Consider the following 57,671-nt stretch of genomic DNA (forward strand, 5'->3'; position numbering starts at 1 on the left):
ATCACTACAAATTGTACTACCAGGTTCAATTACATCTTGAATGAATTGATGGATATGTTCTTTAGTTGCACTTTCCACTTGCCTTAAACGTATCCGACCAAATCCAGAGGGTGATAGCAGCTCAACAGCGACCAAAACTACAGCCTTACGCTTACCCTGTTGATTTTTAATAGATGATTGGGGAACGACGCCACCTATTAGTGTTTCGTCAACCTCTACGATGCCGGATAACTTATCCCTTTCAGGATCAACCATGGCATGTCTTAACTTGTGCATTAATGACCAAGCGGTTTGATAACTCCCAAGACCTAATAGCCTTTGAACTCCAAGAGCGCTGACACCATTTTTTTGATTTGTAATAAACCAGACCGCAGCAAACCAACTTTTCATGGGGGTTCTTGTTTTGTCAAAAAGTGTACTTGATGTTACTGAACACTGAGAACGACAAGCATGACATTTTAACTTGCCATTACTTAACTGATAAGGTGATTGATGGCTTGAACAGCTTGGACAAATGAATCCGTTTGGCCAACGAAGTGCGTAAAGGTAGTTGATGCAAGATTGTTCATCATGAAACCAATCTACAAACTCGTCCCAACTTGTAGGGTAATCAACGCCAGCTTTTAATAAATACGATGAAGTTTTCATTACTACATATTGACACTGGTGGCGCTAAATGGATAGCCCTTTTATTTATACAGTATTATTGTTTATACAATACAGTGATGCGATGACTTGGTGCAGATATGAAAGTGATCCCGATATACATAGCTGGCGGCATTAGCGGTTTTGAGTCGCCCGCGGCAGAGTATCAACAGCGGCCATTAAGCCTAGATGAGCTACTGATTACGCACCCAAGTGCAACGTTTATTGGTAAAGTTCAGGGTGATTCGATGATAGGCATTGGTATTTTTGATGGTGACTTAGTCATTGTTGACCGCAGTTGCTCTATTAAAAATGGCCAAGTGATTGTCGCCAATCTTAATGGCGAATTCGTGTGTAAAATGATCGACCTTAAGCGGCGATTATTGCTCTCCTCAAACGATGCTTACCCCGATGTTGTGATTAATCAATATGATGATTTTAGTATCGAAGGCTGTGTAGTTTATTCAATACGATGCCATGATGAGGCAATTAACTTATGTTCGCACTAGTCGATGCAACCTCGTACTATTGCAGTGCAGAGCAGGTATTTAGACCTGAATGGCGTCATCGTCCGGTGATTGTATTATCCAATAATGATGGTTGTGTGGTGGCAGCAAATCGTCTCGCAATTGAATTAGGGGTGCCCAAATTTAAGCCTTACTTTCAAATTGCCAATCTTTGCCGCCAGCACCAAGTGGTTGTGCTATCAAGCAACTATGAGTTGTACGCAGACCTATCCGCCAAGATGATGCAAGTGATTGGCCGTTTTGCCCCAGAGCAACATATTTATAGTATTGATGAGTCCTTTCTATCTTTTAAACATTGCCAGCAAGCTATTCCCTGCTTAGCCACTCATGCAAGACGCATTCGACAAACCGTTTGGAAATATACCCGGCTGCCTGTTTGTGTGGGTATAGGGCCAACATTAACGCTCGCAAAAGTGGCCAACAAAGCGGCTAAATTATCCGCATCATCAGGTGGGGCTTGTGTTATTGATAATGACGTCGTACGCCAAGCAACATTAGCCTCGCTGTCGGTAAGCGATGTATGGGGAATTGGCCGTAAAACAGCCGCAAAGTTAACTTTAATGAATATTCACACCGCCTGGGAACTCGCAAACACCTCACCCACTATGATGCGCAAACAATTTAGCATTGAAATAGAGCGCACCATTCGTGAACTCAATGGTGTAGCGTGTAAACAATGGGATGACGCCAAAGTCGATAAACAACAAATATTTTCAACCCGCAGCGTCGGCGAGCGAATTACCGATATCGACAGCTTGCACCAGGCGCTATGCATGCATATCTCTATCGCCGCAGCCAAAGCCAGAAAACAACATTCTTTATGCAAGGTAATGATGTTATTCGCTCATAACTCTCCTCACGATAGTTACCCGCAAAGTTTTAAAGTGAATGTTAACTTTACCTGTGCCACGCACTGTAGCGCCGAAATGACCCATGCCGCATCAAAGGTAATCCAACAGCTGTATCGCCCAGGTGTGCATTATTATAAAGTGGGCGTCGGCTTACTTGATTTAGTCAGTAGCCAGCATCAACAATTCGATTTATTTAATGTTAGCAAAGCGAAACCACAATTGATGCAGGTGCTCGATAACATCAATCACCGTTATGGCAACGACACCTTATTTTTAGGTGCACAAGGAGCACAACAAAAATGGGCAATGCACAGAGATTTTTTAACTCCGCAGTACACCACTGATTGGCGTCATATTCCGATTATTCACTGTTAGTTAATTTATTTATTAAATAGCAGGCATAAAAAAGCGCTACCCGAAGATAACGCTATTTTGATTTAAGTAAAAATTACTTCTTGGCTTTTTTCTTGGTCGTTTCACTCACCCATTTGCCGTTAACAAACTTAGAAGACCAACCCGTCGCTTTGCCGTCAACTTCAGTCGCAACGTATTGTTCTTTGGTTTTACGGCTAAATTTAACAGCAGCTTTGTTGCCGTCATCATCTTCAACAGGTGCATCTGCAAGGTAAGCGTACTTAGGCCATAACAGTTCGCGATATCTAACCAGCTCTTCCACTAAAGGCGCACGTGTTTCACGTGATTTAGGGAAGGTACTTGCCGCTAAAAATATACCTGCTGCACCATCTCGTAATACAAAATGGGCATCTGACTTAGTACATTTTAATTCTGGCAGGTAAATAGGATCTTCTTTTGGAGGTGCAGCTTCACCGTTTTTAAGCAGTTTACGCGTGTTTTTACACTCGCTATTCGTGCAACCAAAATATTTACCAAAACGGCCATTTTTAAGTTCCATATCATTGCCGCAACGATCGCACTCAATGATAGGGCCTTCATAACCTTTAATTTTGAACTGGCCAGCTTCGACTTCATAACCGTCACATGATGGGTTATTACCACACACATGCAGCTTACGAGACTCATCAATGAGGTAACTGTCCATTGCAGTACCACACTTGCCACAACGGTGTTTAGCGCGTAATGCTTCAGTTTCACCATCTTCATTATCGCTAACCGCTTCTTCACCAGGGGTTAAGTTAAGCGTGGTTTTACAACGCTCTTTTGGTGGTAATGCATAACCAGAACAACCTAAGAATACCCCTGTCGAGCCGGTACGGATCCCCATTGGACGTCCACAGGTAGGACACTTAATGTCTTCAGTTAACACCATCTCATTCGGGCGCATACCGCCCTCACTTGGGTCTAACTCAGCCAACAACAGTTGTTTGGTAAAGTCACCGTAAAAACCGTCGAGTACTTTTTTCCAATCCAACTTACCTTGAGCAACATCATCTAATGTTTGCTCCATGCTGGCGGTAAAATCGTAACTCATTAAATCTTTAAAGCTGTCAACTAAACGTTCGCTAACAATCTCACCCATTTTCTCGGCGAAGAAACGGCGGTTATCCACTTTGACATAACCACGATCTTGAATGGTCGAAATAATCGTTGCATAAGTCGATGGACGACCAATGCCTCGTTTTTCAAGTTCTTTAACCAACGATGCTTCGCTGTAACGCGCTGGAGGCTTGGTAAAATGCTGTTTTGGAAGTATTTGTTCAAGAGTTAGCTTGTCACCCTTTTCAACTACCGGCAAGGTGCTGTCTTCCTCGTTTTTCTTACCCATTGGTGGTTGCACGCGAGTCCAACCATCAAAACGCAGCGTACGGCCACTGGCTTTTAATTCATAATCACCGGCAGTCACGGTTAAACGAGTTGCGTCATATTGGGCCGGTGTCATTTGACAAGCAACAAACTGGCGCCAAATAAGCTCATATAGACGCTGAGCGTCACGTTCCATATCAGTCAGTGATGCAGACTGCACTACAACGTTTGACGGTCTAATCGCTTCGTGAGCCTCTTGTGCGCCTTCTTTGCTACCATAGCGAATAGGATCGGCAGGCAAATACTTAGCACCAAACTCAGAACCAATCATTTCACGCACATTTTCAACGGCTTCTTGGCTTAAGTTTGTTGAGTCAGTACGCATATAAGTAATATGCCCTGCTTCATACAAACGCTGCGCCATCATCATAGTTTTCTTAACACCAAAACTGAGACGAGTGCTTGCCGCTTGTTGCAGTGTAGAGGTAATAAAGGGTGCAGAAGGTTTGCTTGACGTTGCTTTATCGTCACGCGCTGAAACGACAAAGGTTTCATTACGTAGCGCATCGACTGCAACTTGAGCTTGTGCTTCATTAATCGGTTCAAATGCAGCGGATTGATATTTCATCACCTGCATTTTTAAATTTTGTGCTTTAGTCGTATTTAAATCGGCATGGATATCCCAAAATTCTTCAGGAACAAATGCTTTAATTTCACTTTCACGTTCAACCACTAAGCGAACAGCAACCGATTGCACACGACCAGCAGATAGCCCTCGAGCCACCTTTTTCCATAATAATGGTGACACCATAAAGCCAACAACGCGGTCTAAAAAGCGGCGCGCTTGCTGAGCATTAACCATATTGGTATCAAGTACCGACGGTTTGCTAAAGGCATCTTGAATAGCTGTTTTGGTAATTTCGTTAAATACCACACGTTGATACCGCGAAGCGTCGCCACCAATGATTTCCTGTAAATGCCAGGCAATGGCTTCCCCTTCACGGTCCAAATCCGTCGCGAGATAGATTTGGTCAGCTGACTCAGCTAAAGTTTTGAGTTCTTTAACGACTTTCTCTTTGCCAGGTAAAATTTGATACTTGGCAGCCCAGCCTTTATCTGGGTTGACGCCCATACGCGCCACAAGTGCTTTTTTGTCTCTGATTAGCTTGTATTTAGCTTTTTCTTCAGGTGACATTTTTCTGACTTCAGCAGCGGTTTTAGTCGCGGTTGTGCCGTCAGAAGTAGACGAAGTGGGTAAGTCACGGATGTGACCTACACTCGACTTCACGATGAAATCTTTACCAAGATATTTATTAATTGTCTTGGCTTTGGCCGGCGATTCGACAATAACTAGCGATTTACCCATAGTTTTATTTGCGCCAAAAAGTCTCAAAATATAGAAAATTGGTTCCATATATAGAGGGTTGAGACAATAGTTTCAAGTTAATCCCTCTTTTATATAGGTTATTAAGTCATTTTTTAAACAATAGTAAAAAATAGAAAAAATAATATGCGTTTTTTAAACGTAATTTTTCACTTAATGATACTTGCGAGCATCATCAGTGCATTTTTAGTCATTTGTACGTGCTTGTGCAAAATTAACACGCCTTGTTAACCCTTATAGCTTCAGTATACTGACGTTAAATTAGCGTTAACTGACATGACTAATCACGTTTCCTTTTTTATAAGTAACACAAAAAAGTGTAACTACAATAATAATTATTCACAAAAATTCTCAAGGATCACGAATGAAGCATTTTGAAGCAAACTTTGATGGGTTGGTTGGACCAACTCATAACTATGCTGGACTATCGTTTGGTAATGTCGCCTCGTTGAATAATGCGGCGCTCACCTCAAACCCTAAAGCAGCAGCTAAACAAGGTTTGCAAAAAGCCAAGGCATTAGCAGACTTAGGTATGGTACAAGGCGTATTAGCCCCTCAGGAGCGTCCAGATCTATACACATTGCGTCGAATTGGTTTTTCAGGGTCAGATGCTGAAGTTTTACAAAAAGCGGCTCAACAAGCTCCTGCATTGCTTAACGCTTGTTGCAGTGCATCAAGTATGTGGACCGCAAACGCTGCCACAGTTTCACCGAGTGCCGACACTCGAGATGGAAAAGTGCACTTTACTCCTGCAAATCTTGTGGATAAATTACACCGAAGTATTGAACCCATTACCACAGGCAATATTCTGCAAGCTACATTTAATAACGATCGTCACTTTAAACATCATCAACATCTCCCAGAGCACACAAGCTTTGGTGACGAAGGCGCTGCGAACCATACGCGTTTGTGCAGCGAATATGGACACGCTGGGGTTGAGTTATTTGTTTATGGCCAAGAAGCCACTAATCCAAGTGCTGTAAAACCGACAAAATACCCAGCACGCCAAACATTAGAAGCCTCGCAAGCGGTTGCGCGTTTGCATCAGCTTGAAGATGAAAGCTGCGTGTTTATGCAGCAAAACCCTGATGTTATCGATCAAGGTGTATTCCATAATGACGTGATTTCTGTAGGTAACCAAAATGTGCTGTTTTACCATGAACAAGCCTTTTTAAATACCGACGCAAAATTTGATGAAATTCGTCGAAAAATGAATGCAGATATGCATTTTGTTAAAGTGGCAACGAGCCAAGTATCTATCGATGATGCGGTACGTAGCTATCTGTTTAATACACAGATTATTACTTTACCCTCTGGCGAAATGGCGATAATTGCGCCCACTAATTGTCAAGAAAACCCTGCAGTATTTGCTTACTTAAATGAACTCATCACGTTAGGTACACCGATTAAGCAAGTGCGCTACTACGATGTAAAGCAAAGTATGCAAAATGGTGGTGGACCAGCTTGTTTACGTTTACGCGTCGCAATGAACGAGCAAGAAGTGGAAGCGGTGAATCAAAACACCTTAATGAATAACACCCTATTTACCCGCTTAAATACCTGGGTAGATAAATATTACCGTGATCAACTCACGGTAAGCGACTTGGCCGACCCACAATTAATTATCGAATCACGCACCGCATTAGATGAGTTGACACAAATTTTAAAGCTTGGCAGCGTATATCAGTTCCAATGATAATGTCGTAAAAACATCAACAAAAAAGCCAGTGATTTTATCACTGGCTTTTTTATTTACTCTGGTGAATCTGGTGTAAATCAAGAAAGGCGCTGATTAGAGTTATAGAGTCAATAATGCGCCTTTCTTTATCAAACACTTATCCATTAGAGGATCGTTACACCAATTGACACCACCTGAGTTGCAAGGCCATTAGGCGATTCAACTTCTACAAGGAATACACCCGAGTTAGGTTCATCTTCACCTTTAATCGTCGCTGTAAATTGACGGCCACCATTGTAACTCGAGCTTGGCCATGTGTACTCACTAGTACTCACTACTGAGCCCGCTGAAGTGGTAAATCTGACGATTGAACCGGCAGGCATTTGTTGATTGTGTAAATCAGAAATGGTAAATGTTGCTGTTGCAGAACCTTTACCCACAATAATCATGCTGCTTTCGCCCGAATGAGTCCCCGTACTATCAACAACAATGATGTCCGCTGGTGTAGTAGCATACGCTTGGCTACCTGACATCACTAAGGTTAAGCTACGACGGACAAACAATGACTTAGATTCATTGACACCATCAGCACAAGCGCTATGTACAGGATCAGAGCACAGCACACCGTTGTATTTACCGTCTTTGGCGTCAAACACACCGTTAGAATTGAAATCAATTAACTCTTCTAATGTGCCGCCAATCTGACCACCGGTTTGCTGAGGATTAAAGAAACCATCCTCGTTATAATCATTATACGCATCATTTAAATCAAACGATTGACCGGTCACATCTGTACCAGAGATAAACTCTGTTGCTTCAGAAGCATCAAAACGGCCATTACCATTTAAGTCAGGGAATGACTCTTCACCAATAGCCGTAGCTGTAATAGTTGCTCGACCACCGTATTTTTGACCGTAAATGTTACCATAAAGGTCCAATGTAGAGTCGTAACCTAATGTTGCATCAGGATTACGGGTCATTTGCCCTGCGGCATTCAGAATAGTCTGCCCTTCAGGTCTTGGTAATTGACTTGTCCAAGTAACAGAACAAGCACCATTAAGTGTTTGACAAGCATCTTCAATAGAACCACCTTCTGTGGTAAAAGACACTGTCGTTCCATCAGGGACTGGGTTATTAAATGCATCAGCCATACGTGCAGTAATCGTCACTTCAGTACCGTCGACATCCCAACCTTCAGGGTTTTGAATAACTGCAGCTAATGAAAAGCTGTCTTGATCAGGAATACCTGTTGATACAATAAGTTGACTTGATTGGCTCGAAATTGCTGGCACCGAATCATTATCAACAGTAGCAGTAACACGTAAAGATGTGGAGACAGTACCTGTATTTACCACTGTTTGGACTAAACCACTGCTATCTGTTGTCGCTTCGATAGGATCAATAGCCACACCACCCGCACTGGTATTTAACGAAAACAACACATTTTGGTTAGCAACCACGTTGTTGTTCTTATCTAATACTTTAAATTGAACAACCGATGATTCAGTACCACCGGTGCCCAAAATACTAATATTTTCAGGTGTGGCAGATACAAACACGATACTACCCACATCAGATTGCAATACATTAAGCGTACCTACTGCGGATAAACTAATGCCACCAGCACTGGCAGTAACATTAATTTGGTCTTCACCCACACAGCCTTCAGCACGGTAAGTCGTCGTTGCGACACCATTACTTGAAGAAACAGGAGAGCTGATTACTGCTTGAGCCGGTTTTTTATTTGCACAGGTTGATGAAAAATTAACATCAACAGGCTCAGTGTAAGGATTTCCTTCATCATCTTGAATCAATACAGAAACCGTCGTTGTACCACCTGCAGATAAATCGGTTGCACTAATGGATGCCACGCCTTCTTCAAAAGGATCACCGCTGCCCATCACCACGTTTGTCGCACCAACGACAACAATGGTTGAGCCGGTTTCATTGGTTGATAAGGTTGCTGTGGCTTCACCAGCGCCAAGAGAGCTACCAGCATATATATCAACAGTCGCTTTACCAGACGAGTCTGTCACCGCTGTTGTCACTGGTAAATCGCCAATTGAACTCGCAAACGTTACAATCGAGGTCTTGCTTATACCTGATACAGTTGCCGTTAACTTACCGGGAGATAAAGTGCTGATAGAGTCAATACTGTTACCTGCGGCGTCAGTTAACACTAATGACACTTGAGCACCACCGTCAGCAGCACCGCCATCACCCGCCATGGTCACATATACTATTGCTGAATCGCCATCTGAGGTTGTTGCAGTGACTGTAGCACCAGTATTAATTTCAGCCGTATTTAACTGAATCGTTGCAACACCGTTAGAATTGGTCACCACTTCACCGGTATTGGGTGTGAATGTACCGTAAGAGTCTTCATTAAGAGCAAAGGTGACTAGAGTACTTACCGCATCACCATTTGAATCCATTACGGTCGCGGTAAGAGTTGCAGGCTCGGCAACGGAGATTTGAGTGTTGTCGATAGTTAAGGTTATTGTTGTCGTTATATCTGTACCATCTCCTGTGTCGTCATCTGTAATACTTCCCCCACCGCCACAAGCGAAGAGAAAAAACGAACATAAAAGTGCAAAACATACTTTATATGCTGACCTCATTGTCAGGCTCCCTGTTGCATTAAGTTTAAACTAAATGATTATTATAGTTACTTATAGATTAACAATACGCAAATATCTTGTAACTTTACCATAACTCTATTGTTTTCTGTGTCATTTATCAGATAAAACTTTCAGTTTTTGGCCATTTCCTAAAAGAGCGATTCCTGCTAGTCTTTAGCCCATTCAACAAAATTTAAAATAATATGATGAGAAGGACTACTCTGTGAGTAAACAACGCAAGCTCGGACTCACGAGCAAAATTTTAATTGGCATGGGATTAGGCATTGTTTTTGGTCTCATGTTAAGAAACATGCTCCCAGACAACCAGTTTATCCAAGAATACATCACAGATGGATTCCTACATGTCATCGGTACCATCTTTATTTCCAGCTTAAAAATGCTCGTCGTGCCCTTGGTATTTATCTCACTTGTCTGTGGTACAAGTTCTCTCAGTGACCCATCAAAACTGGGACGCCTCGGAGGAAAAACCATTTCTTTCTACCTTTTTACTACCGCGATTGCACTTACCGTCGCCATTTTAGCGGCAGTGATCATTCATCCAGGCAATGCAAGTCTTGCTGGCAATGCGCTTGAATATTCAGTAAAAGATGCACCTAGCCTGTCTGAAGTCCTTATTAATATCGTACCGACAAATCCGATGCAAGCGATGAGTGAAGGCAATATGCTGCAGATCATTCTATTTGCAGTTATTTTTGGTTTTGCAATCTCGCACATTGGTGAACGCGGTACCCGAGTCGCATCATTTTTTAATGATCTTAACGAAGTGATCATGCGAGTAGTAACACTTATCATGCAGCTCGCACCTTATGGTGTGTTTGCGTTAATGGCAAAGTTGAGTTTAACCCTGGGCCTTGAAACCTTTGGCAGTGTGGTTAAATACTTCTTCCTAGTCGTTGCCGTGTTATTAATTCAAGGTTTGGTGGTATACCCAACACTATTAAAACTGTTTTCAGGCCTTAGTCCATTGATGTTTTTGCGTAAAATTCGCGACGTACAATTATTTGCCTTTAGTACTGCAAGCTCCAATGCGACCTTACCTGTGACCATTGAAACCTGTGAGCACAGAATGGGCGTAGATAATAAAATCGCATCATTTACATTGCCACTTGGCGCTACGCTTAACATGGATGGCACCGCCATTATGCAAGGTGTTGCGACGGTATTTATTGCCCAAGTGTTTGGCATTGAATTGAGCATTATGGATTATGCAACAGTAGTTGTGACCGCGACTCTGGCCTCAATAGGTACAGCGGGTGTACCTGGTGTCGGGTTAATTATGCTGGCAATGGTACTTAATCAAGTCGGTTTACCGGTTGAAGGCATTGCATTAATTATTGGTGTAGACAGAATGCTAGACATGATCCGCACCGCGGTAAACGTGACAGGCGACGCTGTAGGTACTGTGATTATTGCTAAATCTGAAGGTGAGTTTAACCAAGATACCTTTAATAACTCACAAGCGGGTAAAGCGGCTCAAAGCTTTGAAGAGCAAGTACTAAACAGCAAATAACTGACTTAATAAACTCAAATATAAAAAGCGCTAATATAGCGCTTTTTTGTTATATTTTTTATATATAACTGTGTCATTATCATTGGTTTACCCCATAAAATATAATCAATATCAGAGCAGAATCAATATGGACATCACTTTATTAGCCAGCCTAGCGGTTATTCATATCGTTGCCTTAATGAGCCCAGGGCCGGACTTTGCCATCGTCGTAAAAATGGCCACGCAACAGACACGCTTAACCGCCGTTTATTGCGCATTAGGGATCGCCGCCGCTATCTTGGTTCACACGTTATTGTCACTCTTGGGGATCAGCGTGATGATCCAACAATCACCTGTGGCTTATATTGTGGTTCAACTTGTTGGGAGTGGTTATTTGGCTTGGATGGGATTTGGTGCGCTAACATCAGCTTTCAAAGCACTTAAATTAAAACGTCAACCCGCTACTGTAATGACTTCACCTGTCGACAATGTGGCACAAATGTCGTCAGTTAAGGGGTTTAAAATTGGCTTGTATACCAATTTACTCAATCCCAAAGCATTAATCTTTTTTATTACGCTGTTTACGGTACTCATTACCCCACAAGTGAGTTTTACCACTAAAACTGCCGCGGCAATATTACTATTTAGTCTGTCTTTTATTTGGTTTGGCTTATTAGCATTAGTGTTATCTAAACCGCGGATTCAACAAAAACTACTCGCGGCCAATACCATTATTGATTTATTAGTGGGGATCATTTTTATTGCAGTCGCTGTCACTATCACCAGTAATATTGCCAGCAATATAATGGGTCAGTGGCTAGCTTGATAATCGCAGGGTTAACACGCTTGTAATTTGTCACGTGGCGCTTGAAGTAGCCTGCGGGCAATATAATCAACCAGCACATTTAATCCTGCCGTGAACATCAATAGCAATAACGCGCCACTAAAGCGGATTTCAGCAAAGTTACTGTCCACATAAAACCCTAATGTCATTACGCCTAACATACCTAAAATAGCAGTTTCGCGAATAATAACCTCAAAGCGGTAAAATAATAACCCCATAAAGTGGGGATAAATTGCAGGTAACACCACATAGCTATAGTGATCTAATCGCGCGCGATAAGTTAACGGCACAATAATGTCGTCAGACTGCCTAGCCATTAAAAAGACCATTAAGCCGCTATTGTGCAATGCTAGCGCAATGATTGCCGGTAGCATTGATGGGCCAAGTAACAACATAAACACAAACGCTAATAAGTATTCGGGCAATGAACGCAATATTAAATTCACCCCACGCATTAGTATGATGACCCATTTGGGCATCATCAATGTCGTATTGAGCGGTAACATTATTAAGGTTAAGACATGGGTTAAGCCCAACGCGCAGCAAGCTAAAACTAACGTAGCGATAATCCCCGGCCACACTTGGTTGCGCACTAACTCATAAGCCCATTCACAGACAGCAATAAACGTGTCTGCAGCAAACCAGGTAGTGAGCGTTTGCCCTTGGAGCATCGGCGGTAAAATATCTATCGAGATAAAGCGCCAAATCAATTGTGGTTGAAGCACGGGTAACTCAGGCAAAAAATACACGGCTAACGGTAAGTAAACCCATAACATCGCAGGCTTCGCCCAAAAACGAATAGTCCCTATCAAGGCGATAAACAAGATCAACAGCGCCCCGCCCTGCTGGTAATGGCCTTGACGAAACGCAGACTCTAAATAAAACCCTAGCGTCGGCATACCAATAAACCCTAATACCGCACTGCTTCGAAGCGCACACTCAAAACGATAACGAATATATGCCACAATTTGCGGATACATATGCATCCAGCGGCCATAAATCAGTGCAGATAACCTGTCCGTGCCTTTAGGCAGAGCAAACATGGTTTGCGGGGGGGCTTGTTGTAAAATATCGGCAAATACACGAGCAAACGTGGCGGCATATGGCAGGCCAATGGCTAAAATACCGGTAAGCGGTGATAACCCAAAAACTTGTAAAAAAATCAGCGCCCAAAAAATTTCATGAATAGCCCGAATAAAGGCGCACATAGCCGCAATCAAAGGGTGTTGATAGACTAGCGCTAATGGAAATCCGAGCAATAGCCCCAGGCAAATCCCTAATAACGCAAAGCTGATGGTTTGCCACACGGCCTCTAATAAATATTCGGTGGCGCCAAAATCAGGTGTGATAAACCCCGTAAACATCCGCCCAAGTTCAGCCCAAGGCTCTAATGCAATCACTTCTGTGTCGGCAAAAAACCAACACACAAGCACCAGTAAAAATAACCCTAGGGTTATTTTTTGCCAATGGCCAATAAAAGGGAAAAAACGTGTCGAAGCGGTATTTGTCATCTTGTTAGGGTTAATCTGCATGATGAGGCGATTCATCGGCCACAACATAATGCTGAGACAAATGCGCCAGTGTGAGTTGCTTAGCGTTAGCATCTAGCGCCACTTTGCCTGCACTAATCACAATAATGCGATCAAAATGCGCCAACGCCAGCTCAGCATCGTGCAAAACACAAATAACACTTTGATGTGATTGTTTAACTAAATTGAGTAACCTAACACCCATAAGCGGATCTAACGCCGAAAAAGGCTCATCCCCCATAAACACCGGTTGCTGCTGAAACAACGCACGAGCAAGTGCAACACGTTGGCGTTGACCGCCAGAGAGCTCGCTGACTTTTTTTTGCAGTGGCATATTCAATTCAAGCTGTTGGCAAATAGCGCTAATGTGTTGCTGTGGTTGTGTAAATGGTAGCAACAAATTAACCATATTATACCAACGAGAATGACGTGCTAATCCACCGATAAACACATTATGAAAAATAGACAAATTGTCGACTAAACCTTGTGCCTGTGAACACAAACACGTTTGCTCAGCCAGTTGTTGATACAGATGATGTAACAAGGTCGTTTTACCGACACCCGACGGCCCTAAAATCGCAACATGCTCATTGGCATTAAGTGCCAAGCTGATGTTAGGCAAAATAATTTTTTGCCCATAGCCTAAATCGGTATCAACTACGGTCAGCATTAATCTAACATTCCAATCGCTTTCGCCACACGTTCAATAGGCTCATAATCACTGTTATTTGCTGGTACAAACGATTCGCGTGGAAAGCTGTCTAATAAATCTTTATCTTTCATACCGATTAAGGTTTTGGTTAACTTGTCTTTAAAGCCTGCACCATAAACAGTGTCTACACCAGAATGCACTGTCCATTGGTAATCTGGATAAGTCGGACTTTGCCAAATCACGCTGACTTTTGACGTGTCAACTTCGCCTTTTTCAACTGCGGTGTCCCACACTTTGTAATTTACCGCACCCACTTGATATACACCGGCTTCAACCTGGCTAATAGTGCGGCTATGGTCACCCGAAAAACCAATGCGCTTAAAGATTTTATCGACAGATTGACCCACATTACTTTCAATAAAATACTGCGGCATTAAACGCCCAGATGTTGAGTCTTTTGAACCGAACGTAAAGGTATAATCATTTAATATCGGAAAACTATCGGTTGCAGCTAACTTCGTAGAATGATGCGCAATAATATAGCTTTTGAAAAATTGGTCTTCAAAACCCTGGGCAATGGCCTCTGAACCCGGCACTAAACGGCGGGCTTGAACACCAGATAAACCACCAAACCAGGCTAACTGAACTTGATTATTACGAAAGGCGGTGACTGCGGCAGAGTACGACTTTACTGGCACATACTTAACTTCAACGCCGAGTTGCTCAGACAAATACACAGCGACTTTATCAAAGCGAGTGCGTAACTGGCTTTCATCTTCATCTGGAATAGCAGTAAACGTAAATGTTTCACTCACCGCAACAGTTGAAAACAAGCTTAAAACGCCTGCCAATATCATTCCTGTAAATTTCATCTTAATCCTTTGATTATCTATTAATGGCATCATTCTAACTTCCTACGACAACTTAACCTAGGGCCGCAAGCATAATAGTGCAGGATATTTATTACGGTTAATATTCAACCAAACAAATAGATAAGGTACTATCGATGAAATATAATTCTGTTCATATCACCTTCGTTAAGGATAAAAATGCGTATATTGGTCATAGAAGACGATCCCATTTTATCGCATCATTTAACGGTGCAACTGAGCGATGCGGGTAATCAGGTACAAGTGGCCTTAACCGCCAAAGAAGGCTTTTATCAAGCAACGAATTATCCTATTGATGTGGCCATTATTGACCTAGGCCTGCCAGACCAAGACGGTATCAGCCTCATAAAATCACTGCGTTCGGCCGAGGTGAAAGCCCCCATCATCATTTTAACAGCACGCTTAACCTGGCAAGATAAAGTTGAAGGACTCAACGCTGGCGCCGACGACTACCTAGTCAAACCCTTTCAAAAAGAAGAACTCATCGCGAGGCTAGATGCCATCGTTCGTCGCAGTGGCGGTTTTGTTCGATCATTAATAACCAGCGGACCATTACAAGTCGATTTAGCCGCAAAACAAGTCAGCCTGCAACAAACACCCTTAGAGATAACCGCATTTGAATATCAAATTTTAGAATACCTTATGCGCCACTGCCACGAGGTCGTCGCCAAGCAACGTCTGCTTGATGTGATTTATGCCGACAAAGAAGGCGATCCTAACACAATCGAAGTTATGATAAGTCGCCTACGTAAAAAACTCAGTCAAGGCGGAATGGATCAACCCATCACCACCATTCGCGGCCAAGGATATAAATTCAATCACCCATGCGACTAACTTTACGCCCTAAAAAACGTTTACTCACAAGGATGTTTGTCACCTCCTTGTGCATCATTTCCCTGGTAGGTTTTGGCCTAGCATGGTTAATTAACTTGTTGCATGCACAAAACCGCTACAATCAAACCACCAGTTCGTTAATTGCTAAACTGCCGATCATTGCTGCAGAGTTTCGAGAAAATAATTTAATTCCCATCACCCAGGCTCGTGAAGGTGATGATGTGGACACGCAATACATCATGGCAACGTGCAATGATGATTACGACAGCCTCTGGCGCTCAGACTACGCAATAAGCCTTAACTTGAACAAAATATGTGAGCAATACCAATCGATTAAAGATGACTTACCGCCGTTTTATCTCAACTTTGGCAGCCAAAGCTATTTGGCTTATTTATTAAGTATTGACGTTGAAACCGACATATATCACTTGCTTATTTTACAAGACGCCAGCGCCCTTAAAACTGAACTGAACCAATTTAACCGGCTGACTTATTTTAGGTTGGCAATTGTACTGTTGATTGCATTGCTGTTGCTTATCAGTGCGGCTTACTGGGGCATGCGACCACTAACGCAATTACAACAAGAATTAACCTTATTACATCGAGGGCAAAAAAACAGTCTATCTCAAGATTATCCGGTTGAATTACAAGGCATAACTACAGCACTAAACCAATTACTCAGCCAATCAGATGCGCGGCAAACCCGTTATCAAAATGCAATGAACGACCTTGCCCACAGCCTTAAAACGCGACTCGCAGCAAGTATTGCAATTATTGATGACACCAAATTAAACCAACAACAACAAAACCAAAAAATCCTAGAGCAAATTAATGACATGGACCACTTAGTTAAATATCAGCTCAAACGGGCCATGTTAGGCCAACAAGGGTTGCACTTACAGCAAACTCAGCCTTTACCGATTGTAAAAACGTTGACTCAAATGCTCGAAAAAATTTATCAACACAAAAACATCAACATACTGACTAATATTACCGACGATATTGAATTACCGCTCAGTAAAGGCGATGTCATGGAATTATTTGGAAATCTACTCGAAAATGCATGCCGCTTTTGTATTAATCAGGTTAGCGTTAAAGTGCAACGACTTAATAACAACCAGATCCAAATTTGTGTAGAAGACGACGGACCAGGAATAGCTGACGACATCAAACAAAAAATCATTCAACGCGGCATACGCGCTGACACTCAATCACCAGGGCAAGGGATCGGGTTGGCAGTTTGCCACGAACTCATTAATAGTTACGGCGGCAACATGACAATAAACACTAGCGTACTCGGAGGGGCGGCATTTGTAATCGAGCTTCCGGCTGTCACCCAACACCAAAGCTAGCTCAGTGGCGCGTATAACTGCTCGGCACGATTAAACATGGCCCAAGACGTTGCAATATATTTATCGTTGCTAATGGGCACATTACCCCGATGACTGTGAGTAAAACCGGCAGGAGCAATCACCATAGTGCCTTTTTTAGGACTGATTTTACGCTGCTGGTAATAAAACTCTGTCTCTCCACCCTCTTCAACATCGTTTAAATAAAACATGTATAACACCACACGGTGCAAGGCTTCATTATGGCCATTTTGTGGGAACTGCTCAGAGTGCCAATGAGGATACCCACCGATACCTTGTTGGTAATGTTGAATATTGATTGTTCCACTACGATATAAATACTTGGTTAAGGTGCTTGCTCTGGGCTTACCTAACGCATCGAAGTTGTCGGGTGTTAATGTTTGAGCTTGCCCTTGCTCGTCGGTTACTTGCACCGACACCGCGCCCATTAATGCTAATGAATATTGGGTGAAGTAATCCGTCATCTGCGTAAACGTCGCAGCTAAAAGCTCATTTTTCAATTCTGCTAAATCGGTAAAAGCATCTAACATTAAATCACTGCTACGCTTTTTCTCGTTATCCACACCAAAACCAGTTTGGCCCGGGCCGACATTAGGGTGCGCATTAAATGCTGCAATTAAGCGGTCACACAAATCATCGCTAATCACATTGGGATATACTTCAATAAAATCCATAGAGGGTAACTATTACTTGTCCATTTATAGTATTATGCTGCCACGTCAACAAAGCTGCTGTAAAGCATAAAGATAAACATAGCTTGTTGTTTAATAACGTCACTATGACTAAATCATGAAAAAAAACCAAAAAGTCGCTGTAGAACAACTTGAAGTGGGCACGTTTATCCGTCTACCTATTTCGTGGAAAGACCATCCATTCTTGTTTAGCAGTTTTAAAATCAAAAACAGCGCCCAAATTGAGCTAATCAAAGGATTAGGACTCAAGGATGTGTTTTTTGACCCAGAAAAAAGCGATATTGAGCCTGTTACCTCAGATAAGCCAGAACAAGCTCCCACTGAAGAAGAACTCACTGCATTAAAAGAGCAAATGCTTAGCGACAAAACAACCAAAATAGATGAACAAAAAAAGCTCAAGCGTGATTTAAAGAAAACCGAACAACAATTTGAACGTTCAGTAGCCATGATGCGCTCGATGGTGTCAAAAATCAGTAGCCGTCCGCTTAATGCCGTAACTGAAGCAAAAGATCTCATTAACAACCTCACTAATATGCTGCTAAATAGTGACAACCTAGCATTGCATTTAATGAGCGATGCCAAAAACGATGAGCATATTTACCACCACACTCTCAACGTTGCCATGCTATGCATGTTAATGGCTAAAGAGCTTGGCTGGAGCCGCGAAGAAGTTGAAACCGTTGGCATTGGTGCATTATTTCACGACATTGGAAAACTCAAAGTCCCCAGTACAATTCTTAGTAAACGAGTGCCATTGTCTGCACCAGAAGAAAACTTTATCAAACAGCACCCGCTAATGAGCATTAATTTTTTAAAGTTAGCCGACAGTTTCCCAGAAGAAGCTAAACCATTAATCGCCAATCATCATGAATTTTTAGACGGTAGCGGCTTCCCACAAGGACTTAAAGCAGACGAGCTTGATAAGTTGTCGCAACTTATCGCGGTAGTCAATGAATACGACAACTTGTGTAATGGTACCAGCCAGTTCAAGGGGAAACCGCCCAGTGTTGCACTAGGAATGCTCTACAAAAGCTACAATGAAAAGCTCAATTCAGAATACGTAAGTAAACTCATTAAAATGCTGGGTATTTATCCACCGGGTAGTATTGTCGAGTTATCAAGCGGCCAATTTGCGATGGTGATGTCGGTCAATTTACAGCAATTACTGTACCCTAACGTGATTGTTTACGATCAACTCGTGCCTAAAGACCAAGCGCCTATTGTCAGCTTACAAAATCATAATATGAGCATTGTTCGTAGCTTGCCCGCTGCGGCATTACCTAAAAAAATTCATGCTTACCTCAGCCCAAGAGATAAGATCAGCTTCGGTATAAGCGCTATTTAGTGGGTCGATATAAAAGATAACTCATACGAAAAAGCCACCTATTTAGATAGGTGGCTTTTTCGTAAACGATATAATTCACTCAAAAAATAACGGTAAAATGAAGCTCATTGGTATTACAACCAACCTTTACGTTTAAAGAAAAAATAGGTTCCGGCAGCACTGGCTAACATCAGCCCAACCGCCATAGGGTAACCCAATCGCCAATCAAGCTCTGGCATAATATGAAAGTTCATCCCATAGCTACTGGCGATTAAGGTCGGCGGTAAAAACACCACCGCTGATACTGAGAATATCTTAATAATCTTGTTTTGCTGTAAACCACTAAAACCCATCGCCGCATCGAGTAAAAACTGTAACTTATCGAAAATAAATTGGCTGTGAGGCATTAAAGACTCAATGTCTGACAACATCTCACGAATGTCTTTTAAATTTTCATCCGACAAACTTTCACGATAATAACGTTGCATATATCGTAACGAGCGTTGAGTATCGAGCAAACTTAAACGAATTTTGCCGTTAGAGTCTTCTTGTAGCGTAATAAGCTTAAACACATCATCGAGCTCTTCGTCATTAAACACTTGCTCGCCGACATTTTCTAACACGCTATACACATCTTCAATTAAGTCTGATAAGTAATCCACTTTTAAATTAAATAGTTCTAATAACAAGCCTTGCGGCGTGGTGATGTCTAAACGGCCTAAACGTAAATAGTTACGCAATAAACGGATTAAACCGACATCTTCTTCACGAATGGTCAGTAAAAAAGCTTTACGTAAGTTAAACGATACGTTTACCGCACGTACATCTGAGCTCACACGTTGCGGAAATAATGAGTTAATGTGCAAACCATCTTGGTTTTGATAAAAACGGGCCGATGCCTCAATTTCTTTAATATCTTCTTCGTCAGGCACTTCTTCAGCAGAAAACGAACTCAACCAATCTCGCTCTTTATCATCAGGTTTTAATAAATCTAACCATAAAGTCGACTCTGGCACATTGTCACCCACTTTTAATTCAGTGGTTACAAGTTGTCTATCTTGATAGGCGTATGCTGTGATCATCGCTCCCCCAAAGTGTGTTAAGTCTACTCAACTTAACAACATAAAATGTGCAAAATTTGGCGCTAGTTTACTCAACTAAAGCGTAATGAAAAGCAAAAAACGGATCCTCGTTGAATAATCGTGCCAGTTGATACAACAAAATGATGATTCAATATAAAAAAGCGCCCTTATTGGACGCTAATTTAACGATATAAATAACCCCAATCGATTATTACTCGCCTTTTAAACGTCGATCTAATTGATCTTTTAAATTGGCCGGCACACCTTTAATTAAAATGGTATCAGACACCGGATCGTATATAACGCGCTCACCTAAATGACCACCGTCAAAACTTAAGGTGACACCCCCACCAGTACCCGAAAACTTCTTTAAACTGCGTAAACTGGCTTTATCTGCCGGAAACTCTTCATCTAACTCATAACTGCCACCACAGGCAAAGTCATAAAAAGAATCCATGCCAGAGTCAGCTAACTCATCGGCTAAATCTTTAACCTCAATCACTTCACCAGAGTCTGCGCGCTCAGAGCAATACTCAAACACTTTATTGCGGCACTCTTGGCGCTCATCTTTAGTTAGCTCACTGCCGGCAACAAAATCTTCAACAGCATGAATTAACGTTTTGTTTTGCGCTTTAGTATTAACGCCTTCAACGCAGCCCATAAAATCTAAAAAGAAATCAGCCACTTTACGACCGGCGCGGCCGCGAATAAACGAAATATACTTGCGTGAACTCTTGTCCGCTTGCCACTCAGTTAAATCAATACGTGCGGCTAGTTGAATATTGCTTAAATCTAAATGATTGTTTTGCGACAGTTCCATATCATCTAATACTGTCATTGATGATTTAGCACTTAATAATGCCACAAACAAATAGTCGCTGGTCATACTGGTGTAGCATGACATCAACAAAAAGCCACCCTGGCTAAAATCGTACTTGGCTAACTCTTGTTGCAATAACTGACTTGCTTGGCCACTAAATTCAACAAAGCCTAAATCGCCACTGCGGTAACCGGTTAACGCATTCGCAAATTCATCATTGGCTTCGCCATCATCACCATGAGTACCAAAAAAGCCAAACCCTTTACCCGCTTTACCCGAGTATGTCTGGTGTAACTCTTCTAGCATGGTTTCAACAGCGTTGGTATTCAACAACGGTTGTGGACGTAAACGACAGCGCATTTGCCCCTGACCATCTTGAGAGATTTCGTGAATAATTGCTTGCTCAATACTAATCGCCATAAGCCTTGTTAACCTATTCTGTCGCTGAAGATAATTTTAAAAAGAATGATATCAGACCCGCCGTATAAATCGAACAAGGGTTTGCTATATTCCTCACATAGCGCGAATAAAACTTGAGGCGATAAAGCGCTAAATCCGTTATTATGTGCAGCTAATTCATTCTTTATTGAAGTTTTCTGACTATGGCAATTCAATCTAAATACACTAACACCCAAGTTGAAGCTCTTATCAGCGAGATGCTTGCTGTACTGGCTAAGCACCAAGCTCCTACCGATTTAAGCCTAATGGTATTAGGTAACTGTGTGACTCATTTACTCGACAAAAAAGTCCCAAATGAGTCGCGCCAGCAAGTTGCAGAGCAATTTGCCAAAGCGTTAACACAGTCGATTAAGTAATCGACTAAATAAAATTTATCACTACGCTAACAATCAGTTACACTGAATTAGTCTGTGATAATAACGTAGGAATACGAGTTAAGATGATCGAGCGCAAAAAGCAGCAAATGACGCGTGACAAAGTGTCACGCTTAGTTAATTGGGGTCACTGGTTTGCCTTTTTTAATGGCATATTGGCGATGCTAATTGGCGCTCGATATATTGGCAGTGTGGGCTACCCAGAAAGCGTTATCGGCTGGGCCTACCTGACCATCAGTACCATAGGGCATTTTACTTTTTTAGCCTTTATCGGTTACTTAATATTTATTTTCCCAATTACTTTACTCCTACCCTACTCTAAAATTTTACGTGGTTTTGCCGCCTTTATTGCATCACTGGGACTCTACACTCTACTTTATGACACCATAATCTATGACGACTACGGTATTCATTTAAGTCCTTTTGCATTCGACCTAGCCTGGCAAGACCTCAACGCATTGCTGCACAGTACCTCATACATTGTAACCCCTATCGTCATCGTGCTTGTAGAGCTAACAGTGGCTAACTTTTTGTGGAAACGCATCGACAAAATTCAGAAAAAACAATGGGGCAATCGCGTGGTGATATTTGTTGGCGTCTGTTTCGTCAGTAGCCACTTATTTCATATTTGGGCCGACGCTACCAACATGACCGAAGTCACCCGTTTCGACGACGCTTATCCTGTGTCTTACCCTGCAACTGCGCGCTCGTTTATGGAAAATCACGGCATTGACAGCAGCATGCAATCGGTTGAATCACGTTCATCTACATCGCGCAAATTAAGCTATCCACTCAATCCTTTGCAGTGCAGTGCAGACAGCCAACCCAACATCTTATTCATCACTATAGACAGCTTACGTGCGGATATGGTCGACAGTGTCACCATGCCTTACTTAACCCAATACCGTAATCAAAATCAGCGCTTTAGTCATCATTTTAGCGGTGGCACTGACTTTGACACCAGCATGTTCACCTTAATGTACGGATTACAAGGCAACTACAGCGACCGCAAAGAATTTACCAGCACAGCGCCAATATTAACCAGCGAGCTCAGTAAACAAGGGTATCAACAAGCGTTTTTTGCCCCTAAAATGAGTGACGACATCGCCAATGCAGCCATATTTAAAGGCATGCAAATGCACACCAGCGCCGGTGATAATGGCAGTGCAGATGCAGACATCAACACGATTAATGCCGTAAATGCGTGGCAATCAAGTCAAACACAACCTTGGTTTGCATTGGTAAACCTCACCGCGCCTGAAGATTACGATACCCCAATAGGCTTTTTAGGTGTACAAACCATCAAACCACACATGGAATTAAAGCCAGCGCAAAAAGTGTTGTTTAATCAATACCGTCAATCGCTTAATTTTATCGACCAGCAACTCGCCATTTTGCTTGATAATGTCAGTGACGACACTATCGTGTTGATTACCGGCACCTATGGCCAGGTCTTTACCAGTAACACCAGCGATGGCCGTAACGATTTATCGCCTGGTAATGTTAAAGTGCCGCTGATTATTCATTGGCCAGACGGACATGGAAATAAAATTAATTACCGCACCAGTCATTATGGTATTGCCCCCACTTTGCTCAGCCAGGTATTAGGTTGCACCAACCCAAGTACTGATTACAGCTCTGGGCGTAGCTTGCTAGAGCCCAACAGCGAAACCTGGGTGTATATTGGTGACAGTAGCCGTTTTGCGATTTACCAAAAATCTGAAATCACTGTGCTTGACCGTTTTGGTAAGTACCGTATATACGATTTAGAGTATAAAAAACGCTTAGACAAGAAGATGAGTGCACCTGAGTTAATTCAAGTTATGCGGGAGGGTCGAAGGCTCTACAATCAATAGCACGACCAATGTTCAATAATGACGTGTTACGCCAAAGCATTCATGTTTTAAATCGTAAAGTTACAACATTGAATTAATACGCTTTTCATTACAGCTGGATAGTTTGTAACCAATCGACAATGAGCCGATAACTAACAGCTTGCACTAGGCAAATACAGTTGCTAAAGTGCATACCCACTTAGTGACCCCAGTATTAAATACTCGCTAAGTTATGATGTTTGTATCAACACATGCATTAACAAAATTCGGTATGTAGCGCAGCCCGGTAGCGCACTGTCATGGGGTGTCAGGGGTCGGAGGTTCGAATCCTCTCATACCGACCAAATTAAAATCTAATGTCGATTGATTATTGATAATAGATACAACAAAACCCCGTATTAGCCTAGCTGATACGGGGTTTTGTTTTTATACCTTAAATCAATCCAGCTAAGGCTCGTCCGTAAGTATGGCATGGCTATGAATGATATGCCCGTTCGAATGAATTCGTTTCGTGAAAACTAAGTATAAGATTTCAGTTAATAACTACTGAGTTTCTAATACATTGTATTCAGATAACTATTAATGAACCCGTTGTGTATAAATTTCTAACTTAGCTTCTCAAAGTGGCAATGTTCATTTTTATCTATGTCCTAGCGCGGGGATGATCGCGTCAATCGTAAATACTTTTGTTAATCCTTAACGATACATACGTATTCACATTGAATTAACATAATGGCATGTAAGAATGATTTTTTATGATAATAAGGCGTCGCCATGAAATTCGTGATTTTATTATTTAGCTTGTCGTTTTTTTTATCCGCTCCAGCTAAGGCTGATGCCCCATCTTTGAGTGTCAGCAAAGGCCAAATCGAGACCGTACAGCCCTTTAAGTCTGCCTACGTAAAAGACCGGTTTTTAACGGTGTGGTTACCGCCAGGGTATAACAAACAAAGTCAGTATGACGTGCTTTACATGCACGATGGCCGCATGTTATTTGATGCCAATAGCACCTGGAACAAGCAAGAGTGGCGAGTAGATGAAGTCGCTGGCGAGCTGATTGAACAAGGAAAAATCCGCCCAATAATTGTGGTGGGTATTCCTAATGCGGTCGAAAATCGCCACAGTGAGTTTTTTCCACAGCAACCGTTTGAATATTTCTCGCCATCAAAACAACAAGCCTTGTATAAAATTGAAAAGTACGCGGATCACCCGTTATTCGCTTCAAAAGTGTATTCAGACAACTACAGCCTTTTTATTGTCAACGAAGTCATCCCTTACATTGAAGCCAACTACCCGGTGAATAAAGGGCCGCAACATCGTTATATAGGTGGCTCAAGCATGGGCGGGCTAATCTCTTGGTACACCTTATTAAATTACCCTGACCAATTTGCTGGTGCGATTAATATGTCGACTCATTGGCCTGGGACCTTTAGTGCTGAAGATGATGTATTTCCTGTATTTCAACAATATATAGCGGCCAATTTGCATAAACTGATTAATCAAAAAGTCTATTTTGATTATGGTGATAGCACCCTGGATGCCATGTACCCAGAGTTACAAAAACAAATCGATAAGATATTTATTGAACAACAATACCCAAAAGGTCAGTGGCGCAGCCTGTATTTCCCAGGAGCTGATCACACAGAAAACGCATGGGCTAAGCGCTTGCATACCCCTTTAGAGTTTATGTTTGGAACGACCAAACCATAATTCTGCTTATACACATTCACTCACATCCCCTCGATGAAAATGCGAGCGAATGTATTGATTAACAGCACAACGTAAAGTGCCGACATTAGACAAAAGAGATAGCAAGGGAGGAATTGCAGCGACTTTGGCTTATAGGGTTAGCAAGACAAGGTTAACAGAACAGCAAGCCTTAATAAAAAGGACTTGGGTCAATATCTAAGCTACTTGGCGACACGCCTCGTTCAATGTAAACATCTGATTTTAATAAATCAATCATGGTAACGTCGATATAATGCTTATGCTTTAAAGAATAAAAACATTTAACAATGGGATGCAATACATCGCGGTTTTTAGCTTGCCAAACCACACCAACATGTTCATTTGATAACAATACCAATGAGCCAACCGGGTAGACACCGATACAACGAATAAATTCGTACACTAATGAATGATCTAACTGAGCTGGCGTTAAGCTAATCAATATTTTAAACGCTGCAGCTGTACTCATTGCTTCTTTATAACAGCGTGATGCCGTTAACGCATCAAAAATATCAACAATCCCCCCCCATTCGACCATGAAGCGGTAATTGCTCATCCTTTAATCCCTTCGGATAACCTGTGCCATCGAGCTTTTCATGATGCATTAAACATACATCAATGCTCATTTGAGATAATCCGATGGTGTCCTCTAAAATGTTAAGCGCAAACACTTGATGAAGCTTAATATATTCAAACTCTTCAGCGGTAAGCTTATTAGGTTTGTGGAGAATGCTATCATCAATGTTAATTTTGCCAATGTCATGCAACATCCCCCCTAAAGCCAGTTGTTTCAAGGTGTTGATATCAAGTTTAAGGTGGTGACCAAACGTTACCAGTAAAAAAGCGACATTAATCGAATGTTCTAATAAATAAGCATCTTTTGTACGCAGTGCTGCAATACACCTAAATGCATCGGTATCATTAATCGCACACTCAATTAATTTTTCGATAACAGGTTCAAATTGCCCGACATCAAGGTTTCTGCCTTCGTAAGTATCCGTCATGACTTTTTGTATCAGGCTTTTAGCTTCGGACAGTATTTTTTTAGCTTTAGCGTGTTGTTCGTCTATTGTGAAAGATGCTTTTTTTGCTAATGGATTAGATAATCCATTAGGTTTAACATATTTTTTTAAGCCACAGGTATCTGATGAGCGATCAATATCCACCCACACATATGCAATGTTGTTTTTACGTAGTTTGATAATGGTGTCACGATGCTTAATTTGCCCAGGCTGGTTTACAGCCACTTTTTGCTGTCGTCGGTCAACTGCAATAATAAACATCCCTAAGGCAAGTTTATCCATTGGTAGTTTGATGACATTATTGGCTTCGACCGACGCTTTCATACAATAAGCTCCCAAATAATAAAAAACACCTTACATGTACAAAATTTGTTCAACCATACAATGATCGAATTTTCGTGTTGTGTTTTAGCACACAGTTATTGAACTTATTTTTAATTAACTATAAGCTACTGATTTATAACGATAATTAATATTATGCTTATTATGATAAACATTCCTCAGTAACTCGATATGCGTTAAAGGTATTGATTTAATGATGAAAATAGCCTTAACAATATAAAGTGATTGGCTGCACTTATTTACTGCTAACAATTTAACAGCAAACGTATCAGCCTCAACACAATGCCGCCACTTAACAAGCAAAACCATCCAATATAAACCCAATATCAAATTTAAATATTGATTTGACACAAGCTTTAGTTAAAAATTAACCAAACTCTGGTGTTTTCTGTTTTCCCGCCGATACATTTATTATTCTTGATTACTTTAACTGGCTTTCATTAATCTCATTATGCTTGAAACAATTCCAACGCTATTTTCTATCACCGATGAAAGCCTACTCATCGTAGGAAGCTTCCACCCTTTTGCCGTGTTGATATCAATCGCTATAGCGGTGTTTGCCTCCTACATGGCACTGCAAGTGGCGTCACAAGCCACCGTCACGCATAACGTATTCAAACGGCACTTACTTATCTCTTGTGGCAGCATTGCGTTGGGGGGCGGAGTGTGGTCGATGCACTTTATCGGTATGTTGGCATTTAGCTTGTGTACGCCGGTGAGTTATAACGTCGGGATAACCGCATTATCATTTGTGCCGAGCATTGCAGCATCGTGGGTGGCACTCAATGTTATTTCCATTGAAAAACCGAGATTAAGCCATTTTGTGGTAGGTGGAATTTTAGTCGGTGCAGGCATTGGTACCATGCATTATGTTGGCATGGCAGCCATGGAAATGGCGCCCCTGTTACGTTATGACATGTTTTACTTTGGCTTATCGATTGTGGTGGCTGTAGCATTGGCCATTTTATCTTTGTGGATCCGCTTTAGTTTGGATCATTTAGGCCGCTTTACATTAACCGAATTGCATAAAAATATGATTGCAGCGCTGGTGATGGGCTGCGCGATTTCAGCGATGCATTATACCGGCATGGCGGCTGCACGTTTTGTTAGGCCTGCTGGATTTGAGTTTTCAGATCAAACCAAAATGGTATCGCTCTACCTTGGCATTGCGGTTGCCACAATTACGATAGTGATTATTCTTTTTGTATTAACCGTTAACATGCTGATCAAATATCAAGCATCATTACACCAAACTAAACTCAGTGAAGCACGATATCGCGCCACCATATCAACCGCCATTGACGGTATCATCACCTTTAACGACAAAGGGCAAATAGAAAGCGGCAACCAGGCAATAGAAACCTTACTCGGCTGGCGACTAGAAGAGGTGTGCCATCAAAATATCCGCAGCTTTATTCCCGCCACTTTTATCGATGACTTTAATTCCTATCTACGCAGTTATTCAGATGACACATTAAGCAATCAAATAAGTGATGGCCGCGATGTTGAAGCCATACACGTTAATGGACATACCATTCCTGTTAGAGTGTCTATTGGCCATGCCTGCATTGAAGGAAAAAGTCTGTTTGTAATGTACATCAGCGATTTGCGTCATCGTATTGAAATGCAGCACGCCTTGATAAAAAGCGAAGCACAATTTCGTTCACTCATTACCAATATTCCCGGTATTGCTTACCGCTGCTTAAATGTTCAAGACTGGCCAATGGTGTTTATCAGTGATGCGGTCGAAAGCATTACCGGCTACCCCGCGAGCGACTACCTCGGTGCTCAACCCAAACGTCATTTTTATGAACATGTGCATCCCGATGATCTTGATTTAATAGCGAACCAAGTGACCACAGATAAAGTCTTTACCCTCGAGTATCGTATTATCAATGCCGATGGCGATATCCGTTGGCTGCTGGGTTACGGCGCCCATGTGGATGGCTTAGACGTTAATGATAAATGGCTCGACGGTTTTATAATGGATATTACTGAGCGCAAAGCAATGGAGCAATCGCTGATGATTGCTAAAGATAAGGCAGAACAAGCTGCATTATCGCGCGCCGCATTTTTAGCTAACATGAGCCATGAAATTAGAACACCAATGAATGCCATTATTGGCTTTAGTGACATTTTACTCGACGACAAATTACCTGCTGCACAACACAAACATTTGCATACCATTAATCAGTCTGCCAAATCATTATTGCACTTGCTTAATGATGTTCTCGACAGCGCCAAACTCGACAAAGGTAAATTTGAATTAGAACTGCGTGATTTCTCTGTTATTGAAGAAGTCGACTCTGTGGTATCAACCTTGTGGCTACAAGCAAACAGCAAGGGGCTGTATTTAGATGTGAATGTGACTCCCGATGTAGCACATTCTTATCACGGCGCCCCCGATAGGATCCGTCAAGTCCTCACAAACCTTATCGGTAATGCCATTAAGTTTACCCAAGAGGGTGGCGTGAACATTAATGTCAGCGTAAAACCTAAAAGTGGTTGCATTGAATTTGCCATAAACGATACCGGCATTGGTATGACGCAAGCACAATTAGCCTTGGTATTTGATGCATTTGCTCAGGCAGATGCCAGTATGAATCGCCGTTTTGGTGGAACCGGTTTAGGCACAACCATTAGCCAACAATTAGTTGAATTAATGGGTGGAAAAATCACCGCCAACAGTACTTATGGCAAAGGCAGTTGCTTTAAATTTGCCTTACCATTAGCAGCGCCTAAACAAATACAGCCCGTAACAGAACAAATATCCAGTTATGCCATTAATCCATTAACCGTATTAGTGGTAGATGACATTCAACAAAACATAGATTTATTGACTATTGTAATGAAGCGCCAAGGTCATACCGTGATAACCGCACGCGACGGCAAACAAGCCCTGCTGCGCATGCAGAGCGATAACATCAATATCGTATTGATGGACGTGCAAATGCCCATTATGGATGGATTAACCGCATCTCGCCTGCGCCGCGAACAAGAAGCAACTCAACAATTAACCCACATGCCCATCATTGCGTTAACGGCCAGCGTGCTACCTGAAGATAGAATCGCGGCTATGGATGCCGGCATGGACGGATTTGCCAATAAACCCATTGATATTGCATTGTTAAATCATGAAATAGCGCAAGTATTAAAACTTGATATCAATATAAACACGCCTGAAACAACGCAAGACACCACAGAAAAACCACAAGTGGTTAACGACAAAAAAGGCATGAACCTGTGGGGCGACCAAGCCACATTAATCAAAGAGATTAACGGCTTTATCCACAAGCAACAGCATTGTATTACCGAGTTAAAACAGTTAATTATTGAAGATAACTGGTCAGCAATACAAGCACAACTGCATGGATTAAAAGGGTTAGCCGGTAATTTAGCTCTGCCGCAATTAACCCGCTTACTCACCGATGCTGAGCGGCTAGCAATGACAAGGTCAGCTCAAGATTTACTGGCCACATTGCCCAATATTAAACACGCCTTTAGCAAGGTAAATGACTATATTAAACAACAACCAATAGCATCTAAAAGCGTCGAAAACACGCAACAAGAAACTTGTATCAACCCTGTTACGTTGAAACAGATTATTAATCGAATACGCCTTGCAGCCAAAGATAACGAATACAATGAGGCCGATCTTAACTCGTTGATGGAAAGCATACCTTCAGTATATCGCCTTAAATGTATATCAATTCAACATGCCTTAGACGATTTTGAATTTGAACAAGCGTTAATTGAGCTCGATAATCTCGACGCGCACATTAATGCACAATAAAGAATTAAGCAGATGATATTTAACCGACAAGATAGTAAACAAACCATCCTGATTGTGGATGACGAGCCAGCAAACCTTAGAGTATTAAAAAAAATGCTCGAGGATCAATACCGCCTCATTTTTGCTAAAAGTGGTGAAGAAGCATTGCGCCTAGTACAACGTGAACTGCCAAACCTGATTTTGCTTGATGTTATGATGCCAGGCATGACGGGGTTTGAAGTATGCGAACAACTCAAAGCAGACCTGCTTAGCAAAGCTGTACCGGTTATTTTTGTCACCGCACTTAATGACGAAGTTGATGAAACCAAAGGATTTGAAGTCGGCGCCGTTGACTACATCACCAAGCCAGTATCACCTGCAATCGTTAAGGCGCGAGTACGTACTCACCTTTCACTGGTACAAGCAGACGATTTACGCCGCACCAGGTTACAGGTTATTCAACGTTTAGGCCGCGCATCAGAATACAAAGACAATGAAACAGGCATGCACATTATGCGCATGAGCCACTATTCAAAAATCATTGCCCTCGCCTACGGTTTATCTGATTTTGCCGCAGACAATTTACTCCACGCCGCGCCTATGCACGACATAGGTAAAATCGGTATTCCAGACAGCATTATGCTTAAGCCGGGAAAACTCACCGACGAAGAATTTACCATCATGAAGACTCACCCAGAAATTGGTGCAGAGATTCTCGGTGACTCTGACTCCGACTTAATCGCATTGGCCAAAGTGGTGTCCTTAACCCACCACGAAAAGTTCGATGGCAGTGGTTACCCTAAAGGATTAAAAGGCAAAAACATCCCGATTGAGGGGCGTATTGTGGCCATTGCTGACGTATTTGACGCGCTCACCAGCAAACGCCCTTACAAAGAAGCTTGGACAGTAGAACAAGCCATGGACTTTATCGAAAGCCAGAGCGGTATTCACTTTGACCCCGATTTAGTCGTCTTATTACAGCAATGTTTACCGAGTATCTTGTACATTAAACAGCGCTGGCAAGACTAAGTCATTAAAGCCTTAACTCAGTTAATACCAACATACCCAAAGTGTACTTTTGTCATAATCTTTTAAGCAAAATATACACTGGGCTAAATCTGCTCCTTGATCGTATTAAACATTATCATCAACGTTATTATATTGAGCCAGACTATGTTTTCATTTTTAAAATCAGACCCGACCAAAAAACTGCGTAAAACCTACGATCAAAAACTTGAACAAGCCATGCAAGCACAGCGTAAAGGCGACATCAAAACCTACTCGTTATTAACCGCTGAATCAGAAAAGATTTGGCAACAGATTGAAGCGCTAGAAAAATCGAGCAAATAAGTTAACGATAAAGTGAATAACTGGCTATGTTTTGAAATACTGCAGTTTCGCTCAGATAGGATAATAATGGGGGACAGCAAAAAAGCGGCTACTTTAGTACAGGCCAAAGTTGGCTATAAAAGGTAGTAAAAAATGACATCTCATTAAATAAACATGAGTAACTTGTGAACAAACATAAGGAATAAATTAACCATAAGGCTTATGCTGACTACTCAAATCGATCGTCAGTTTGAGGACAACATTATGTGGTGGCGTGTCATCATTATTACCTTAGCCTTTTTATTGTTAGGTGCGCACTTTGTTCGCTTTAGTCAAACCGAGTGGGCTATCATCGCTTGTGTGATGCCTTTATTGATGTTTATCCGTCACAATATCATCAGTCAATTATTAAAGTTTACCTTACTATTAAGCGTTATTTTTATCTGGGCGGTCACCACGTTTAACTTTATAGACATGCGCATTAGTTTGTCTGAACCCTGGCTCAGACTGGCAATGATTATGGGGGGCGTGATGATATTTACCTTGTTTGCTGCGTTTTGTACCAATGGTTTAAACCAACGATTACGTCATTAATTGGCTCATTATCGCTTTGACATCAGCCATTTTTTAATACTGACTCTACGGTAAAACAACAACCCAATAAACAACGCAATATAAATGCTCGGCTCAATAATTTCAGACTTTACTGACCAGTAAAAATGAATAGGCGCCAATAACGCAACCACATAAATCCAATTATGCAGTGATTGCCATTGTTTGCCCATTTTGCGTTTAATCTTGTTTGGTGATGTCAGCGCAAGCAAAGTCACAATCATTAACGCTGCGGCGCCCACTAAAATGTACGGCCGTTTAATCACCTCTTCAAACAATAATCCCCATGCAAACAACAAATCTAAGCTAATAAATGCAGCTATGTGCAATAGAGCATAAGCAAACACATACAAGCCGACTAAACGGCGTGTTTGCATAAGCGCTGCCAACTTAAAATGTTTGGCAATGGGTGAAATCAATAAGGTGGCAAGTAAGCTATTTATCGCCCCCATGCCGGTGTAATGGATAATATATTGCACCGGGTCGCCACCCGCATTGTCTGTCATCACTAACGCAACAAGATACAAAGCAGGCAATAAAAACACCACGTGCAGCACAACCTTAAGCCAAAACACACCGCAGGGGCTTAAACGCATTAGTAAAACTTCCTTAAATCCATGTTTTTATATAAATCAGCAACAAAGTCACCGTAACCATTGAACATTTGCGTAGGAATACGCTTAGCCGAAAAGAGTCCGCCCTCACCAATGCTACGTTCGCTTGCTTGCGACCAGCGCGGATGATCAACCTCAGGGTTCACGTTGGCATAAAAGCCATACTCATGTGAGGCTAATTGGTTCCAGCTTGTTGGTGGCTGTTTATCCATCACACGAATGCGCACTACCGACTTAATGCTCTTAAAGCCATATTTCCACGGCACAACTAAACGGATCGGCGCGCCATTTTGTGGCGGTAGAGTTTTACCGTACAAGCCCACGGCTAAAAACGGTAATTCATTCATCGCTTCTGCAATGGTTAAGCCTTCAACGTACGGATAATGAATACCACCACCCATTAAACGGCTTTTTTGCCCTGGCATTTGCTCAGGATCAAACAAGGTTTCAAATGCTACATGGGTGGCATTTTGTTTCACCCCAGCCTCTTTTAATAAAGTCGCCAGTGAAAAACCTACCCAAGGTACCACCATCGACCAAGCTTCAACACAGCGTAATCGATAGGTACGCTCCTCAAGGGCAAAGCGTTTAGTCAGTGCCGCTAAGTCAAGGGTAATGGGCTTATCAACTAAGCCATCAATAACCAATGTCCATGGGTCGACGTTAAAAGCTTGGGCATTGTCATATGGGTCAGACTTACCGGTTCCAAACTCATAAAAGTTATTATGACGTGTGACTTTATCTTCTGGCGTTTTCACATCAGGCAGCACAAATTGACGAGGAGTAGAGTAATTTAAGCTTTGGGTGGTAAATGCATTTTTGGCTTTTTGCTCACCAAATAAATCAAATATGCCCGCTTGAACTTGCCCTGGTAAACTGGCGCCTAACGCACCTAAACCTAATACCTTTATAATATTACGGCGGTCATTAAATACAGATTCAGGAGTCACTTGATTGTCAGCGACATGCCAAGGGGCCCGCTGCAATATGCCTGGAGTAAATCGATTTTTACGCACCATAAATCACCTCTTAAAAGCTTATTTTGTTATTTTCTGCCATCTGTAATGAATAGACAGGTAAACGCATGTATTTATTTCAAATGACATAAAAATAATGATTAATGCTTTTTAACAAAAGCCTGATATCACTGACTATACGGCTTTACCAGTGGATTAGTTTTAAATTTAATCATTAACAATAAAAAATCATTAATTCCTTATTTTGCCCCTTGCAGGCAATTATTAGCCGTGCGACCCTTAACCATTATTTTCTATCGGTTTTTGTTATGCCTTTTGCTGTGTCGTTAACTCCTCCTCAAATTGCAGCGCTGATTGCGGTTGCGTTTCTTGGCTTTTTAATTGGAGCATTAATAAATCAACGTTTAACTCGTCAACGCTGGGAACAGTTAAAAGAGCAACATGAACAAGAAAATCTCGCATTAATCAACGAAGCACATGCTGAAGTGTCGAGATTACAAGATATGCTCGACGACAAAACGGATCACAGTAATCATCTACAAAATAAAATCGAAAGCTTAATTTCACAACTCTCAACAGCAGAAACCAAAGCCGATCGGGTTTATACCGTCGAACAGCAGTTAGTCGATGCTCAACATCGTTTGATGGAGTCTCAACTAAACTTAGCTAAATCAAATGCTATCCAACAAACCATATTGGTTAAAGCCGAAACCGAGCAAAAGTCATTACAAGACAAAATCGCCCTACTCGAATCAGCAGAAGAACGGCTTAAACTGCAATTTGAAAATTTAGCCAATCGTATATTCGACGAGCGTAGCGAGAGCTTTAAACAACAAAACGTCTCACAAATGGACGGCGTGCTTGGACCATTAAAACAACAGCTTGAGGGTTTTAGACGCCAAATTCACGAGTCTTATACCCATGAGCAATCTGAACGTAGCGCGTTAAAACACCAGTTAGATCACCTGCGTGAACTTAATCTAAAAATGAGTCAGGATGCCATCAACCTCACTAAGGCGCTAAAAGGTGATAACAAGCAGCAAGGCAATTGGGGCGAAGTGATTTTAGAGCGCGTACTACAAGAAAGTGGTCTACGCGAAGGCCATGAATATCATATTCAACAAGATTTAAAAGACGACAACGGCAAACGTTTTAAACCCGATGTTATCGTCCATTTGCCAGAACAAAAAGATGTGGTGATTGACGCTAAAATGTCGCTAGTAAGCTATGAGCGTTATTTTAATAGCGAAGACAAAGATATCCGTGAGCAAGCCATTAAAGAACATGCACTGTCGATTAGGCAACACATTAAGGGCTTGAGCCAAAAGGACTATCACAAACTGCATGGGCTTAAGAGTCTTGATTATGTGTTGATGTTTATTCCTATTGAGCCCGCCTTTTTGTTAGCCATTGAATACGACCCAAGCCTGGTTAATTTTGCCCTTGAACATAACATTATGCTGGTTAGCCCAACCAATTTATTAGTGGCACTGCGGACTATTAACAACATTTGGCGCTATGAGTATCAAAACCAAAATGCCCAAAACATTGCCAAACAAGCTAGCCGTATTTACGACAAGCTTTGTGGCTACCTAGAAGACATGGAAAAGCTTGGCCGCGCATTAGACAGTGCAGATAAAAGCTATCAAAACGCCATGTCAAAACTGTCGTCGGGCAAAGGTAACCTCATTAGGCAGGCGCACGTGATGCAGCAGTTAGGTGTCGACACTAGCAAGCAACTTGATAAACAGCTGTTAAACCGCGCGTTAGATGAGTCTATAGACGATGGCGATGATGAAACTGACACACAATCAGTACAAAATTAATCTTTATTTAATTAATACACGCAATAGTAACCCTTAGGCGTAAGTAAACCGTATACCTTATCGCAAACGAAGTATTGAGGCGGAGATTCTCTTTTAAATGCGTAACACTTGGGCTAAAAAACTGATTACTGGTGCATTAATGTTGGCCGCTCCCTTGGCTTTTATTAGCCAAGCCTGCGCGCTAACAACGCAGCAACAAACGTACCTTGACGCTCGCAAAGCGCTCGACAACAAACAGCTGGGTAAGTACCAAGCATTACGCAATAAATTAGCGGATTATCCGCTCACCGTTTACCTTGATTACCATGCAAAAATGGATGGTATTATGCAATCATCAGGTAACGCTGCCCTCACTGCAATTAACCAGTTTGATACTACCCCGCTTTACAACAATCTTCGTTATCGTTACCTGCTCAATGCCGGTAAAAAACAGCGCTGGCAAGACTTTTTAGTGATCTCTCCCGACACGCCAAACGACATTCGTCTGCAATGTTATTTTTATCAGGCACAGCTTGATGCGGGTAATAAAGACATGGCATATAAGGGCATCGAGCGTTTATGGGTACATGGCTACTCGCGCCCAAAAGAATGCGATCCAGTTTTTAATAAGTGGACCAAAGCGGGTCATCGCAGCCAAGAAGTCATTTGGCAACGCATGCTACTGAGCTTTAATGCCCGTCAATCTAGCCTATTGAGCTATTTATCGAAAAAAATCACTCAACATAAAACCCAGGCTAAATTATTGATGTCGGTGTATCGCGACCCCAATATATTGCGCCACATGAACAAATTTGACAGTTCAAAGCCGATTATCGGCAATATTGTCGATGTGGGATTACGAAAACTGGCCCGTAAAGACTTACATCAAGCCATAAAATTGTATGTAAAGTATCAAAAAGCTAACCGTTTTAGTGACGTTGAAGCGCGACAGCTTAACCGTTATTTAGTGCGCAGAGCATTAATAAAACAAGACACTAAGCTGGTCAGTTATATCGACAACATGCTGCCATTACTGGCATCTGACGATTTATACGAAATGCGTTTACGCTGGGCACTGCGCGAGCTTGACTACAGCACAGTAGACGCCTATTTGGGCTTATTAAGTGATAAGGGTAAAACCAATCCACGTTGGCTTTACTGGCAGGCTAAAATGCTAGCCCGCAAAAATAAAACCAAAGCGACAGAGTTACAGTCGGCGTTAAGTAGTCAACGTAATTTTTACGGTTTTAGTGCCGCGGAAGCGTTAGGTAATCCATTGTCGATGAACAATGACAATCTGGCGTCTAACCCTGAACTACAAGCTAAGCTGCATCAAGACAAAGGCCTTGCTCGAGTGATTGAGCTCATGGCATTAGACAAAATTATCGACGCTCGTAATGAATGGGTTTACCTAATGCGCCGACATAACAATGACATGACTGGGCAGTACGGATTATACGCGCTACAACAGGGCTGGCATGGCTTTAGTGTTGAGTCGAGTATTCAAGGTAAATTGTGGGACTCATTGGCACTGCGTTTCCCTCTGGCTGCCAATGATGAATTTGTTAAAGCCAGTAAAAAGTATAACGTCAACATTGATGAAATTAGAGCAATATCGCGCCGCGAAAGTGCATTTTATCCTTATGCGACATCAGGCGTGGGTGCGCGCGGTTTAATGCAATTAATGCCAGCAACCGCTAAGCAAACTGCTAAAAAGAATAAAATTGCCTATAAGCAGGTTAAAGACTTATACGACCCTAAAGTCAACATCATGTTAGGCAGTGCTTATTACAGTGAGTTGCTTAAACAGTTTGACCAAAACAGAGTCTTGGCCACCGCAGCCTACAACGCAGGTCCAGGCAGTGTGCGTCGCTGGCTTAAAGCGTCAAATGGGACCTTAGATGTCATGACATTTATTGAAACCATTCCATACACCGAAACACGCGAATACGTGCAAGCCGTATTAAGTTATCGGATGATATTTCAACAAGATGGCCAATCAACCAATAGCATGTTTAGCCCTAAAGAACTGAGCTATCGCTACTAGCTTTACACTCGCGCTCAGGGTAACGTAATAGATTGATGACCGATGGGGGCATCAATCTGCAAACCACCACTTAGCTACAACCTCAATCTCTAGAGGTTAAAATACAGGGAGCGTTCGTGTCGCAATCAACTATCGAAACCTTATTAAAACAACTAGCAAGCGTATTGTTAGGCAAGCCTGAGCAAATTAAACTGGCGGTAACCTGTATTCTTGCCAAAGGTCATTTACTGATTGAAGACTTGCCAGGTATGGGTAAAACCAGTTTATCTCAAGGCATTGCCAGTAGCTTAGGCATGAGCTACCAACGTATTCAGTTTACCAGCGACATGCTACCTGCCGACATTCTTGGGGTGTCAATTTACAGTAAAGAGCAGCAACAGTTTGTGTTTCATAAAGGGCCGGTATTTAACCAAATGCTACTTGCCGATGAAATTAACCGTGCCAGCCCCAAAACCCAAAGCGCGCTGCTTGAAGCTATGGCCGAGCAACAAATCACTATCGATGGTATCACCCATCATTTAAGCTCACCGTTTTTTGTGATTGCCACCCAAAACCCTTTAGATCAAGCCGGTACGTTCCCGCTGCCAGAATCACAACTTGATCGCTTTATGATGCGTATTTCAATTGGTTACCCAAGTCATGAAGCCGAATTGGCCATGCTAAAAACCCACACACAAGCCACTAAACAAGCTGCATTATCCCAATGTATTACCCCACAAGAGTTGTTATTACTACAGCAACAAGTGGCGCAAGTGTCAGCATCTGATGCGGTGCTGAATTACCTTATTGCCTTAGTCGATTATTCGCGCCAGCACGATGTGGCCAGTGGTTTATCGCCAAGGGCCAGCATTGCACTGTTGCAAGCTGCAAAAGCATGGGCGTTTATTCACCAGCGCCAATATGTGGTACCAGAAGACATTCAAGCGGTATTTGCCTCGGTTGCAGAGCATCGTATTCGCAGTAGCAGTCAGTTTCAGGGGCAGGCGTTGTCTGACACTATTCTGGCCAGTGTTAACCCCATTCGCTAACGCTAAGGGTCTACAGTTAACATGAGCAAACATAACGCCAACAAAGTTCAGTCAGGTTCTAACAAACCGTCGTGGCTGCAACGCCATATCCCCGCGTCAATGACAAAGCGCTGGGATCGTTGGCTCACTCGGCGTTTACCGCCACAAAAGCACATCACCTTAAGCCATCGCAGTATTTTTATTTTACCCAGCGGCTTTGGTTTATTTTGGATGGGGCTGATTGTACTGCTCTACTTATTTGGCACAAACTACCAAAACAACTTAGTGATAGGCCTAAGCTTATTGTTAGCCAGTGTATTTCACACCTGCATTATTTACAGCTACAAAAACCTTGCAGGCCTCAGTTTTAATGCGGTTAACCCGCCCATTGCCTATGCCGGCGACGACAGCCCATTTCCGATCATGCTAACCGGTCACTCACGCAATAAACACAGTGACACTTCCCATCAACAAATCTGTTTACAGTTTAGCCACCAGCGCCATGTGCGCTTAAAACACATGGAGCAACAATCCGTGGCTGCGGTGCCATTTGAACATCCAAAACGTGGCCACTTAAATCCCGGGCGTATAAAAGTGTCATCCAATTTTCCGTTAGGCTTGTGCCGAGCATGGTCATACGTCGACCTTGATATTCATCATATGATTTTTGCCAAACCTGAAGCCAGCGACATTGTGCTCTCTAGCCAAGTGAGTGACAGCGACAGCCAATATGAACACGGTAAATTACGCCCAGGTGTCGATGATTACAAAGGCCTACGTGCTTATGTTCCGGGAGAATCTCTTAAACAAGTCGCGTGGAAACAATGGGCCCAAGATAAAGGCATGCTATCAAAAGAGTTTGCCGAGCCAGAAGGCTTACCCGTTTGGCTTTCGTTAGCCCAAACCAGTGGTAAAGATCTTGAGCAGCAGCTCAGTCGCCTTGCCTGGCAAGTCGATAAACTCAGCCAAACCCAGCAAATTTTTGGTCTATTACTTGGAAACACTGTCATCAATCAACACACTGGTGAAGCACATCGCATTGCCTGTCAAACGGCAATAGCAACCTATCAAGCCTACGGCAGTATCAATCCTGACTTTACCCCAAGCTCGGCCAACATCGATGCAGAGGCGACATAATGAGAGATAATTTTGACGCCATTATCAGCCGTAATACTTTGTTTTGGTTATTAGTCACCAATGTGGCTGTGCTAAGCCCACTGTATCAACAAGCCACGCTGTGGAGCATCGGCATCTGTGCTATTTGTTTTGTCTGGCGAGTCGGAATTTACCTGGGTAAAGTGGCCGCACCGCCAAAGTTATTAGTCACATCACTGGCCATTGGCGCAGCAACGACCCTCGCCTTAGTCTCATCCGAAATCGGTTTACTGAACGCATTAGTCAATTTACTGATTTTAGGCTACGCCCTTAAATACATCGAAATGCGCGAACAGCGAGATGTTAAAGCCATTGTGCTAGTGGGGTATTTTTTGATAGCCCTCACCTTACTCGACCAGCAAGGCATGCTCAACACCTTGCATTTATTTACGGTGGTTATCATTAACACCGGCATTTTGATCAGCGTCTATCAAGATAAATCTAATAAGTTCGCCAACCTTGGCTTTAGCGTTAAATTAGTCTTACAAAGTCTACCATTAGCTATTTTATTGTTTGTGGTGTTTCCACGCTTGGGCCCTTTATGGCTAGTGCCTAATATGAAATCGGCTACCACTGGTTTATCTGACGAAGTGTCTTTTGGTGATATCAGTAAATTGACCCGATCAGCAGAGCTGGCCTTTCGAGCAGGCTTTGAAAACCTTGACGGCAGTACCACAGGCCCTGCAAACCAAGATTTATATTGGCGCACTTTAGTAATGGAAAGCTATGACGGCAAAACATGGCGCCAAGACCCGAGCATTAAAAATTTACAACGCCAAGCTTATTTTCAAAAACCACAACGCGATAAAGCCATACTTACTGGGCAAAGCCGTAAAATTGATTACATCGTCATTAGCGAGCCCAGTCACCAAAAATGGTTATATGGCCTCGACGAAGCCTTTAGTGACAACAGCCAAGTGGTTGAGCTGCCAGACTATAGCTTATATTCGCTCAGATCTGTCGATCAGCGTATGAGTTATCGTGTTACCTCATATCCAGATAATGTCATGGAGCTAACGTTAAAAGACAATACCAAAAAGTTAAATTTGGCTTTACCACCCAACAGTAATCTTAAAACCCAAGCTTTAGCGAAAAAATTTGCGCAAGATTATCCCGATCCACAAGCGCGCTTAAACGCCATGATGAATTACTTTGCCGAGCAAGCTTATTATTATACCTTGAGCCCGCCGCCGGTTGGCGAGCAACAAATTGATGATTTTTTATTTGAAAATCGCGCCGGGTTTTGTGCACATTACGCTTCTGCAATGGTATTTATGGCCCGAGCGAGTGGCCTACCTGCACGTATGGTGACCGGTTATCAAGGTGGCGAATACAATCCACAAGCAGGCTATTACAGCATTTATCAATACATGGCCCATGCCTGGACAGAAGTGTGGCTAGAAGGCAAAGGCTGGCAACGTTTTGACCCCACAGCCATGATTGCACCACAGCGGATTTTAGATGGTTTTGACGCCACATTTGACAGCCAAAGTAGCTACCTGCAAGACAGTCCGTTTAGCACGTTAAGGATGAAGCAATACCCTTGGCTTAACGAATTACGCCAGCAACTTTCTAGCCTCGATTACTATTGGAGCGTTTGGGTATTGGGTTTTGATGAAGAACGCAAACAACAAGTGTTGTCAAAACTGCTAGGGGATGTCACCAGCAGCAAAATTGCCTTAATGATGATTTTTAGCTTTATCATCATTGCTTTAGTGATTGGTTACTATGCCGGATTATTTAGTCAAGACACCCAGCAAGATCCGCTGAATAAACGATATCAGTTGGTGTGTCAGCGTTTAGCTAAACGAGGTATACCGCGTCCACAAGGCCAGGCACCACAGGATTACGCTAACGATGTAGTCGCACGTCTCAGTGACAAGCACCCACGTTTAGCGGCCGACTTTAACGCACTAAGCCAGGCCTTTATGGCACTCAAATATCAACCGCTGACGCCAGAGCAAAGCCTGCAACAACAGCAACAATTTATGCGCTTATACCGCAAATTACGCCTACGTTTATTGCGCAGTTAACCCTCTGCGCCGTTTAATACCATTTCCATTAATTATGTGACCAATCAGAGTCACTCAGATTGTTCAGTTTGAGGCGCATTGTTGAAATAATGGTTATTCCCTTCTAAGACGATGCAACAAAGAAATGAACGGTCTGAGTGCCTCCTGCAAGGCGGGTTTCTGTGCCTTCTATGCTGCTTAATAGCATTTTGACGTACGACTGCATGGATGCAGGAGGTAGAGCAACGCAGGAGCAATTGCCGAGAACAACTATGTCTACAATCCTATTACTTGCCTAGAAGACACAGAATTCCCGCTGAATGACCAGATAATTAATGGAATTGGTATAAGTAAAACAGTGCATATTAGTTCAGCAAGTAATATGCGATTACACAGTTTTGATTGCTGAAATTCTCTAGAGTCCATAGAATGAATTAATGTCAAATCAGCGAGTTGCTCATGCTTACCTTAATTCAATCAAATCAAATGGAAGTGTTATCACAGCAGCTAGCAAAATTGCTGGCGATTAGCTCCGATAACCTGAGTGTATTGAGCGGTGAACATATCCTGGTGCAAAGTCCCGGCATGTCGACCTGGTTACGGTTAGAAGTGGCCAGGCAAAACGGTATTGCGGCGGCGTTAACCTTTCCGCTGCCATCGAGTTTTACCTGGCAGTTATGCCATGACTTACTGCCCAACGTGCCAAAAGATAACGCGTTTACGAAAGCGGCAATGACCTGGAAACTAATGGATTTATTGCCAAGTTTGCTAGACAACAGCGACTTTAGCCCATTAAAGCAATACTTAAGCCCGCAGATCACCCCAGACAATAATCTACCTGACGCGTTAGTCATCGATCTTGAAGCAACAAGTAGCCCAGAAGATGCCAGTAAAACCAGCCACACACTGCAAACAAACGACACCGCCCACGAGGCGATTAAGTTATTTCAATTATGTGGTCGCATTGCCGATATATTTGACCAATATTTGGTGTATCGCCCTGAGTGGATTCTCGCTTGGGAGCAAAACTTACCGCTCAACGAAATCAATAGCCAACTTGAACTCGATGATAATCAACGCTGGCAACCTATTTTGTGGCGCACACTGGTCGATTATAATCGCCACCAGCTACAAGCCAGCCATTATCATCGTGCTAATTTACACGCCGACTTACTGGCTGCATTGATAAACCCTGACACAGATTTATCCATGTTACCTGAGCGCTTATATGTGTTTGGTATTTCATCCATGCCGCCACAAACCCTTGAAGTGCTTTACCATTTAGCCTCAAGAATAGACGTGATCATGTTGTCGCTAAGCCCGTGTCAGCATTATTGGGGCGACATCATCGAGCCCAAAGCCAGAGCGCGCATGGCACTGCAATATGCCAACAAAAAACAACTCGACCAGGGCTGGGAAGACAAGCTAGAAGTGGGTAATCCTTTACTGGCCAACAATGGCCAAATGGGCCGTGAATTACTCGATTTAATGCTCAGTTTGCCGCCCGAGCACACCGACTTTGGCTACGACTGTTATGTTGAACCCACACCAGACAACTTACTGCATGGCGTGCAGTACGACATTTTACAAATGGAAACGCTCGGGCAACCATTAGGGCCAGATGCTGATATTTACTTAGACTTAGCCGCCAGACGAGAACTGCAGATTAACGACAATTCAATTACCCTTCGCAGTTGTCACAGCGCTTTAAGAGAAGTCGAAACCCTGCACGATCATTTGCTTGAGTTGTTATCCAACGACAGCAGTTTACGCCCTAAAGATATTGTGGTGATGATGCCAGATGTCGCAGCATATGCACCGTTTATCGACGCCGTATTTGGCACAGCAAACAGCCAGTACTTTGCTGACACCAATCCACAAAAAGGCGACTACTACCTGCCCTACGCCATTGCCGATCGCGGCGCAGCGCAAGAGTCACCACTGATTAATAGCTTTTTAACTCTGCTTAATATCAATCAAAGCCGCTTTGGCTTAACTGAAATTATCAGCATTTTAGAAGTACCGGCCATTTTACGTCGTTTCGATCTCGATGATGATGAACTGTCGCTTATTCGCCGTTGGTTAGATCAGGCCAATGTTCGCTGGGGCCGCGATCAAGATACACGCAGCCAATTAGGTGTGGCCCCCTTTGCACAAAACTCATGGGCATTTGGCATTAAACGCCTAATTTTAGGTTATGCGTTTAACGACCAAGCTGAGATATATCAAGGCACGTTAACCGTACAAGGCGTTGAAGGTCAGTCGTCACAAGCATTAGGTAAACTGCTTAACTTTTTAGAAACTATCGACACCTACTACAGCTTATTTGCCGGCGACTTTAGCACCCAACAACGTTTGGCCCAATTACAGCAATTATTGGCCGACTGTTACGACACCAGTGATGACGAACGCGAACAAATCCAAGCGATACGTGACGCTTTAGTCGTGTTAGAAACAGAGCTTGAAAGCGCCGGACATCAAGGTCAGGTCAATATTGAAGTATTAAAGCAATGGTTTAACCAACGCCTTACCGAGTCTCGTGTTGGCCAACGCTATCTTGCCGGCAGCATTAACTTTTGTACCTTAATGCCAATGCGCTCAATTCCATTTAATGTTGTATGCTTATTAGGTATGAACGATGGCGTATATCCTCGAGTTCAGCACCCTGTCGGTTTTGATTTAATGGCCCACTTTGGTCCTAAAAAGGGTGACCGCTCACGCCGTTTAGACGACAGATACTTATTTTTAGAAGCACTACTATCAGCCAGGCAACAACTGTACATCAGCTATATTGGCCACAGCGAACGCGACAATGCCGAACGGATTGCCTCAATGCTAGTGTCAGAATTAATTGAATATTGCCAATTAAGTTACTTGCCATCAACGCTTAAACATCAGCTTGAAAACGGCCATGAGGTCAGCAATGATGACGCCGACAACCTCGTGTTACAGCAACTGAACCAAGCACAGCCATTACAGCCGTTTGATGCTAAATTATTTCGCATAAACCGCAATAACACCCCACTACAACAAAGCTATAATTCACAGTGGTGTCCACCTGCTAAACAAGGAGCGATTAATATGCCATTTTTTAATCAACCATTACCATTATCAGCCGAACAAGCCGACGAAGTGTTTGCGCATAGTCATATTGATAACCAAGGTATTAAAGTGGTCGAGTTAGAGTTGTCATCCCTGATCCGCTTTTATCGAAATCCAGCTCAGTTCTTTTTTAATCGCAGTTTAAAAGTGGATTTATCATTAGATATTCAAGCAGATGATAACGATGAGCCATTCAGTCTCAATGCATTGGAGCGCTTTATATTGCAATTATCGATGATAGATAACGCCGTCGACAATAAGCTCAGCGTACCAAGCGACGCGCTGATTAATCGCCTTAAAGCCAGTGGCGAGCTACCCATGGCACCGTTTGATAATATCTTGTTAGCACAATATCAGCGGGACATCGTGCCACTAATTAACCGAGTGCAGTTTTTGCAAGACGAACAACCTATGCACACGGTGAATGTCGACCTTAATTTTGACTTGAATCTCGAGTCAGGCACTGAAGATGACAGCCCTAATATTCGGGTTAATTTGGTTGGCCGCATAGACGATATCTTGCCAAAAGGTTTAGTTAATTATCGCCCAGGCACCGCACACGGCCGTGACTTTATTAGAGTGTATTTACGTCACTTATGCCTTAATGCCATGGCAGATCAAGTTGCGCCAGCAGCGCAACATAAAGCCAAACAAGGCTACAGTTACTTGCTCGACATTGGTCATTTTCATGCTTTTGCCCCCATCACCGCCGAGCAAGCCCGCGAACAACTGATGCGCTTTATTGTGTGCTTTATTCAAGGCCAGCGCCAACCACTGTGCTTTATGCCTAAAACCGCCTTTGCCTATGCCGAAGCGGAAGGTGATCACGAAGATAAACTGCTTAAAGCCGAAGCAAAATGGGACGATGGCCAAACCCAATTTGGCGAAGCCTTTGACCCGCACAATCAGCGTTTATTTACCTTCCCCGATGATTTTAGCCAGGAAGGTTTTGGCCAACTGGTCGAGCATTTATTACAGCCCATGATAAGTCTATATCACAAAGATAAACTGGCTGAACTTGAAAACTTTGTCAGTGAAATAACCATCCCTAATGCGCCGAAATCAGCTGATGTCGTCAGTATTACCCGTTCGAGCTCGGGATCGAAACAATGAAGCAAGCCAGCAGCGACAATAAAGTCACCCCGTTAGACGCATTAACCCTGCCTTTTGTTGGCTCCAGTTTAATTGAGGCCAGCGCCGGCACGGGTAAAACCTATACCATATCGGGTTTGTATTTACGTTTATTACTCGGCCATGGCGGCAATGCAGCACTGAGTTGTGAACAAATTTTGGTAGTGACCTTTACCAACGCCGCAACCGAAGAGCTACGCGACCGGATCCGCAAACGTATCAACCTCGCGTTTAAGCGTTTTTTAGGCTTACCCATTAACGATCCGTTTATTGAACAGTTATATCAAGACATTAGCGAAGATGAGCGTCCTATCGCGCTGCGCCGCCTAGATTTAGCCTTAAAATCGTTAGACGAAGCCGCCATTTTTACCATTCATGGTTTTTGTCAGCGTATTTTATCCGACATGGCTTTTGAATCCTCACTCCTGTTTGAGTCAGAATTCACCCTTGATGATAGCGAGTTTTTACATCATGCCGTGCGCGACTTTTGGCGTGAGGTCTGTTATCCATTGCCGCCTTTTTTAGCCGAAGCCATTAGCGATAAATTTGCCGAACCCGATGCGCTGGCACAAAATTTACGCCCTTTACTTGGCGCCAGTCAGGCGCAATTATCAAACCAACCACTGGCATTTGATAAACTCAGTTCAGATTTGAGCATAAGCCTAAATCGCTTTAATTTATTATGGCGAGGCAAACACAACGACACCTTGGCATTACTGCATAAATTGCCCCTCAATGGCCAACGTTTTGGTAAAGCAAGTGATAGTTACCCCAAGCTTGCCAAGGTGTTTGACAACATAAGCAACTGGGCAACATTCGGTCAGGGGTTACCGCCAATTAAAGCCCTAGAACAAATTGCCTTATCAGAGCTTAAACTCAATAAAGGCGGTGTACTACCCAGCGCAGCTGAAGCCCCCTTGCTTGAGCATATCGACAAGTTACTTGAGCTCATTAATCAGTTAATTCCGTCATTTTTAGTGCGCGCTCGTGAAGGGATCCGCCAGCGTTTTGCTGGGCAAAAGCAGCAACGCAACTTAATGACGCCCGATGATTTACTACTCAGTTTGGCCATGGCATTAAGCCAAAATCCGCACACCTTAGGCCAGGCGATAGCCAAGCGATTTCCGGTGGCATTAATTGATGAGTTCCAAGATACCGATCCGCTGCAATTTACTATTTTTAATCAGGTCTACCAGCAACCGCTGGCCTCCCAACTTGAACTTGTGGCAGAGAACAGCCTTGAGCAAGCTGATGCAAACAACCAGCAAACAGGCAAGCTCAGTTTGTTAATGATTGGCGACCCTAAACAAGCCATTTATGCCTTTCGCGGCGCCGATATTTACACCTACATTGCGGCCCGCCAACAAACACAAGCGCACTATAATTTAGAGACAAACTACCGCTCATCGACCAAGTTAGTAGACGGCGTTAATCAATTATTTAGCCAGCACAGCAATCCATTTATTAGCGATGAAATCCCTTACGACCAAGTCAATACGCCACCAGCTTCGGCTCATAAAGTGTTAACCGAAGCAACAAAAGACCCAAGCGCGTTACGGATTAAATTACTTGCCGAAGACAGTGAACTTGGCTTAAATAAAGCCACCGCCCGACAAATACTTGCCGCCGATGCTGCCAGTGAAATAAAACGCTTATTAACCGAAGCGCAGCAAGGTTTATGCACCATAAACAACAAAGGCAACTCTGAAGGCGAACCGCTCATTGCGAAACACATTGCTGTGTTGGTTCGAGATCGCAACGAAGCCGCGGTGATGAAAGCTGAACTATCCGCACGAAAAATTGGCGCAGTATTTTTAAGTCGTGACAGTGTGTTTAATACCCTAGAAGCACGTGAAATGGCGCTATTGTTGTACGCTCTCGCCACCCCAAAAGATGAGCGAGCCATCCGTGCAGCCCTCGCTACCGAGTTAGTGGGCTACAGCGCATTACAAATTCATCAATTTAACCAAGATGAAGAACAGCGCCAACAGGTGCTCAATCAATTTATTCACTGGCACGAGTTATGGCTTAAACGCGGCGTCATGCCAGCGCTGCTTAACTTTGCCAGCGAAACCCAATTAATTCATCGTTATCTGTCGCAAGCAGAGCAGCTTAAAAGCGAGCACATTAACGATATTGACGACACTGACACGGCAGCAAATAGCAAAGGTTCGGGCGAGCGCCGCCTTACCGACTTTAGGCATTTAGCCGAGTTACTGCAGCAAAAAGCCACCGAGCTTGACGGCAGTAGCGCCTTAATCAATTGGTATGAGCAACAACTCATCGACATTCAAGGCGGCGATGAGCAACAGTTGCGTCTAGAGAGCGAGCAAAACCTAGTACAAATTGTAACGATCCACAAAAGTAAGGGCCTTGAATACCCTGTGTGTTTTGTGCCATTTATTAGCCTCGCCAGAAACAACAGTCGACGACCATCGCCGATGTTGTATCACCAAGATGAGCAACTAGTGTGGGACATAGACGCTACCGATGAAGGCTGGGAACAGCTTAAACAAGAAACCCTCGCCGAAGATTTGCGATTATTGTACGTAGCCTTAACCCGACCGATTTATGTGTGTTATTTATACATTGCCAATCAAAGTCGCAAGCTCAAAGCGGGCATCAGCAGCCAACTGCACGAAACCGGAATAGGCTATTTATTGGGGATTATCGACAAGCATACAGAATTTAGTTTAATCAAAGCGCAGGTCGACAAAATCGCCACAATTGATGCCATCAGCGTAAGCCAAATAAGCGACAGCATAGATAACTCGGCATTAGCCAGCATAGATGACAGCGATATGCATTTAAGCGCTAAAGCAGTCACGCGTCAGCCAAGTTTAGCCTGGCGAGTCGGCAGTTACTCAGGCCTAGTGAAACACTTGCCCCATGAGCGCGTCGCCCCGGGTGCTGATGATGAAGACTTTAGCGATGAGCTACTGCAATTGCAGTTACAAGATGATGAACTCATTGAACCACAACTCGACCGCTTTAGCTTTGAACGAGGCGCTAACGCAGGTAGCTTTATGCATTTGGTATTAGAGCTGTTTGATTTTACCCAAGCAGACACCGAACTTGCTGGCGCACTACAAAAAGCCATGAAGCAATACGGTTTTGATGAAACATTATGGTTTGAACCGTTAAGCCTGTGGTATCAACATATCTTAGCCACACCGTTAGCCAAGCATCAATCGGTTCACAATAGCTCAGATGCCATTAGCCTAATGCAATTGCCGCCAAAACAAACCAGTGTCGAAATGGAGTTTTACCTGCCTATATCCACATTACAAGCACAGCAGTTAAACCACATTTTACAGCAACACGGCTATGTCGCCGGACTCGACTTTGACACCTTGCAAGGCATGCTAAAAGGCTTTATCGATTTAACTTTTGAGCACCAGGGCCGCTATTACATTGCCGATTATAAGTCTAACCACCTTGGCGACAAGTTTAGCGACTACAGTGAAAGCGCCATGGCACAAGCCATTAATAGCCACCGCTATAACTTGCAGTACATCTTGTATACCCTGGCATTGCATCGTTACTTACGCTTACGCTTACCCGGCTATGATTACCAACAACACCTAGGCGGCTGCTATTACTTATTTTTACGCGGCATGAGCCCACAGCACCCTGGCAGCGGCGTATATTTTGACAAACCACCCCAAGCGTTAATTGAACAACTCGACAGCCTATTTAATGGTAATGCGACTCACGCTGTTTTGGAGACGCCAACATGCTAATGCTCAGTCAACCTATCGATTTATTGCTTAAACAATGGCAGCAACAGCGCCTATTAACCCCGCTTGACCGTCACTTTGCTCTTGAGCTAGCTAGTATTGAATCTATGCCAACTCAAGTATCGACTGACGCTTCTGTACAGAACACAGCCGCTAATGTTGAAAACGTGCAACAGCCATTACAGCCATTACAGCCAGATAACAGTTCAACATCGCTGTTTTTGTTAGTGTGCGCATTATTAAGCCAACAACTGTCTAATCAGCACAGCTGTTTGGTTATTAAGCAAATTAATTTAGCTAATCCAATGGCAGAAGACAGCCACAAATATGCACAAATTAACTGCCAAATCAGCCTAAGTCATAACCAATTGATCGAACAAATCAGTCGGTTTGACGCTGTCGGTTTACCCGGTGACAATAAGCCATTAATTTTAGAGCATGGCCGTTTATACCTTAATAAATACCACTTCTTTGAAACTCAAGTCGCTCATAAACTGACCCAGCTTGCCAACCAGAAAATCAGTATTGATTTAAGCCAAAGCCAATTGCCGCAGCTTATCGACAGCTTATTTCCCAATAAACAAACGGCTAATTCTGCCACTATCGATTGGCAAAAAATCGCCACAGCAACCGCGCTCATCAACGCATTAGCGGTGATCACTGGCGGCCCAGGTACCGGTAAAACCACCACGGTCACCAAGTTATTATTATTGCTGCTTACCCAATCGAGTTTAACCATTCGCCTAGTCGCGCCCACAGGTAAAGCGGCGGCACGCTTAAGTGAATCGATTAAAGCTTCAAAACAGCGTTTGCACAAAGAGTTGACCCAATTAGCCGACCAAAGCATTACAGCTGTACTAATTGAAGCACTTACCAACATTCCAGAAGAAGCCTCAACACTGCACCGGCTCTTAGGGGTTATTCCTAACTCGCATCAATTTAGGCATCATCAAGACAACCCATTACGGCTCGACTTATTAGTGGTCGACGAAGCCTCAATGGTCGATTTACCCATGATGCACAAACTACTCAGCGCCTTACCCGCTCATGGCCGGTTGATTTTACTGGGCGATCAAGACCAGCTTGCCTCCGTTGAAGCTGGCGCTGTATTAGCCGACATTTGCATTGGTCTAAAACATGGGCAAGACAATATGCCCTCACCCACACCTTCGCCATGGTCAATGCGTTACAGCCAGGCCCAGGCACAGCAAATTGGCCAATTGACAGGCCAAGATGTGAATCAGTTTATTCACCCACAACCTAAAATCGGCGACAGCTTATGCATGTTAATGCACAGTCATCGTTTTAAAGGTGATGCCGGCATTGGCTTACTCGCAAATGCCGTCAATCAGGCTAACGTGGCAGCTATCCGTCAGGTGTGGCGCCAGCAACACGCCGAGCTGAATTGGTATGAACACCAACAAAATGCCCAAGGTGAAAATGCGGGTAAACAGCAATTACTTGCGCTATCGGTACAGGCTTATGGTGAATATTTACAGCAAGTTAACGCCAATCAACAGGCAATACTGTCACAGGCTCAGCAACACACAGATCCAGAGCAAAATGCACCAATTGTGTTACCACACAGCGAACAAGCCATTATCGACAGCTTTAACCAATACCGTATTTTATGCGCCATGCGTGCCGGTGAATTTGGCGTTGAAGGCATCAACATTGCGGTGACAGAAAGCCTAAAACAAGCCCGATTAATCCATGCTCAAGGTGAGTTTTACCTCGGCAGGCCAATCATTATTCAAAGTAACGATTACAACCTAGGCTTATTCAATGGCGACATTGGATTAATTTTACAAGACCGCAATAAACCAGAGCGCTTAATGGCCCATTTTGTCATGGCAGATGGAAGCTTATTAAAAGTGTTGCCCGCCAGATTGCCAAGCCACGAAACCTGCTACGCCATGACAGTACACAAAAGTCAGGGCAGCGAATTTGATAAAGTCAGTTTTGTCCTACCCAGACGCCCTAGCATCGCCCAATGGCAGTTACTCACCAAAGAGCTGGTATACACCGCCATCACCCGCGCCAAAAACCATTTTTATTGCTTAGGCAGCGCAAACATATTTGAAAAAGCCAGCCAACAAGCCACCTCACGTGCATCAGGTTTAGCCTGGCGATTGTGGGGATGATGGTACTCTAGGCTTATATACCAAAGACATCGAGTCATATGAAATATCTTGCTAACTGATATTTTTCGTTTTGATCGCTTTACATTTTAGCGAAAAGACACGCTAAAGTTACTCGAGACATCACTCTTAAAATCAATTACCATTAATGCTATAAATGGATAAAATCAAAAACTTAAAGAACTTAAAAGGACTTATTGTGAAAAAAATATTGTTTATCGCCTGTGTGCTCTTATCATCTAACAGCTTTGCTTTAGAACTCGCTAAATACCCAATAGAGCTGAGTTCTGGTGATGGTGTCAATGTTGTTATTGCGCCAACAACGGATAAAAAACAAGCGTTAGTTAAAGTAATAGGCATTAATCACGAGATTGATGACATTACATTTTTAACAGATTTTAAACCTCATGGTAGTAACAACGCTTATAAATATACTTATGATGGTACTGAGCGAAGTTTAATCAGTGTTGATGACGGATATGGCTGTTGCTCGTACACTCTGTATATACCAGGGACCAGAGACGGTATTTATTTAGCAACAAAAGAAAAGTCTAACCCAGTCATTGTTGCAGATTTAAAAGCGCAATATGAACAGCAACAGAGTCAAGGTATTCAAGCTAAGTTAGCAACCTTTAATCGTGAAAAACACTTAACTTACCAGCAGAAAAATATCATTGATGCGAATAACGAAATAGATAAGCAATGCGGCCTCAAAGTAGAGACAAAAGTTGATTGGAAAACAATTGATGATAAAACGTTGCAAACTTACGCTGTCGGTTCATTTTGCGCACAAGTAGCAAATGAAATGGTTTCTATGTGTGAAAACGATCAAAGCTTTAAAAATAAAATCGCTCACATTAATACCATTGAATGCCAATTTACTGATGAGTTAAAACTGCGTCAAAACAATGAAACCCTGACATTTAAAACGGCACCAAAAGCGCCAAACCAGCCTCAATTTATTAAAGCCTACTTATTGAATCTATAATATTTATTTAAAATCAATAAATTAACAACAAAAAAAGCACCTTATGGTGCTTTTTTGTGATCAATTAAAATAAATCCAGCTTAATCACCATAAAACAAACAGAACAACCTAACTTTAATGGTATTTTAGATTAGTTGTCGTAGTGAAAAGCATTCGTTATCACTAAAAGCCACTAACATACGGTGGCTTCATTAAATGACAAGAAAGTTATAGTGTTGGCGTGACTTCACTTTGAGCAAAGCTTTGCTGCATAAATTGATCAATACTGTTGTATAACGCTTGCTGAGTATTAATGTAGTTAAACCCATGAACTTCATTACCAAAAAACATCGACTCATACGGCTTGCCTAATTTATCCAACACGTACTTCAAGCGGAAATAATGCTCCGAATCAACCACGCGGTCCCTGCCACCTTGAGCAATAAAAATAGGAATCGACAGTTCATTCATTCTATACACTGGAGAGTACTCAACTAAGGTGTCCCAAGATTCATTTGGGTCGCCAAGAATATCAATTAACACCCGTCGAGAATCATCTTTTTCAGAAATATTATGATCTGAAAACAGCAATGGAATGTCTGTTACGCCAGCATAAGAAATGGCACATTTATACAAATCAGGCCGTCTTATGGCACTAATTAATGCAGAGTAACCACCGTAACTAATGCCAAATACACACACTTTTTGGCCGTCAATATCTTGCCTAGCAATGGCTTGAGTTACTGCAGATTCAATATCATCTTCAATGAGCCGGCCCCATTGGCGCTTGCCACTATTAAGAAATTTTTTGCCAAATCCTGATGAGCCACGATAGTTTGGCGTTAATACCGCATAGCCTTTTTGCACAAAATAATGCACATCAACTGAAAAATGTCGCGTGTCATTAACACCTAATGGCCCGCCATGAGGCATCACCAATAAAGGCACATCTTTCACAGAAGGATTGTTTGGCATGGTTAAATACGACTCAACTTCAACACCATCTGAAGAAATCGATTTAATCACTGAGCTTTTACCTAATGAGTACTTATTTAACCAGGGACGCTCTTCACCAATCAGCTGACTATGACCTGTTTTGGTGTCAAATAAATAATAAGCTGAAGGTGAGTCAATCGATTGATTAATAGTGACTATTTTTTGGTAATCTTGATCAAAGTGAATCACATAACTGTCTTCTTTGTCCTCTGATGCGCTGGTGTATGTCGACAGCTTATTGTCATAATTTTGCACCAATACACCGCCGAGCATATAGGTATAACCTATGATGCTGCTGTCATAAGGATTTTGAATAATGCCAACAATATCTCGCCCTGGTAAACGGTACACTTCGCCGATAAACGTCTGAGACTGAATATCATAACGAGATAAACTTTGATAACCACTTTGCTGTTCGGATAACACTAACAGTTCATTTTTAGCATCATCAAACCACACGGGTATAAATTTAGTTTGATCACTTTGCCGCCAAACTTGTTGCCACTTTCGGCTGTTAGCTCTTTTAACATGAACTTCTGTAACACCACCTTCGCTAATAAAATTAACGTTGGGTTCACCAAAAGAGTTAAGTAACCATCCCCCTTCTGGAAATGGGCCTTTTGATATACGCTTTTTACTACGAAACTGTGCCTCAAAACTGTCTTCAGTCACGTTAATAGTAAATAAGTGGGCTTTACCATTTTTATAGCGCTGAGCAATAAAGGTGTCGTCAACCGCAAGTAATGGGTCAAATAAATAAGTATGTTTTAATAAAGCAACCTGAGTCAGGCTATTGGCTTCATCCACTTTGTACACCAATAACTGCATACCAGAGTGGCGATCAAATGTGGTGACACTAAAATAGGTTTTTCCTAACCAACCAAAGTCACTAATAACCCTCTTAGATTGCAGGCCAAAACTAATTACCTTGGTGTCCCAACTAAAATCAGTGCCAGCAAGTATCACGGTATAATTGTTATCGACCAGCTTTTTATACAGTAAGTGTTGCCCCTGCGGACTTAACTTAGGGGCGACGACATCTGGGTTTCTGAAGAAGTCGTTTTCGAGGTTTGCTGTTGCAGTCATCGAAAAAAACGTTAGTGCGATGAGAATAGCGTTAATCAGCTTCATAATTGATTCCCTTCAATTGATTTAGCATATTCAAAAAAGTGATCTTTTTCTTTGCCTGTGTAGTTCAAATTATATTGAGTTAACACTTCAGGATAACTCGCTTCCATGTATTCCAACGCTTGGCTGGCTTTGTTATTAAAATAGAATCGAGCACCACCAATCAAGGTATCTAAACTTCCATTCATTTCGGTATACATTGAAAGGTGGCCTGCATAATTAATCTTTCCGGCCTCAACATTTATCACGTAGCCTTGTTCGGCAACGTCAATATACGTCCGTTTACCTAGGTACACGCGGTCCCATGTGTAACTGCCTGCATCTACCACTTCTAGCCAATAGTTGTAATTAGGTTTAACTTGTTCGAGCTTCAAATCTGACAGCCAGCCTTTACCCTCTATGGTAATATGGCTCGGTACGTAACCTTGCTCAATTTTCATTGCAACAAGAATATACCCCTCGTCGTCATTCAATTTGGGAAGGCAATACCCTAAAGTTGACACTCCACATAACGCCATACCAAAAGCGCCTAACACCCATTGTCGATATTGATTCACACAACCACTCCATGTCGATTGTTATTATTGATGAAGTCGATAAATTACTGACTCCATTGTCATTGTTAACTTTTTTCAACACAAAAAGATAACAAATAAAGGCTTAATATAAAATAAAAATTCTTAGGGTCTGTTAAAATTAACGCCCCCAATGTAAAGTAAATTTTCTTCCCTCTACCAATTTACGGTATCCTTAGCCAAAATAGTTAACCGCAGCCTTTAATGCCTTCAAATCTTATTGCCAAGTTTACCGATATCGCGACTAGTGCTTCGCCTCAATCAGGCAGTGTTATCAACACCGCTACGCCAAACCCAAACCCGATAACCTGCTCAAACTGTCAAGCATGTTGCTGCCGATTAGAGGTGATGTTAATTACCGAAACCGGCGTACCCAAAGCCTATATAGCCAAAGATGATTGGGGCGGAGAAGTGATGCGCCGACTTGATGATGGTTGGTGTGCCGCCCTAGACAGAGACACCATGATGTGTTCGATTTACGAACTAAGACCGCTGATTTGCCGTGAATTTGAAATGGCTGAATATGAATGTGAACAAGAACGTAAAGCGTTTGGGATTTAAGCCTTTTTATTGCGCACTTATGCTGGTTATCACCATAGAACCTATATCAAAAACGAGCTCAAACATCACAAACTGGCTGAAATAATATTAACGGTGACTTGCGCTTGAGGGGCATCGGTCTTTATCATAAGCACTACTTTTTTAGGGTTAATGCAATCAAATGTTAACCCCCTTCTTTTTTGGTTTTCAGGAGTAAGCATGCCAAAGATTAATCTGCTGTTATTGTGCGGCGGTGGCAGTGCAGAACACGATATTTCGTTAATGTCTGCACGTTTTTTTGAGTCATCACTGGCAACGTCAGATAAATTTTCGGTACTTAAATTAGTACTCGACGAGCACGGGCATTACCACACAGAAGACGGCAAATTATGCGATTTAACCAACCGCCGTGAAATCCGCTTTGAAGACAACAACACACCGGCTTGGTCGGTTGATTATGTTATTCCTTGTATTCACGGCTTTCCAGGTGAAACAGGCGATATCCAGTCGTACTTTAACTTAATCCAATTGCCCTATTTTGGCTGTGAGTCTGAAGCGTCAAGCAATTGCTTTAACAAGATCACCGCTAAAATGTGGTTTTCTGCCCTAGGCGTACCTAATACGCCGTACATCTTTTTACATCAACTTGACGATGATGCCATTAAGCAGACTGAAGCAGCATTTGACCAGTGGGGCTCGGTGTTTGTTAAAGCCGCTTCTCAGGGCTCGTCTGTAGGCTGTTATAAAGTCGATGCCAAAGCCAAAATCGCCAATGTACTTAAAGATGCCTTTAGCTACGCACCTTACGTGGTGGTTGAGCAAACCATTCATGCTCGCGAGTTAGAAGTGGCGGTGTACGAATATCAAGGTGAAGTCGTGGCAACCTTACCCGGCGAGATTATTTGCGACAGCAATACCTTTTACTCATTTGAAGAAAAGTACGCTAAAAACAGTAAAGCACGCACCGATGTTGTAGCAGATAATCTCAGTCCAGAAGTTAGCCAGCAAATTCGAGATTATGCCATCAAAGCCTTTAAAGGCATGAAGCTACGTCATTTATCGCGTATTGATTTCTTTTTAACTCAAGATAATGAAATTCTACTCAATGAAATCAACACTTTCCCAGGGCTAACACCTATTTCGATGTTCCCGAAGATGTTACAAAATAATGGCCATGATTTTACTGAGTATTTAATTGATGTAATTGGCAGACAAGTCGATTTGTCGTAACTGCTTTTGTCATAAACCAGGTATGTGACAAACACGTTCATCGGTGTTTAAACGAG

At 42.6% G+C, this 57,671-nt stretch carries 39 protein-coding genes, 1 tRNA gene and 1 pseudogene; 27 read left to right on the plus strand and 14 right to left on the minus strand.

The features are described 5' to 3' along the window. Nucleotides 1–648: IS1595 family transposase (locus tag IEY42_RS11940; RefSeq protein WP_188925447.1), on the minus strand; the 648-nt coding region annotated here is incomplete at its 3' end. A 98-nt stretch (nt 649–746) separates the two neighbouring features. On the opposite strand from IEY42_RS11940, the gene IEY42_RS11945 reads away from it, so the two are divergent. Next, nucleotides 747–1,154: a LexA family protein gene (locus IEY42_RS11945; protein WP_188925448.1), complete on the plus strand. Its 408-nt coding sequence runs from the start codon at nt 747–749 to the stop codon at nt 1,152–1,154. Then, nucleotides 1,142–2,398, plus strand: a complete 1,257-nt coding sequence (locus tag IEY42_RS11950; RefSeq protein ID WP_188925449.1) for a Y-family DNA polymerase — start codon at nt 1,142–1,144, stop codon at nt 2,396–2,398. Before IEY42_RS11945 ends, IEY42_RS11950 begins: the two co-directional genes overlap by 13 nt. 73 nt (nt 2,399–2,471) lie before the next feature. On the opposite strand, the gene topA is transcribed toward IEY42_RS11950, so the two are convergent. Continuing rightward, nucleotides 2,472–5,111 carry a type I DNA topoisomerase gene (topA, locus tag IEY42_RS11955; protein ID WP_188925450.1) on the minus strand — a complete coding sequence of 880 codons (2,640 nt, stop codon included), beginning with the start codon at nt 5,109–5,111 and terminating at the stop codon, nt 2,472–2,474. Between the two features lie 382 nt (nt 5,112–5,493). On the opposite strand from topA, the gene astB reads away from it, so the two are divergent. Next, complete coding sequence (astB, locus tag IEY42_RS11960) at nt 5,494–6,825, plus strand: N-succinylarginine dihydrolase (RefSeq protein ID WP_188925451.1); 1,332 nt, start codon at nt 5,494–5,496, stop codon at nt 6,823–6,825. A gap of 146 nt (nt 6,826–6,971) precedes the next feature. Here astB and IEY42_RS11965 read toward each other — a convergent pair whose 3' ends face one another. Next, the gene (locus IEY42_RS11965) at nt 6,972–9,428 is read right to left on the minus strand and encodes an Ig-like domain-containing protein (RefSeq protein WP_188925452.1); all 2,457 of its coding nucleotides are present in this window, start codon (nt 9,426–9,428) and stop codon (nt 6,972–6,974) included. Nucleotides 9,429–9,651: 223 nt separating this feature from the next. On the opposite strand from IEY42_RS11965, the gene IEY42_RS11970 reads away from it, so the two are divergent. Continuing rightward, nucleotides 9,652–10,959 (plus strand): dicarboxylate/amino acid:cation symporter, encoded by a 1,308-nt coding sequence (locus IEY42_RS11970; protein WP_188925453.1) that lies wholly within the window; start codon nt 9,652–9,654, stop codon nt 10,957–10,959. 127 nt (nt 10,960–11,086) lie between these two features. Beyond that, entirely contained in the window at nt 11,087–11,764 is a 678-nt protein-coding gene (locus IEY42_RS11975) for a LysE family translocator (protein ID WP_188925454.1), read from the plus strand. A gap of 11 nt (nt 11,765–11,775) precedes the next feature. Here the strand turns inward: IEY42_RS11975 and IEY42_RS11980 are convergent, their stop codons facing one another. The 3 genes from IEY42_RS11980 to IEY42_RS11990 are packed head-to-tail and all read right to left on the minus strand — an operon-like array spanning nt 11,776 to nt 14,820. After that, nucleotides 11,776–13,293, minus strand: coding sequence for a PhnE/PtxC family ABC transporter permease (locus IEY42_RS11980; RefSeq protein ID WP_188925491.1), 1,518 nt, complete (start codon nt 13,291–13,293; stop codon nt 11,776–11,778). 10 nt (nt 13,294–13,303) lie between these two features. Then, on the minus strand, nt 13,304–13,981 hold the full coding sequence (locus IEY42_RS11985) for an ATP-binding cassette domain-containing protein (protein ID WP_188925455.1): 678 nt from the start codon (nt 13,979–13,981) through the stop codon (nt 13,304–13,306). Further along, nucleotides 13,981–14,820 (minus strand): putative selenate ABC transporter substrate-binding protein, encoded by an 840-nt coding sequence (locus tag IEY42_RS11990; RefSeq protein ID WP_425597003.1) that lies wholly within the window; start codon nt 14,818–14,820, stop codon nt 13,981–13,983. Before IEY42_RS11990 ends, IEY42_RS11985 begins: the two co-directional genes overlap by 1 nt. Nucleotides 14,821–15,012: 192 nt before the next feature. Here IEY42_RS11990 and IEY42_RS11995 point away from each other — a divergent pair, with 192 nt between their 5' ends. Together IEY42_RS11995 and IEY42_RS12000 are read left to right on the plus strand one after the other, a co-directional pair. Further along, entirely contained in the window at nt 15,013–15,687 is a 675-nt protein-coding gene (locus IEY42_RS11995; protein WP_188925457.1) for a response regulator, read from the plus strand. Beyond that, nucleotides 15,678–17,039 carry an ATP-binding protein gene (locus IEY42_RS12000; protein WP_188925458.1) on the plus strand — a complete coding sequence of 454 codons (1,362 nt, stop codon included), beginning with the start codon at nt 15,678–15,680 and terminating at the stop codon, nt 17,037–17,039. The genes IEY42_RS11995 and IEY42_RS12000 overlap by 10 nt, the downstream gene beginning before the upstream one ends. Here the strand turns inward: IEY42_RS12000 and IEY42_RS12005 are convergent. Further along, the gene (locus IEY42_RS12005; protein WP_188925459.1) at nt 17,036–17,731 is read right to left on the minus strand and encodes a 2OG-Fe(II) oxygenase; all 696 of its coding nucleotides are present in this window, start codon (nt 17,729–17,731) and stop codon (nt 17,036–17,038) included. The genes IEY42_RS12000 and IEY42_RS12005 overlap by 4 nt on opposite strands. Nucleotides 17,732–17,846: 115 nt before the next feature. Between IEY42_RS12005 and IEY42_RS12010 the strand changes: the two genes are divergently transcribed. Beyond that, nucleotides 17,847–19,094: a cyclic di-GMP phosphodiesterase gene (locus IEY42_RS12010; protein ID WP_188925460.1), complete on the plus strand. Its 1,248-nt coding sequence runs from the start codon at nt 17,847–17,849 to the stop codon at nt 19,092–19,094. Nucleotides 19,095–19,207: 113 nt separating this feature from the next. Here the strand turns inward: IEY42_RS12010 and corA are convergent, their stop codons facing one another. Together corA and yejK are read right to left on the minus strand one after the other, a co-directional pair. After that, nucleotides 19,208–20,155, minus strand: a complete 948-nt coding sequence (gene corA, locus IEY42_RS12015; protein WP_188920481.1) for a magnesium/cobalt transporter CorA — start codon at nt 20,153–20,155, stop codon at nt 19,208–19,210. 211 nt (nt 20,156–20,366) lie between these two features. Further along, nucleotides 20,367–21,395 (minus strand): nucleoid-associated protein YejK, encoded by a 1,029-nt coding sequence (yejK, locus tag IEY42_RS12020; protein WP_188925461.1) that lies wholly within the window; start codon nt 21,393–21,395, stop codon nt 20,367–20,369. Nucleotides 21,396–21,577: 182 nt separating this feature from the next. Here yejK and IEY42_RS12025 point away from each other — a divergent pair, with 182 nt between their 5' ends. The 4 genes from IEY42_RS12025 (at nt 21,578) to IEY42_RS12040 (ending at nt 25,353) form a co-directional block, all read left to right on the plus strand. Next, a complete protein-coding gene (locus tag IEY42_RS12025; RefSeq protein WP_188920485.1) occupies nt 21,578–21,790 on the plus strand; it encodes a YejL family protein in 213 nt (70 codons plus the stop codon). 83 nt (nt 21,791–21,873) lie between these two features. After that, complete coding sequence (locus IEY42_RS12030) at nt 21,874–23,664, plus strand: DUF3413 domain-containing protein (RefSeq protein WP_188925462.1); 1,791 nt, start codon at nt 21,874–21,876, stop codon at nt 23,662–23,664. A 246-nt stretch (nt 23,665–23,910) separates the two neighbouring features. Further along, nucleotides 23,911–23,987 (plus strand) — tRNA-Pro (locus IEY42_RS12035). Between the two features lie 430 nt (nt 23,988–24,417). Then, nucleotides 24,418–25,353 carry an alpha/beta hydrolase gene (locus tag IEY42_RS12040; RefSeq protein WP_188925463.1) on the plus strand — a complete coding sequence of 312 codons (936 nt, stop codon included), beginning with the start codon at nt 24,418–24,420 and terminating at the stop codon, nt 25,351–25,353. A 169-nt stretch (nt 25,354–25,522) separates the two neighbouring features. On the opposite strand, the pseudogene IEY42_RS12045 reads toward IEY42_RS12040, so the two are convergent. Beyond that, nucleotides 25,523–26,717 (minus strand): annotated as a pseudogene (locus tag IEY42_RS12045) (cyclic di-GMP phosphodiesterase). Between the two features lie 469 nt (nt 26,718–27,186). On the opposite strand from IEY42_RS12045, the gene IEY42_RS12050 reads away from it, so the two are divergent. The 4 genes from IEY42_RS12050 to IEY42_RS12065 all read left to right on the plus strand — a co-directional run bounded on the left by IEY42_RS12050 (nt 27,187) and on the right by IEY42_RS12065 (nt 32,430). Then, nucleotides 27,187–30,528 carry an MHYT domain-containing protein gene (locus IEY42_RS12050; RefSeq protein ID WP_188925464.1) on the plus strand — a complete coding sequence of 1,114 codons (3,342 nt, stop codon included), beginning with the start codon at nt 27,187–27,189 and terminating at the stop codon, nt 30,526–30,528. A 12-nt stretch (nt 30,529–30,540) separates the two neighbouring features. Continuing rightward, entirely contained in the window at nt 30,541–31,536 is a 996-nt protein-coding gene (locus tag IEY42_RS12055; RefSeq protein WP_275974569.1) for a response regulator, read from the plus strand. A 144-nt stretch (nt 31,537–31,680) separates the two neighbouring features. Further along, nucleotides 31,681–31,857 carry a DUF6435 family protein gene (locus tag IEY42_RS12060; RefSeq protein WP_188925465.1) on the plus strand — a complete coding sequence of 59 codons (177 nt, stop codon included), beginning with the start codon at nt 31,681–31,683 and terminating at the stop codon, nt 31,855–31,857. A gap of 243 nt (nt 31,858–32,100) precedes the next feature. Beyond that, nucleotides 32,101–32,430 carry a hypothetical protein gene (locus tag IEY42_RS12065; protein WP_188920502.1) on the plus strand — a complete coding sequence of 110 codons (330 nt, stop codon included), beginning with the start codon at nt 32,101–32,103 and terminating at the stop codon, nt 32,428–32,430. 8 nt (nt 32,431–32,438) lie between these two features. On the opposite strand, the gene msrQ is transcribed toward IEY42_RS12065, so the two are convergent. Both msrQ and msrP read right to left on the minus strand, forming a co-directional pair. Then, nucleotides 32,439–33,044 carry a protein-methionine-sulfoxide reductase heme-binding subunit MsrQ gene (msrQ, locus tag IEY42_RS12070; protein WP_188925466.1) on the minus strand — a complete coding sequence of 202 codons (606 nt, stop codon included), beginning with the start codon at nt 33,042–33,044 and terminating at the stop codon, nt 32,439–32,441. Next, entirely contained in the window at nt 33,044–34,081 is a 1,038-nt protein-coding gene (gene msrP, locus IEY42_RS12075; RefSeq protein ID WP_188925467.1) for a protein-methionine-sulfoxide reductase catalytic subunit MsrP, read from the minus strand. The genes msrQ and msrP overlap by 1 nt, the downstream gene beginning before the upstream one ends. 266 nt (nt 34,082–34,347) lie before the next feature. Here msrP and rmuC point away from each other — a divergent pair, with 266 nt between their 5' ends. The 9 genes from rmuC (at nt 34,348) to IEY42_RS12120 (ending at nt 53,167) form a co-directional block, all read left to right on the plus strand. Continuing rightward, complete coding sequence (rmuC, locus tag IEY42_RS12080) at nt 34,348–35,865, plus strand: DNA recombination protein RmuC (protein WP_188925468.1); 1,518 nt, start codon at nt 34,348–34,350, stop codon at nt 35,863–35,865. Between the two features lie 97 nt (nt 35,866–35,962). Further along, complete coding sequence (locus tag IEY42_RS12085) at nt 35,963–37,891, plus strand: transglycosylase SLT domain-containing protein (RefSeq protein ID WP_188925469.1); 1,929 nt, start codon at nt 35,963–35,965, stop codon at nt 37,889–37,891. A gap of 116 nt (nt 37,892–38,007) precedes the next feature. Beyond that, nucleotides 38,008–38,919: an AAA family ATPase gene (locus tag IEY42_RS12090; RefSeq protein ID WP_188925470.1), complete on the plus strand. Its 912-nt coding sequence runs from the start codon at nt 38,008–38,010 to the stop codon at nt 38,917–38,919. 21 nt (nt 38,920–38,940) lie between these two features. Beyond that, a complete protein-coding gene (locus IEY42_RS12095) occupies nt 38,941–40,035 on the plus strand; it encodes a DUF58 domain-containing protein (protein ID WP_188925471.1) in 1,095 nt (364 codons plus the stop codon). Continuing rightward, nucleotides 40,035–42,086, plus strand: coding sequence for a transglutaminase TgpA family protein (locus IEY42_RS12100; RefSeq protein WP_188925472.1), 2,052 nt, complete (start codon nt 40,035–40,037; stop codon nt 42,084–42,086). Before IEY42_RS12095 ends, IEY42_RS12100 begins: the two co-directional genes overlap by 1 nt. Before the next feature lie 438 nt (nt 42,087–42,524). Next, nucleotides 42,525–46,280, plus strand: coding sequence for an exodeoxyribonuclease V subunit gamma (gene recC, locus IEY42_RS12105; RefSeq protein ID WP_188925473.1), 3,756 nt, complete (start codon nt 42,525–42,527; stop codon nt 46,278–46,280). Further along, nucleotides 46,277–50,041 (plus strand): exodeoxyribonuclease V subunit beta, encoded by a 3,765-nt coding sequence (gene recB, locus IEY42_RS12110; RefSeq protein ID WP_188925474.1) that lies wholly within the window; start codon nt 46,277–46,279, stop codon nt 50,039–50,041. Before recC ends, recB begins: the two co-directional genes overlap by 4 nt. Continuing rightward, a complete protein-coding gene (recD, locus tag IEY42_RS12115; RefSeq protein WP_188925475.1) occupies nt 50,035–52,182 on the plus strand; it encodes an exodeoxyribonuclease V subunit alpha in 2,148 nt (715 codons plus the stop codon). The genes recB and recD overlap by 7 nt, the downstream gene beginning before the upstream one ends. 196 nt (nt 52,183–52,378) lie before the next feature. Beyond that, nucleotides 52,379–53,167, plus strand: a complete 789-nt coding sequence (locus IEY42_RS12120; protein WP_188925476.1) for a hypothetical protein — start codon at nt 52,379–52,381, stop codon at nt 53,165–53,167. 207 nt (nt 53,168–53,374) lie between these two features. Here the strand turns inward: IEY42_RS12120 and IEY42_RS12125 are convergent, their stop codons facing one another. After that, nucleotides 53,375–55,273: an alpha/beta hydrolase family protein gene (locus tag IEY42_RS12125; RefSeq protein ID WP_188925477.1), complete on the minus strand. Its 1,899-nt coding sequence runs from the start codon at nt 55,271–55,273 to the stop codon at nt 53,375–53,377. Beyond that, on the minus strand, nt 55,270–55,827 hold the full coding sequence (locus IEY42_RS12130; protein WP_188925478.1) for a hypothetical protein: 558 nt from the start codon (nt 55,825–55,827) through the stop codon (nt 55,270–55,272). Before IEY42_RS12130 ends, IEY42_RS12125 begins: the two co-directional genes overlap by 4 nt. 222 nt (nt 55,828–56,049) lie before the next feature. Between IEY42_RS12130 and IEY42_RS12135 the strand changes: the two genes are divergently transcribed. Together IEY42_RS12135 and IEY42_RS12140 are read left to right on the plus strand one after the other, a co-directional pair. Then, complete coding sequence (locus IEY42_RS12135) at nt 56,050–56,406, plus strand: YkgJ family cysteine cluster protein (protein WP_188925479.1); 357 nt, start codon at nt 56,050–56,052, stop codon at nt 56,404–56,406. A gap of 198 nt (nt 56,407–56,604) precedes the next feature. Further along, entirely contained in the window at nt 56,605–57,615 is a 1,011-nt protein-coding gene (locus IEY42_RS12140) for a D-alanine--D-alanine ligase (protein ID WP_188925480.1), read from the plus strand. The last annotated feature ends 56 nt before the right edge of the window (nt 57,616–57,671 follow it).

This window comes from Shewanella algicola (assembly GCF_014648035.1).
GTDB lineage: Bacteria > Pseudomonadota > Gammaproteobacteria > Enterobacterales > Shewanellaceae > Shewanella > Shewanella algicola.

Excerpts from the sequence above, each read along its gene's own strand:
- IEY42_RS11945 (WP_188925448.1), top strand. The coding sequence starts at position 747 with ATGAAAGTGATCCCGATATACATAGCTGGCGGCATTAGCGGTTTTGAG.
- IEY42_RS11950 (WP_188925449.1), top strand. The coding sequence starts at position 1,142 with ATGTTCGCACTAGTCGATGCAACCTCGTACTATTGCAGTGCAGAGCAG.
- topA (WP_188925450.1), bottom strand. The coding sequence starts at position 5,111 with ATGGGTAAATCGCTAGTTATTGTCGAATCGCCGGCCAAAGCCAAGACA.
- astB (WP_188925451.1), top strand. The coding sequence starts at position 5,494 with ATGAAGCATTTTGAAGCAAACTTTGATGGGTTGGTTGGACCAACTCAT.
- IEY42_RS11965 (WP_188925452.1), bottom strand. The coding sequence starts at position 9,428 with ATGAGGTCAGCATATAAAGTATGTTTTGCACTTTTATGTTCGTTTTTT.
- IEY42_RS11975 (WP_188925454.1), top strand. The coding sequence starts at position 11,087 with ATGGACATCACTTTATTAGCCAGCCTAGCGGTTATTCATATCGTTGCC.
- IEY42_RS11980 (WP_188925491.1), bottom strand. The coding sequence starts at position 13,293 with ATGACAAATACCGCTTCGACACGTTTTTTCCCTTTTATTGGCCATTGG.
- IEY42_RS11985 (WP_188925455.1), bottom strand. The coding sequence starts at position 13,981 with ATGCTGACCGTAGTTGATACCGATTTAGGCTATGGGCAAAAAATTATT.
- IEY42_RS11990 (WP_425597003.1), bottom strand. The coding sequence starts at position 14,820 with ATGATATTGGCAGGCGTTTTAAGCTTGTTTTCAACTGTTGCGGTGAGT.
- IEY42_RS11995 (WP_188925457.1), top strand. The coding sequence starts at position 15,013 with ATGCGTATATTGGTCATAGAAGACGATCCCATTTTATCGCATCATTTA.
- IEY42_RS12000 (WP_188925458.1), top strand. The coding sequence starts at position 15,678 with ATGCGACTAACTTTACGCCCTAAAAAACGTTTACTCACAAGGATGTTT.
- IEY42_RS12005 (WP_188925459.1), bottom strand. The coding sequence starts at position 17,731 with ATGGATTTTATTGAAGTATATCCCAATGTGATTAGCGATGATTTGTGT.
- IEY42_RS12010 (WP_188925460.1), top strand. The coding sequence starts at position 17,847 with ATGAAAAAAAACCAAAAAGTCGCTGTAGAACAACTTGAAGTGGGCACG.
- corA (WP_188920481.1), bottom strand. The coding sequence starts at position 20,155 with ATGATCACAGCATACGCCTATCAAGATAGACAACTTGTAACCACTGAA.
- yejK (WP_188925461.1), bottom strand. The coding sequence starts at position 21,395 with ATGGCGATTAGTATTGAGCAAGCAATTATTCACGAAATCTCTCAAGAT.
- IEY42_RS12025 (WP_188920485.1), top strand. The coding sequence starts at position 21,578 with ATGGCAATTCAATCTAAATACACTAACACCCAAGTTGAAGCTCTTATC.
- IEY42_RS12030 (WP_188925462.1), top strand. The coding sequence starts at position 21,874 with ATGATCGAGCGCAAAAAGCAGCAAATGACGCGTGACAAAGTGTCACGC.
- IEY42_RS12040 (WP_188925463.1), top strand. The coding sequence starts at position 24,418 with ATGAAATTCGTGATTTTATTATTTAGCTTGTCGTTTTTTTTATCCGCT.
- IEY42_RS12050 (WP_188925464.1), top strand. The coding sequence starts at position 27,187 with ATGCTTGAAACAATTCCAACGCTATTTTCTATCACCGATGAAAGCCTA.
- IEY42_RS12055 (WP_275974569.1), top strand. The coding sequence starts at position 30,541 with ATGATATTTAACCGACAAGATAGTAAACAAACCATCCTGATTGTGGAT.
- IEY42_RS12060 (WP_188925465.1), top strand. The coding sequence starts at position 31,681 with ATGTTTTCATTTTTAAAATCAGACCCGACCAAAAAACTGCGTAAAACC.
- IEY42_RS12065 (WP_188920502.1), top strand. The coding sequence starts at position 32,101 with ATGTGGTGGCGTGTCATCATTATTACCTTAGCCTTTTTATTGTTAGGT.
- msrQ (WP_188925466.1), bottom strand. The coding sequence starts at position 33,044 with ATGCGTTTAAGCCCCTGCGGTGTGTTTTGGCTTAAGGTTGTGCTGCAC.
- msrP (WP_188925467.1), bottom strand. The coding sequence starts at position 34,081 with ATGGTGCGTAAAAATCGATTTACTCCAGGCATATTGCAGCGGGCCCCT.
- rmuC (WP_188925468.1), top strand. The coding sequence starts at position 34,348 with ATGCCTTTTGCTGTGTCGTTAACTCCTCCTCAAATTGCAGCGCTGATT.
- IEY42_RS12085 (WP_188925469.1), top strand. The coding sequence starts at position 35,963 with ATGCGTAACACTTGGGCTAAAAAACTGATTACTGGTGCATTAATGTTG.
- IEY42_RS12095 (WP_188925471.1), top strand. The coding sequence starts at position 38,941 with ATGAGCAAACATAACGCCAACAAAGTTCAGTCAGGTTCTAACAAACCG.
- IEY42_RS12100 (WP_188925472.1), top strand. The coding sequence starts at position 40,035 with ATGAGAGATAATTTTGACGCCATTATCAGCCGTAATACTTTGTTTTGG.
- recC (WP_188925473.1), top strand. The coding sequence starts at position 42,525 with ATGCTTACCTTAATTCAATCAAATCAAATGGAAGTGTTATCACAGCAG.
- recB (WP_188925474.1), top strand. The coding sequence starts at position 46,277 with ATGAAGCAAGCCAGCAGCGACAATAAAGTCACCCCGTTAGACGCATTA.
- recD (WP_188925475.1), top strand. The coding sequence starts at position 50,035 with ATGCTAATGCTCAGTCAACCTATCGATTTATTGCTTAAACAATGGCAG.
- IEY42_RS12125 (WP_188925477.1), bottom strand. The coding sequence starts at position 55,273 with ATGAAGCTGATTAACGCTATTCTCATCGCACTAACGTTTTTTTCGATG.
- IEY42_RS12135 (WP_188925479.1), top strand. The coding sequence starts at position 56,050 with ATGCCTTCAAATCTTATTGCCAAGTTTACCGATATCGCGACTAGTGCT.
- IEY42_RS12140 (WP_188925480.1), top strand. The coding sequence starts at position 56,605 with ATGCCAAAGATTAATCTGCTGTTATTGTGCGGCGGTGGCAGTGCAGAA.